Genomic DNA, 57,671 nt, shown 5'->3' on the forward strand with positions numbered 1-57,671 from the left:
AAAAAGACGACTTCCTTTTTTACTTGATTATTCTTATTGCTGACTAAAAAATGTTTTTAATAATACTACAATTTGGTTTGTATTTTAAATTTTGAATACTTTTGAAAAAACACAAACACATATAATGATTTTAACGAAAAAAGTACAGGCCCTATATATTTTTTTTATCTGTATAAAAATATTTTCTCAAAATACATCGGATCAAAAAGCTTCATTAGAAATAGACAGCTTATTAAAAAAAGGCCAAAAAGAATTAGCCCATTTTAAACTGAGCCAGGAAAATATAAAATTTGAAAGACTCTCTAAATATGACCTGAGTGATCATTTATATATTAAGTTTGATTCCGCTACCGCGTTATACAAGAAAGGAGAATATCTAAATGCAGAAAAAGCTGTTTTATCCACATTAAACGAGGTTGAAAATAATAAAAACGAACTGAGCTTACCTATTTATGAAGGATTAAAGCATACTGCTATATCAAGATTGTTTTATATTGAAAAGAGATTGGGAAATGTTTCACAGGGATTAAAATATTTGAAGTTTTTCTCTCAGGGATTAAGCCCGATATATCAGAAAAAGCAAAGAATATTTTTTGCCGTTGCGTATATAGAATTAGGGAATTATAAAAAAGGTATTCAGGTATTGGATCTCCGAATAAATGATATTTATCGGGATAGAGAAAATATTCTTTGTAGCAATTTTCGGAAATCAGGAGAAATTGCTGCAACTTATAACACAAAAGGAGATGCATTTATTAAATGGTATAAAGATACTGGTCAAAAGCAATTTCTGGATTCTTCTAAACTTAATTATGAAAGAGCTTATCAGATAATGAAACACTCTTCTATACGTGCCCAATACTCTAAAACACTACTCACCAACCGGTTAGCTCATATTGCTTTACTAAAAAAGCAATATAATTACTCGTTATCACTCTATAATAGTTGTGAAAAAGACTTGGTACTTATGGAAAAAAACTTTTCCCGTGAGACAGTCTGGCTGGGAAAAGCCGAAATATATACATTTCTCAAAAAAACTGATTCCGCTTTTTATTATATTAATAAAGTATATAACAAAAAGACTGAGGCAAAATGTGCCTATGACACTAAGCTGAAAATATATCACCTGTTAAGCATTAATTATGAAAACACGGGAGAAAGTAAAAATGCATATAGATATGCGAAACTCAGCCTGTCTGAAATGGAAAAGAAAAGAGTCCGGGATACTTCAGGAAATGCTTTTTTAGGAATGTATGAGCAGCAGGAAATAAAATCTGTATCTAAAGAAATGGTAAAGAAAAATAGAAGATTTACTTTCTTCTTAATAGTTTTGCTTGTACTGACATTTTCCGGAATTATTTTTTTCATTGTTTATAGGAATAATAAAAGAAAAAAGAAGACATTCCTGGAATTTCAAAAAAAGATTGATGAAATTCATAATTTCAATATTTATCCTGTAACTACCGAAAAGATCGAAAATCCTATAATAATAGAAGATGAATTAGTTAATCAAATCCTCAAAAAAATAGACTTAATGGAGTCGGATAAGAAATTCTTATCCAATAATTTCAAACTTGCACAAATTGCAAAACAGCTTAACACCAATACAACCTACCTATCCCAAATCATAAATCAGCATAAAGGCATGACATTTTCAGAATATGTAAATAATCTGAGAATAAATTATGTATTAAAAGAATTAAATAGCAATGCTAAATTTCGAAAATATACTATTCAGGCAATGTCTGAAGAGCTGGGTTATAAAAGTCCCACTACATTTACCAATGCCTTTAAGAGCAGGGTAAAAATGACACCATTATATTACATTCAGCAATTGGAAAAGAATAATCATTAATGAAATAAATAAGATTGTGTTGTACTTAAATGCAACAAATAGCAAAAAAACATTACCCGCTTTTAATTCTTCAATCCTAAAACTTCGTTTTATATTACTATCGGTCTGCAAGAATATGCGTACAGACTGATTTCCCATTGTTTATAATTTTCCGACATATACGAGTTTGTTATACTTTTCAAACCTTTCTCTCCGCGTTCTCATTCATGAGAGGGCCTGGTTAGAAACAAATATAAAAATAAGCTGCCTTATATGAGACAGCTTATTTTTTACATCCTATTCACAGTTTCTATTCCAAGTAAACCCAGGGATTTCTTTATTATTTTCCCCGTTATATATGATAAATTCAAACGAAACTGTTTTAAATTTTGATCTTCAAGTTTCAGAATTGGTGTAGTCTGATTCTGGTAGAATGAGTTATATGATTTAACCAGATCATAAACATAGTTAGCGATCAAAGCCGGGCTTAAGACTTCAGCAGCTTTTTCCACTATTATTCCATAATTGGCCAACAGCATGATCAATTCCTTTTCAAATTCATTTACGGGAACTTCTGAAACATCTTTGTATTCGTAATTTGCCTTTGTGAGTAAAGACTGAATACGTGCATATGTATACTGAATAAACGGCCCCGTATTTCCATTAAATTCAATACTTTCTGCAGGATTGAACAACATTTTCTTTTTAGGATCCACCTTCAGCATAAAATATTTCAATGCGGCCAAACCTATTATTTCGTAAGAAGCTTCTTTTTCTTCCTCGGAAAGTCCTTCCAGCTTACCTAGCTCCTGAGCTTTTGATTTTGCAGTTTCATACATTTCCTGCATCAGATCATCTGCATCTACTACGGTTCCTTCACGGGATTTCATTTTACCGTTCGGAAGCTCTACCATTCCATAAGACAAATGATGCAATTGATCTGCCCATAAGTAGCCCAGTTTTTTAAGGATCTTAAATAAAACCTGAAAATGATAATCCTGTTCGTTTCCTACAGTATAAATCAGCTTTTGAATATCATTGTCTTTAAAACGCTCAACAGCAGTACCTAAGTCCTGAGTCATATATACTGATGTCCCATCTGAACGCAATAAAAGTTTCTGATCAAGGCCTTCATCCGTAAGATCGCACCAAACCGAGCCATCTTCCTTTTGATACAAAACTCCTTTATCCAACCCTTCCTGAATAAGGTCTTTTCCTAAAATATAGGTATTACTTTCATACTGGACCTGGTCAAAATCTACCCCTAATCTTTTATAGGTTTCATTAAATCCTTTATAAACCCATGAGTTCATTTCATTCCACAGATCTCTTACTTTCTTGTCTCCGCTTTCCCAGTCCAGAAGCATTTTCTGTACCTCCTTCATAAGAGGAGCTTCTTTTTTTGCCTGTTCTTCTTCAGCTCCCTGTTCAACAAGTTCGGCAATTTCTTTTTTATAATGCTGATCAAATTCAACGTAATAATTCCCTACGAATTTATCTCCTTTTGTATGGGTTGTTTCCGGAGTTTCTCCGTTTCCGAACTTTTCCCAAGCTAACATGGATTTGCAGATATGAATTCCCCTGTCATTAATGATCTGTGTTTTAATAACATCATATCCTGCCTCTTTTAAGATCTGAGCAACAGAAAATCCTAACAGGTTATTTCTGATATGCCCCAAATGTAGAGGCTTATTGGTATTTGGAGAAGAATATTCCACCATTACGGTAGCATTCTTTTTTTCAACTTTTAAAAGACTTTGGCTTAAAGACCTGAAATTATCTATGAAAAACTGATTGTTAATTTTAATATTAAGAAAACCTTTCACTACGTTGAAGCTTTCCAGCAGTTCGGTTTGAGTTGTCAGAGATTCTCCTAACTCAACACCTATACTTTCTAGATTTTTCTTCAGCTGCTTTACCAATGGGAATGTTACAATAGTAAAATCTCCCTCAAATTCGGTTTTATTTTCCTGAACTTCCAGATTAATATCCTTTAACTGGTATACATTTAAAATAATTTCAGAAAGTTTTACTTCTATGGTATCTTTAATATTCATGGGTTCTGTTCAATTTTTCAAAGGCCAAATAAAATAGCCCGTATTTCTTCTCAAATTTTGAAGTACAAATATACGGAAATAAAAAAACCGCCCGAAGGCGGTTTGTATGGAATTTTATGTTGCCATTAATGTTCGTCTTCAGCAAAACCAGTTCTTTTATAGCCTGCAAATGTATAAATAACACCTGGCTCATCAGAAAATTCAGCTTTAAAAATGATACTGTCAGACTTATTACCTCCACTCGTAGTAGCTGCATCTTTCAAAATTTTACCATCTGAAACATTTATCGTAATATCATAATCCTGATATAAATTTTGGAGTGAGCTTCCACCAAACGTCTTTTGAGAATAGTTTATAGGAGTTTTAAATTTTATTGGATAATCTGCAAATCCCCAAATATTTCCTTCATGATCATCAATCCACATTTCAGATCCATTATTGGCTGATGTATTATAGGTTGATATTAGTACATGACCACTAACTTCTACGCCGCCAACACTTCTTGTAACAAACCAATCACCTGCCATATCCTGTGTAGAAGTACCTTCATCATCAATATCTTCAACTCTGTCACAAGAAATAGGAATGAATAGCAATGCTACAATAAAAACTAATAATACTTTAAATATGTTCTTTTTCATAATTTTAATTTACTTGAGTTAATGTTGCTACAAAGTCATATCCTGAATCCCATGTAGATGACAACACAATTTTTTTCGTTGCCGGAGTAACCGTTACACTCGTAACTGATATATTCCCACCAAATGCTCCCACACCCGAAGGTTGTGAAGCAACAGTAGCAACTCCCGCAGAATAATTTAATTTCAGCCCTCTACTCGCATAGGTAACACCATAGCTTCTTCCAAATTCGTAATATCCACCAATTGCATCTGATACTTCATATGTACCATCACCATTTCTCCATATTAAGATATACTTCCAGTCAGTAGTAGGAGAAACTACACCCTGAGCAGGCGTTCTTACCACTCTTGACATATATAATCCTTCAATACTATCTATAAAATTTCCTGTTTTATATACATAGATATTCCTGTTAAATACTGCAAAAAATCCGTCTTTATTAGTTGCTTTATAAGTTGCTACATATCTGTCTGAAACACTCAGGTTTAATGCAGAGCCCCCTCTATAATCACCCTTATATGTAGTTTCGTAAGGGATCGGGCTATTATTTTCAGTAGCACTTATTCCCGGATCGGTAAAGCTTGATCCCAACTGTACCAAAGTAGGATTGCTTCCTTTTAATTCCAGTACAGGATAATTGGTAATATTTGAAACATTCGAGGTTTCATGATCAGAAGAACATGATGTTGCAACGAAAAATGTCAGTACATTTATTGCAAAAAATTTTATTATTTTATTATATTTCATTTCTTTACTTATTAAATATTAATTAGCATCATACCATAACGCATCGGTGATCGGCTTTAATCCCGGGAAATTTGCATTTGACTGAATTTCTGTGATTGGATAAATAATTCTTTTTGGGAATTTACCTCCGGTGGTACCATTTACAGAATAAGAAAACTGTCCCGGCACATAAGCAATATTGCTTTGAGGAACAGGGCTTATTGCAGGAATTTTTGTTCTTTTCTGTTCAAAAAACCCTTCATAACCTTTACCCGGGAAGAAAGATATCCATTTTTGGGTAATGATGGCTTTTAGGTTATTATCTAAAGTACCGTTAGGATAAGCATAAGCACCCGTTAATAAGGCTCCCGGTGAAACTCCCCACTGAGCAAAAGATGCATTTACCCCATTCTCATATAAAGTTTTTGCATTTGCTCCCCCGTTGTATCTTACAGCGGCTTCTGCCTGTAGGAAATAACTTTCTGCTTTTGAAATAAAGAACACAGGGTCTGTAGCCTGAAGCTTAACAACTGCTGCTCCGGCATTAGCCGCATTTTCAAAATCTCCCTGATTTTGGGAAGAACCTGCATTATAGAACTTAGCAAATCTAGGATCCGAATTGTTCTGAAGGAATGAATATAGTGTAGTACTGGCTCTCAAGTTAGTTCCAACATTCAGCTGTCTTCTGTCCGTCTCATAAAGCGGGTTACTTCTGTTAGCTTCATCAATATACTGCGTAATTGCAGCATCAGCCTGTAAAAACTGAGCACCGGATGAAAGAAGCTGCTGAATACCCGTTTGGGCAACAGATGGCCTTGAATTGGTTTGTCTTAAATACAATTTCAATAACATTGTATTAGCAAATTCTGTCCACTTCTCCATTCTTTGATTTAAGGTTGGATATACAAGAGGAGAAAATACTAAGTCATCTGCACCTGGGATTACTGTAGTAGATGAGCTCGACAGGTCTTTTGACAAGGCATCTTTAAGATTAGCTACTAAACCATCATAAATAATTTCAGGGGAATCATATTTGGGAGATGGGAACTCCGGATTAGTAGCTTCTGTAAAAGGAACCGCTCCAAAAGAATCTGTCAATACCTGAAATGCATAAGCCTCCATTACAGTAGCCATTAAATAATAGTTCCAGTTTTGTTGGGCCAAAGCATTCTTTTTAACATTTCTAAGATCCAATATAGCATCATACATACTATCCCAGGCTCCATTAGATCCTGGTCCTGTAGTTGTAATAATCTGTGCAGTAGAAGATAAAGAATAATCATCAAGATCTTTATACTGGTTAGCGGTAGCACTCTGAGTAAAATATTGAGCCCAAAATCCACCAATTAAAGCATAACTCGAGCCTGATATGGTGGCTACACCTGTGGTAGCTCCGGTAAATTCACTATTTAAAGGTATTTGTTCAGGTGCTAATAAATCCGGATCCCTATTGATATCCAACTGATCATTACACGACCAGATAGACAATAGCACCAAAGAACTCAATAATATTTTTTTTGTCTTTTTCATTTTGAATCATTTTAGAAGTTAAATTTAAACATTGCCCCATAATATCTTTGTGTCGGGTTCGCACTAAATTCTCCCATTTCACTCAAAATATCATTTCCATAAGTAGTGGATTCAGGGTCAACATACGGGTTTTCTTTAGGCGTCCATAAGAATAGGTTCTTACCGTATAGAGTAACTGAAGCACCATTCAGTCCTGTTCCTCTCAACAGACTCTTAGGTAAACTGTAGGTAAGAGAAACATCTCTTAATCTTATGAATGTTTTATCAATTACGTGAGTTCTCTCAATACCCGGGTTATTCTGGGTATTGTAATAATTGGTAACAGCCTCAAAAGAAACCGGTATGGTATTTTCTGAATAGGTTCCGTTTCCGTTATCAATTACGGAATTAGGAATGATGAATGGATTTCTGTCATTATACAATGTTTCAATACCATTTCCTACGAAGTGGCTCAATCTTTTTGTGTAAGAATACATATCACCTCCCTGTTTCCAATCCAGTCCAAAAGACAAGCTGAAATTCTTATACGTAAACTTGTTGGTCAATCCCATAATGAAATCTCTCTCCGCAGAACCAATTTTCTGAGGGGTTTCTGTAACTTCATAAAATCCGTTGTCCGGATTTATAATATATTGTCCTGAAGCTGTTGTTTTAGGAACCTGAGCATAAAATGACCCGTAAGACTCGCCTTCCACAAACCTGAAATCGATACCATAATTACTTGTCAATATGATGTCTTTTTCCTCTCCTGCTATATCTTCCACTTTACTTTTATTTTTGGTAAAAGTATAGGTCATATTCCATTGGAAATTATTGGCCTTTATAGGATATCCATTTAATAATACTTCGATACCTCTATTACGTATGGAAGCAAAGTTCCCTAAAATTGTTGTATACCCTGTAGATTTCGGAAGCAATTTGTCCAGCAACATATCTTCTGTCAATCTGTCATATACTGATATATCAAATTCTAATCTGTTTTTAAAGAATCTACCTTCCGTTCCGAATTCTACTTCTGTAGTTAGCTCATTAACTAGATTCTCGTTGGTGATCCTGTTACCAATTTCGTAAGAGTTAACTCCTCCGAAAGGATATGCCAGCTGTCCAAAAAATCCTGTATTCGCTGATTGACCGGCAAAAGAATAAACACTGTAAGGAGCAGTATCCTTACCAGCTCTCGCCCAGCTTCCTCTAAGCTTTAAGAAATTTTGATCATTCAGAACAATTGCACTTACTCCAACTGACGGATAAAAATAAGAATTATTTTGTACCGGTAATGTAGAAGACCAGTCATTACGCCCTGTTACAGTAAGGAAATATCTGTCTTTAAATCCTAATTCCGCAGAACCAAAAACATAATAATATCTTTGTTTATAATCATTTTGGATCAGAGTTGGTGTAGAGGCCGAGTTTGATAGTTCATAGAAGTTAGGTAAATCCAGATCAGTTACCAAAGCACCTAATACATTACCATTTTTCTCATTATATCCACCTCCTAGTGCTGTACTAAGTTTCCAGTTCTCTGCAAGATCCGTATTATAGTTCACTGTAAGGTATGCATCATACAATCTGTCTGTTCTTTTCGTTTCACTTACAGCACCTACTACCCCGTTGGCTCCTGCAAGATCCTGAGGCGATCCCGGGATGTAATCCACAATAGCTCCCCATCTTTTTACCTGTTCATTCTGAATATCGGCCCCTAACTGTAATGAAGCCGAAAGTTTATCGGTAAAATCGTAGCTAAAGTTGGTATTACCATAAAAACGGTCCGCTTTGGCTCTTACATTATTGTTAGCCAATGTGGTATATGGGTTAGCAGCATATGGTGTAAAGAAATAGGAAGGAGTATTGAAAATATTCCCCATATCTTCCATATCTACAAAACTTACGTCCGTTGGCATCTGTAAAAGCTCCTGGAAAAGACTCTTTCCGAATGAAGCATCATCTCCCTGTCCTGAAGGAACCGCGTTTACTTTTCTGTGTGAATAGTTGGTAGAAACCCTTAATTTGAATTTATTGAACTTCAAGCCTCCGTTAAAACCTAAAGTTCTTCTCATAAATTTATCCTGATCTGATGGGAATACTCCGTCAGAATTCAGATCACTTAAAGTAAATGCCCCATCAGCATTTTCTCCTCCTCCGGAGATCCCTAATGAGTTGATATAAGTAGTTCCAATATCAAAAAACTCTCTTGCTGCATCTTCTAATCCTACATACGGTTTTATTTGCTGCATGTTATTATAAATTCTGCCCCAAGGTCTTATCTTACCATCAAATTTTGGTCCCCATGAACCATTTTCATTAGAAGCAGCTAAATCACCTTCTCCATTTACAAATGACCAACTATGACCGCTCCATCCCTGTCCAAATTCCTGTTGAATATGTGGCAGTCTTGATACTTCGGAAAAATCAATACTGGATGTAAGGTCTACTTTTAACCTTCCCTTACCTTTTTTAGTAGTTATCAAAACAACACCATTCGCACCATCTTTACCATATAATGATGTTGCAGCTGCTCCTTTTAAGAAGTTAATAGATTCAATAGTATTCGGATCCAGGTCATTTACTGAGGAACCGGTATCATACGTACTGTCAAAACCAGTTTTACTTGATGATACATTCAACATTGGAGTACCATCAATTACGTACAAAGGTTGGTTACTGGTTAATGATTTAAAACCTCTGGAAATAATTTTAGGAGTTGCACCCGGCTGAGCTGGTGAAGAGAAATCAACCCCGGCCACTTTACCTGATAAACTTTCAAATGGAGTTGTATTAGCTACCTCTCTGATCTTATTCCCGTCTACAATTGCAGCTCCATAAGAACTTGCTTTTGACTGCCTTTTGATTCCAAGTGCAGTCACAACTACACCCTCAATATCTTGTGTTTTTACACTATCCTTCTTCGTCTGCTGGGCATTAGCCACAGCCAGAGATGAAGATAGTACTAATGTAAGCACACCCGCTGTTAGTTTCTTCATATCAAATTAATTTTTGCTTATACAAATTTGTAAAACTTTCTTAAAAACACAAAACAAAAACTTAAAAAATTGTTATTTTTATCATAGTTCTTGAAAAATTGTTAATTTTGATTTACAGAAATTGTTAAATTTTATGGATTTGTTAAAAAAATGGACAGATATTTACATTGAAGCAGGGTGTGATGAAGTGGGAAGAGGGTGTTTAAGTGGGCCTGTGGTTGCCGCAGCTGTTATTCTGGACGATAATTTTAAGCAAAGTTTAGTTAACGATTCTAAAAAGTTAAACTTTAAAACCCGGATGGATCTGGACAGCTATATTAAGGAAAATGTAAAAAACTATGCTATCGCAGAGCTTCCCGCAGGTTTCATAGACCAGCATAATATACTGAATGCCAGCATTCATGCCATGCATCTTGCATTGGATAAATTAACAATCCGGCCGGAACTTATTCTAGTGGATGGTAATAAATTCCATCCTTATAATTATATACCCCATCAATGCATTATTAAAGGGGATTCTAAACTTCTGTCCATCGCAGCAGCCTCTATTCTGGCAAAAAATTACCGTGACAGGCTAATGATCGAGCTTCATGAAGAATTCCCGCAATATGGATGGAATACCAACTTCGGATATGCTACAAAGCAACACCAGAAAGCCCTGATAAAGCACGGCCCTACAAAATACCACAGGCAGTCTTTCAGATTGGTATATGATTAAAAAATCTTCAGGAAGTGAATTATGATTTCCTCAAACTCCAAAATTGAAATTTAAATTCTATCTAAATAAAAAAGAGAAACAATAATCAGCTTCTCTTTTTTGTTATAGTATGTTATTTCTTTTTCCCTCTCTGTTGCTCGGCCTGCTTTTGTTGTTCCTGAGCCTTTTCCATCATCTCCCTCATCCTCTTCTGGAACTTACCTTCCGCTTTAGGCTTTTCCTTATTGGCCTGGATTTGTGCATGAATTTTCTTTTCATCAAGAATCCAATATTTAATCACTAAAATGATCAGGATATTAATAGCATTGGATACGAAATAGTACCACGAAAGACCTGATGCTGAAGTGTTTAAGAAAAACAGGAATGTGATCGGGAAGATGTACATCAATACTTTCATATTCGGCATACCTTCCTGCTGAGGTTGCTGAATATTTCCTGAAGTCATAATGGTATAGATCAGAATCACAACGGTACACGCAATCGCGAAAACACTTAAATGATCCCCAAGGAAAGGAATTTTAAACGGAAGCTTAATGAGATCATCATAAGCCGTCAGATCCTTTGCAAACCAGAATCCCTGCCCTCTCAGGTCTATAAAGTTCGGGAAGAAACGGAATAATGCATAGAAGATCGGGATCTGAACCAAAGCCGGCAGACATCCCGCCATCTGATTAACTCCCGCTTTCCTGTATACCTCCATAGTAGCCTGCTGTTTCTTCATAGGATCCGCATCTTTCAATTTGGCATTAACCTCATCAATTTCCGGACGGATCACTCTCATCATTGCACTCAGTTTATGCTGCTTGTACATAATAGGTGATAAGATAAGCTTCACAATGATTGTCAGCAGGAAAATTGCCCAGCCGGCCGTTAATCCCCACGAAGATATAAAGTTATACATCGGAATAAAGAACCATCGGTTCATGGCTCCGATAAAGGACCATCCTAAAGGTAAGATCTCATCAAAGTTTTTGTCATACGATTTCAGCAACGGCAGATCCAAAGGCATGAAATACCATGAAAAATCCTGGTTCAATTCATTCCCTGTCATCTGAACAAATCCTTCATAACTGAATTTTTTCAGATATTCTCCTTCTTCAACATTTTCCTGATTTCCTTTACTCTGTGTAAAACCATTCTTTGCTTCAATCACTGAAGAAAAGAACTGCTGCTTCACTCCGATCCAGTTCAGGGTTTCATCAGGTTCATCCATTGTGGTTCTTCCATCATAGTCATAAGATTGATAGTTATCAAATGCATAAGAGAATTCTGTATGAGACTGTTCCTGCGCTCTACCCTTTTCCAAGTTTCTTACATTATAGTTCCAGATGAAATCAGCTTTTGTATCGGAAGTCACTTTGGCAAGTCCCTGGGTTCTTACTTTAAAATCTAAGGTATATTTTGGAAGTAAGGTATAAATAAACTGTATCACTGCCCCTCCGTAATTGGCGGTCATCGTTACAGAATTTCCGGCAACAGCAGATGAAAAGACCAAATCCCTGGTATTGATTATTTTACCTGTCTTATCTTTAAACTGGAACCCATAGCTGGAATTATTTTTAGTAATTAAGTAAAGCGGAAGATCGGCCTCGTCATTTTTTTGATCATAAGCTTTGTATTTTAAAAGCTCAACTTTGGAAATCTGCCCTCCCAGGCTGGAAAATTCCAGCTTCAGTTCATTACCTGCTAAATTAGCGGTCTGAATGGCATTTGGAGTTACATTTGGATTGATATTACTTGCCTGAGTTTGTTTTACGGCAGTTTTCACCTGTTCAGTTTTCTGCTGCTGAGCCTTCAATTGCTCTTCTTTCTGCTGCTTGTTCTGGAAATAGAACATAAAGCCGAAAAGTACCAAACATAAAACCGCAAAACTGATCATTTGACCTTTATCGAGTCCGTTGTTCTGTTGCATTTGATTTTTATTAAAATTTTTATCTGTATATGCATAGAGCAATGTTCTATATTTTACAGAGCAATGTTCTATATTTTGAGTCGACAAAAATACTGTTTTTTTATCAAAACTCTATGCTATAATCTATTACTATATAATAAACTCAGGCTGAGAATAATCAGTCTGAGTTTATTTATGACGTTTGTAGTTTAAAAATTACTTTATTTCTTTTCACAGGCTTTGATGAAAGCTCTGAACAAAGGGTGAGGTGTAGCAACCGTACTCTTGTATTCCGGGTGATACTGCACTCCTGCGTAAAATGGATGATCCGGCATTTCCAATGCTTCAACCAACCCCGTTTCAGGATTGGTACCCGTAGCCAGGAAACCGTTCTTTTCAAATTCCTGAAGGTAATCGCTATTGAATTCATAACGGTGGCGGTGTCTTTCGGAAATATTTTTGCTTCCGTAGATTTCAGAAAGCCTGGAACCGTTTTTTAGTGTACACTTCCAAGCTCCAAGACGCATTGTCCCTCCTTTATCTACCACATTCTTCTGTTCTTCCATCAGAGAGATTACAGGATGTTCGGTAGAAGTATCAAATTCCATTGAGTTGGCTTTGGAGTATCCAAGAACGTTCCTCGCAAATTCGATAGTCATGATCTGCATTCCCAGACAAATTCCAAGCATCGGGATTTTATTTTCCCTTGCATATTGCGCGGTAAGGACTTTGCCTTCAATCCCCCTGTCTCCAAAACCAGGCGCAATAAGAATCCCGTTCACCCCTTTTAAGGTTTCTTTAATATTATCTTCCGTAATATCTCCGCTGTACACCCATCTTATTTTCACTTCGGTTTCCAGATCGGCACCGGCATGCTTGAAAGCTTCTGCAATGGAAATATAGGAATCTTGAAGGGAAACATACTTACCTACTAATGCGATCTCTATTTTCTTTTTAGGGTTCTGGAACTTTTTAAGGAAGTTCTTCCAGTCTTTAAGATCTGCATCTTTATCGCTTTTCAGGTCCAATTCTTTTAAAACCACATCATCAAAATTCTGTTTCTGAAGATACATAGGAACTTCATAAATGGTATCCAGATCTTTACATTCAATAACATTATCTAAAGAAACGTTACAGAACTGGGCTAATTTGGCTCTCTGATCTTTCGGGATCTTATGTTCCGTTCTGCACACCAGAACGTCTGCCATAATTCCGCTTTCCATCAATTGACGAACGGAATGTTGTGAAGGTTTTGTTTTTAATTCTCCACTTGAAGCCAGATAAGGCAATAAGGTAAGGTGAATTACCATAGAATTCTTCTCTCCCAATTCCCACTTTAACTGACGAACAGTTTCAATGTAGGGAAGGGATTCAATATCTCCTACAGTTCCTCCGATCTCTGTAATGATGATATCGTAGTTCTGTTTGGAAAGGATCTTAATCCTCCGTTTGATCTCGTTGGTGATATGAGGAATTACCTGAACTGTTTTTCCCAAAAAGTCTCCTTTTCTTTCCTTTTCAATGACAGTCTGGTAGATTTTCCCTGTAGTAACATTGTTGTTTTGGGAAGTAGGGGCATCTAAATACCGCTCGTAATGACCTAAATCCAGATCCGTCTCCGCACCATCTTCAGTGACATAGCATTCTCCATGCTCATAAGGATTCAGTGTTCCCGGGTCGATATTGATATAAGGATCAAGCTTTTGTATCGTTACATTAAAACCGCGTGATTTTAGCAGAAGCCCCAGAGAAGCAGAAACGATTCCTTTCCCCAAAGATGAAGTTACACCTCCTGTTACAAAGATGTATTTTGTATTCTTTTTACTCATTAGATTAGGTTTGTGCAAAGTTATGGGAAAAAGAGATACAAAGCAATTTTTTGAATTTTGTAATTGGCCTTTTTAGATTTATTTTCCGCTATTTTATCCCGCAGATTTGGCAGATCACGCAGATGATTATATATAAAAAGGCAGTATAAGTTCAGAAAAAATTTTATATTAAAAACAAGGAAAATACTATTTCATAATTTATCACTATTACCGTAAACCATTTTTGAATATATCTTATTAAATATATACATGATTAAAAAAATGATGATCGAATTAACGTAAAGCATCACATTTAAAAAATTTTCATCTGTTTTATCAAGAAAATATGAGAACGGATTAGCTCTCATTAACACTAATAATAACAAATATAGAGATTCAAACAAAATGGCAATCTTTAATAATGAGGTATAATTTCTTTTAAAAATTATCACTGTTATTAGCCCTACTACAATTATAATTAAACAAAAAATAAGAATTAATATTGGTAACATCCCAACACTCCCACCTGGTAAATTTGTAGCACCTATTGACCATTCACAAAATTGCACATTCAGAAGTGACATCACTATAAAAACCACTAAACTTTTTAGCAGGATATTTTTCATGTGTGAAAATTACTTAAATTTTCAAAAGGAAAATCCAAAAAAAATTTTGAACTTCGCAGCATGGCAAAACTAAAAACAGCATATTTCTGTCAGAACTGCGGGACACAGTATTCTCAATGGATGGGGCAATGTAAAAACTGTGGACAATGGAATACCCTTGCAGAAGAGATCATAGAGAAGCCTTCCCACAAAAGCTTTCCCTCTTCAAAATCAAAACAGCATGTCATTAATATTATTGAGGTTGAAACCAGTGAAGAGCCAAGGATAAAAACACCTTCGGAAGAACTAAACCGCGTCCTGGGCGGAGGAATTGTCCTGGGTTCCGTTACTCTGATCGGCGGGGAACCCGGAATCGGAAAATCAACGCTTCTTTTACAGCTTGCCCTGAAAATGAAGAAAAAGATCTTCTATGTTTCAGGAGAAGAAAGTGCTTCACAGATCAAGATGAGGGCAGACCGGCTCACAGACATACAAAATCCGAACTGTTTTCTATATACCGAAACCTCGCTGGAAAAAATCCTTCATGAAGCTAAAAAGCTGGAGCCCGATTTTGTGATCATAGACTCTATTCAAACCTTACAATCCCAGCTCATTGAAAGCTCTCCCGGAACGGTTTCTCAGATCAGAGAATGCTCTAATGAGATTATAAAATATGCCAAAGAAAACAGCACTCCTGTTTTTTTGGTCGGCCATATTACGAAAGACGGCCAGATCGCCGGCCCTAAGGTACTGGAGCATATGGTGGATGTAGTTCTGAATTTTGACGGAGACAGAAATCACTTATTCAGATTGTTAAGAGCCAACAAAAACCGTTTCGGATCCACTTCCGAAATTGGAATTTATGAAATGGTGGCACAGGGATTAAGAGAGATCAGAAACCCTTCTGAAATTTTGATCACTAAAAAATTTGAGGAGCTTTCCGGAAATGCTGTTGCCGTAACACTGGAAGGCAACCGGCCTATGCTGCTGGAGATCCAGGCCCTGGTAAGCACCGCAGTTTATGGAACCCCGCAAAGAAGCTCAACCGGATTTGACGCCAAAAGACTGAATATGCTTTTGGCCGTCCTGGAAAAAAGAGCCGGGTTTCAGTTGGGAGCCAAAGATGTTTTCCTGAACATTACAGGAGGGATAAAAACGGATGATCCTGCCTTAGATCTGGCTGTAGTAGCCTCTATTCTCTCTTCTAATGAAGATATAGCCATCCCCGAACGCTACTGCTTTGCCGGTGAGATCGGATTAAGCGGTGAGATCCGTCCGGTAGCACAGATAGAACAAAGGATCTCGGAAGCCGAAAAGCTGGGCTACGAAAAAATTTTTGTATCGAATCTTAATAAGATCCCGAAAAGAAAGTTTGGAATAAGGATAGAAGAAGTAAGCAAGATTGAAGATTTTCATGAAAGAATTTTTTAATATAAAATAAAAATTCAACAAATTTTAAGGCGAATGTATATATTTGTATATCAGTAACCTTAAACTCAAAACACCATGAAAACCAAATTAATTGCATTGGCAATCTTTTGCTTTTGTATAAGCATACTGTCTGCACAAACCCGGATCTTTCAGAATTCCGTTCATGAAAACAGCATCAGTAATGAGCAAAAAATAAGTAAAGAACTCTCTTCTACTTATTCACTCACCCAATATTACACACAGCCTTCCTTCAACCTGCAATCAGATCTTCAGATATCTTTACCTACCAATAAAGAAATCACAGCCCGATTCGCCCGTGTTTTCAGGTACAGCAATGGTAGTGAATCTTATCTGTATCATTTTGATAATGATCCTAAAGCAGAACTGGTATTATCTAAATATGACAATATCATAACCGGAATGTATGCTTCAGGCACAGAGAAAGTAATGTTTCATCAGACAAAGGGAGATATTTTTGCCTTATCTGTAGTAAATGACGCAAAAATGATCAGTCAGGACTCCAAAGATGATTATATCCTTGACAATTCTGCCAGTTTCAATAAAGCTAATCCCGATATCTGTTCAGCAGCTACGCCTGTCTGCGGTACTACAAGGATTGATGTAATGGTTGTGTTTACCGGTGCTGCAAGGGCAGCCTGGGGCGGAGTATCGCAAAGTAATTCTTTTATAGCGACAGCCATTACGAATTTTAATACCGCTCTTACTAATTCCGGGGTTTCAAACGTTACCATCAATCTGGTGTACTCGGGAGAGATAACTTATACAGAATCCGGGAATATCAGTACAGATCTTACCCGATTCAGAACTAACAACGATACTTTCATGGACAACATCCATACCATGAGAACCACCTACGGAGCTGACGTCTGTGCTTTGGTCACCTCCACGCCTACCAGCACATGCGGCCTTGGAAATCTCAATACGAATCCTACCAATTACAGCGGTGGGGCCGCTTTTTCAGTTACCCTTTATAACTGCGTAGTTTCCAATTATTCCTTAGCTCATGAGATGGGACACAATATGGGACTTCGGCATGACTGGTATGTGGATACCGCCTCTACTCCCTGCAGTCATCACCATGGCTATGTTAACAGAACTGCTATTAACCTAGGTGCATCCAGCACTACTTCCCAAAGATGGAGAACCATCATGGCATATAGTGACGAATGCGTTGATATAGGTATTAACTGTTCAAGAATTAACCGCTGGGCCAATCCGGCTGTAAATTACAATACGGAACCTACAGGAATTGCTATCGGAAACACCAATCCTTCAAATGAAGCCTATGGTTTCTCACGTTTTGCCTGTGTTGTCTCTACTTTTATGGCAGAATCTACCCTTGCTGCAATGGAAGCCAACCCTGAAATTAAAGATTTCACATTATATCCAAATCCTGCAAGGGAAGTCATTAATGTTTCCATCAACGATAACAGAAAATATTCTTTTAAAATATACAATTCTCTGGGACAGCTGGTGACCACCACTTCCGAGAGAAGCATTAATCTGAAAGGTTGGGCACCTGGTGAATATTTTATACGTATTTATAATGAAAAAAACTCACTACTCGCCAATAAAAAATTCATAATCAGATAATTATTTAAAAAAAATCATTCTAATCCTTCGAATATCTTTAATTTTATTCAGAGGATTTTAAATTTATATCTAATATTGCGGCATGAATTATCTGGCTCATTCTTTTCTTACTTTTTCGGACGGACAGATCGTAGGACAGTTTTTAGAAGATTTTATACGAAACAAAGACCGTTTTTCTTTTCCCAAGGACATTCAGGATGGAATTACGCTGCACAGGGCTGTTGATACTTTTACAGATTCGCACCCGGCCATTCATGAAGCAAAAAAAATTTTCAGCCCTTTGGTAAGATTATATTCCGGAGCATTTGTAGATGTGGCAATGGATTATTTTGTAGCTAATGATAACACCCTGAATTCGCCGGAAGACTGGAAAAAACATTCTTTAAGGGTCTATAAAGTTCTCCGCCACAACGAAAAATGGCTACCTGAAAATCTGAAAAGAATGCTTACCAGAATGGAAGAAGAAGACTGGCTGTATAATTACCGTGAAGATCAGGGAATACGATTCAGCATGCAAAATGTCCTTTATAAAGCCCAATATCTTGATAAAAAAATTCCGGTTTTTGAAACTTTCCTTCAGAATAAAGAAATTCTCAGGGATTGCTACCATAACTTTTTCCCCGACCTGCAGACCCATACCGAAGGAATTAATGCCCTGCTGCAAATAGAAAATTGATTTCAACAATACAAAAACACCTACCTTTTGTAAGTGTTTTTATGAGATTTGTGCTATTAGAATTTTGCCTGTGTTAGGGTAAAGGGAACTTTTACCTGTTTTATCTCTTATTTAATTTAAATATATCATACTAAACAGCCACATCCTAATCCCTACCTGAATAACCAGATGACGAAAAGGAGCAAATTAAGCAGTCCTTATAATTTGTAAAATTTAATCCAAAAATATTTCGTTAAAAATTGACAATACAACAGCAATAAACTTATCAACTTATCAATTATTATTTTATTTAAAAAAATCACTGCATAAAATGTAATTTTTTATAAAATTTTAACTGATTAATTATAAAACAAATATAGTAATTTTCCATTATAAAACAAATATTATTAACAAATATTAATCAAAAGTAATTTATGAGACATGAAAATCAATATAAATTACTGGAAATAAACAGAATATAAAAATACAAAAATTCCCAATAAAGTGTATTATTTATTGTTTTCTTGTCAGAAACCCGAATCAACACTAGGTCTTTTGTGAATTATTTCTCGGAAAAGTGGGAAAAACCAGCAAATAACGGACATTCTTGCCAGTTCCGGACCGGATTAAAAATGTTTGTATAAATAGCGGTCAGGATAGTTAAGTTTTTCACTTTTCCTTTCGCCATTTATAATAATATGAATAATATTGATCTGATCATCAAACAAATTATAGAGAATACTTACAGCTGCTTCTACTTTTTTAGGCTGATCTGCCACCTCTGATTCCAGAAAGAGATTTACAGACTCCCCATCTTCTTCATATCCCAGATAATTTATTTTCAGGAATCTGTTATTTGTTTTAAGCTTAAGATATTCTGCACTGTAATTTTTTAATGCCTCATCAAGCTGTGCCTTATACCTCGGATCGTTGAAATGTAAAGATTTACCATATTTTGCAGCCAGTGCATTCTCCAGATCATCCAAAAAAAAACGACCAGTGATTTCAAATGTTTTCGACTTTGAATTATAATTGAATTCTACCGAGCCCACATGATAAGGATGTTTCTCTCTGGAAGAAGAGAACAGAAAGATAACCGGAAGCAGAAACAGCCACAAATTCTTCATAAATGCAGGTCTTCAAATTCTGTTCCGAAATTAATCATTATTTTCGTAAGCACTATACCTTTATCATGCAGGATTTTTTATTTTATCTGAACCTTGGATGGGAACATATTATTTCCTTAGACGCATTAGATCATCAGCTTTTTGTTTTAGCTTTAATTGCCTCCTACTCTTATCAGGACTGGAAAAAGATCATGATCCTTGTGACTGCCTTTACCATAGGGCATTCTGTCACTTTAGCATTAAGCATTCTGGATATTTTCAGAGTTCCTTCGGACTGGGTGGAATTCTTAATTCCCCTGACCATCGTCCTCACTGCATTGGACAATATCATCATGAAAAATAAAAAACAGCCCCTGATGAAAGCAAATTATTACCTGGCTCTCATTTTCGGACTCATCCACGGGATGGGGTTTGCCAATACAGCAAGGGTAATGATCGCCAAAAGCCAGAGCATTGCAGTGCCTCTCCTCGGTTTTAACATTGGTTTGGAATTAGGCCAGATTGTCATTGTATTTATCATTCTGGTTATGCTTTTTATTTTACTGAATATTTTCAAGATCAACAAAAAAGACTGGATCCTTTTTGTTTCTTCAGGTGTCTTCGCATTATCCTTAAAAATGACACTGGAAAGAATTCCTTTTTAGAAATGAAACATTTCCGATTTTTCAACTACTTATTATTATATTTGAAAATTCTTAAATAATTTCTGGTATGAAACTAAAGGCATCATTGTTTTCTGCATTGATATGTACAGGATTGACAGCTCAAAATATCCAACACAATCCCGGGAGCAATCATGGGAATAAATTTGAGCAGTTAGGCAGCGTCCTTCCCACTCCTAATATCTACAGAACCGCTTCCGGAGCCCCTGGGCACGGATATTGGCAGAACAGGGCCGATTACGAAATTTCAGCCTACCTTGATGAAGACAAAAGAAGCCTGAAAGGTTCCGAAACAGTTACCTACCACAACAATTCCCCAGATGACCTGGATTACATATGGCTTCAACTGGATGAAAACCAGCAATCCAGTATAAAAAATGCGGATTATGATTTCTCCGGCACCCTCACCAAAGTTGCCAACGATCAGAAATTAAGAACAACCGACCTGCCTACAAAAGATAACGGATACGGAGTCAATCTGGAAAAGGTAACCGATGCATCTGGAAACCCTTTAAAATATGTAGTCAATAAAACGATGATGCGTATCGATTTACCGAAAGCATTGAAAAAAGGGGAAAAATTAGTTTTTAAGATCGACTGGAATTACAATATCCCTAACAGGATCGCAAAAGGAGGCCGCGGCGGTTATGAAAATTTCCCGGAAGACGGAAACGACCTGTATACCATAACCCAGTGGTATCCAAGGATGTGCGTTTACAGTGATTTTCAGGGATGGCAGAACCATCAGTTTACCGGAAGAGGTGAGTTTGCCCTGGTTTTCGGGAATTTTAAAGTTTCTATGAACGTTCCTGCCGATCATATTGTAGGGGGAACGGGAGAATGTAAAAATTACGAGCAGGTATTATCATCTGACCAGCTATCCAGATACAGGAAATCCCAAAATGCCGATGAACCAATAGAAATCGTGACACTGGATGAGGCTAAAAAAGCAGAAAAAAGCCATTCCAAACAAAGAAAAACATGGGTATTTGAAGCCAATGATGTAAGAGATTTTGCATGGACCTCTTCAAGGAAATTCATCTGGGACGGAATGAAGGTTTTAATCCCGGAAAACAACAATAAAGTAATGGCAATGAGCTTTTACCCGAAAGAAGCTTACGGATTATACAGAAAATTCTCTACCAAAGCCGTAGCACATACCATTAAAACCTATTCAGAATTTACTATCCCTTACCCCTACCCTGTTGCCCAGTCGGTAGAAGCTGCCAACGGAATGGAATATCCGATGATCTGTTTCAATTTCGGAAGAACGGAAAAAGACGGAACCTATTCTGAAGGAACTAAAAACGGGATGATCGGGGTAATCATACATGAAGTAGGGCACAACTTCTTCCCGATGATCATCAATTCTGACGAAAGGCAGTGGAGCTGGATGGATGAAGGCCTCAATACTTTTGTAGAATATCTTACGGAGGAAAAGTGGGATAATAAATTCCCTTCAAAACGAGGCCCGGCATGGACGATCGTGGATTATATGAAACTACCTAAGGATCAACTGGAACCTATCATGACCAATTCAGAAAATATCACCCACTTTGGACCGAATGCGTATGCAAAACCAGCAACCGGACTTAATATTCTTCGGGAGACCATTATGGGCCGGGAGCTTTTTGACCAGGCCTTCAAAACGTATTCAAAAAGATGGGCATTTAAGCATCCTGAGCCTGCGGACTTCTTCAGAACAATGGAAGACGCAAGCGGTGAAGACCTGGACTGGTTCTGGAGGGGATGGTTTTATGGCACAGACCCTGTGGATATCGCCATTGCCAAAGTTACCATTGCCACTCCCGACCTGGAAGCCATCCCTAAAGCCGAAGAGGTAAAGTACACGGTTGACAAGCCTATACAAAACGGATTTACAGATATTTCAAAGATCAGGAATAAAGAAGACAAAAACATTACCTTCTATGTAGACAAGGATAAGGATCTCCAGGATTTCTATTACCGCTATGACAGAGGCCAGGAAAAAGTGGATACCGGTAAGGAATATTCATTCAAGGTGGATAATATGACGACCCTTGATCCGAAAGATAAGGAGAAGTTCAGGAATATAGCCGCCTATCAGATCGATTTTGTGAATAAGGGCGGACTGGTAATGCCAATTATTCTTGAGTTCACATTTGAAGACGGATCAAAACTATATGACAAGTCTTCTGCCCAGATCTGGCGACATGATGAGCAGAAGGTTTCGAAGACCTATTATTTTGATAAGAAGCTAAAATCTGTCCAGCTCGATCCTATGAGAGAAACTGCCGATATTGACACCTCAAATAACTTCTGGAGTAATAACGGAACTGCCACTGAAATGTCAAAGTTTGAGGTATTCAAGCAGAAACAGCAGGGGACCGTAAGAGGAGGAAGCAGCGGAAAAGTAAATCCAATGCAGGCCGCAGAAAAGAAAAATTAATAGTACCTACCCTATTTAAAGTTTACTCTTCCGGTAAACTTTTTTTCTGCCAAAATTTCACACTCGAAAATAAAATTCTGCCAAAAATTTCCTTTCATGCCCTTGGCATACATTTAGAGAACTTCAAGGCAGATAATAATTAAAAAAACAGATATATTATGTCAGTAAACTTTAAACCATTAGCAGACAGGGTTTTAGTAGAACCAATCGCTGCAGAAACTAAAACAGCTTCAGGTATTATTATTCCGGACACTGCCAAAGAAAAACCACAGGAAGGTACGGTAGTAGCAGTAGGTCCCGGTAAAAAAGATGAGCCTACCACTGTGAAAGTAGGTGACAAAGTTCTTTACGGAAAATATTCAGGTTCCGAGTTAAAATTAGAAGGGAAAGATTACTTAATTGTAAAAGAGGGAGACCTTTTAGGAATTATTGGGTAAAAAGCAGTAGGCTTTAGGCTATAAGCAATAGGCATGAGAGACTATAAAAGATATGACATTTGGAAAATTGCCCATGAGTTAGTTAAAGAAATTTATATTATTTCTTAAAACTTTCCAAAATCAGAACTTTTTGGTTTAACATCTCAAATAAGAAGAGCATCAGTCTCTATTCCAACAAATATTGCTGAAGGTTGTGGAAGATCCACTGATAAAGAATTTGCAAGATTTTTAGAAATAAGTATCGGTTCAACTAACGAAACAGAATATTTACTTCTTCTCTCCTGCGATTTGGGTTTCACATCCGAAGATAAATTATCAAGCCTTAATCCTAAACTGAATTTAATCAGACAAAAACTTATACAACTTAGAAAAAAATTATTAAATAATAATTAACAGCTTCAAGGCAAAAGCTTACTGCTTACTGCCTAAAGCTTAAAGCTTTAACATTATGGCAAAAGAAATAAAATTCGATATCGAATCAAGAGACGCTTTAAAAAGAGGGGTTGATGCATTGGCAAATGCAGTAAAAGTAACTTTAGGACCTAAAGGGAGAAATGTAGTGATCGAAAAATCTTTCGGGGCACCTCACGTTACTAAAGATGGTGTTTCTGTAGCAAAAGAGATCGAACTTGAAGACAAGGTAGAAAATATGGGAGCTCAGATGGTAAAAGAAGTAGCTTCCAAAACCAATGATATTGCAGGAGACGGTACTACTACCGCTACTGTACTGGCACAGGCAATCGTAAGAGAAGGCCTTAAGAACGTAGCAGCAGGTGCCAACCCAATGGATCTGAAAAGAGGGATCGACAAAGCGGTAACTGCAGTTGTTGAAAATCTGAAATCTCAATCTCAAACTGTTGGAGACTCTACGGAAATGGTGAAGCAGGTTGCTTCCGTTTCTGCAAACAATGACGAAACTATCGGTGCTTTGATCGCCGAAGCTTTTGGAAAAGTAGGAAAAGAAGGGGTGATCACGGTAGAAGAAGCTAAAGGTATCGATACTACAGTAGACGTTGTAGAAGGTATGCAGTTTGACAGAGGATATCAGTCACCTTATTTTGTGACCAATCCTGAGAAAATGTTAGCTGAGCTTGAAAATCCATACATCCTTTTGGTAGAGAAAAAAATTTCTTCCATGAAAGAATTGCTTCCTGTTCTTGAACCGATCGCACAGGGAGGTAAGTCATTATTGATCATCTCTGAAGAAGTGGAAGGTGAAGCTTTGGCCACTTTGGTGGTAAATAAACTAAGAGGTTCTCTTAAAATTGCTGCGGTAAAAGCTCCGGGATTTGGAGACAGAAGAAAAGCTATGTTGGAAGATATTGCGATCTTAACTGGCGGACAGGTTATCTCCGAAGAGCAGGGCTTCACTATGGAGAATATCTCTTTAGATATGCTTGGAACGGCTGAGAAAGTATCTATCGATAAAGACAACACTACAATCGTAAACGGTGGTGGTGAAGAAAGCAAGATCAAAGGAAGAGTAAACCAGATCAAAGCTCAGATGGAAACTTCTACATCTGATTATGATAAAGAAAAATTACAGGAAAGATTGGCTAAGTTAGCTGGTGGAGTTGCCGTTCTTTATGTAGGTGCAGCTTCCGAAGTTGAAATGAAGGAGAAAAAAGACAGAGTGGATGATGCATTACATGCAACCAGAGCTGCTGTTGAAGAAGGTATTGTTGCTGGTGGTGGTGTTGCTTTGGTAAGAGCTATTTCTGCTTTAGAAAATCTTACAGGGATTAATCCTGATGAAACTACAGGGATCAAGATCGTTAAAAGAGCTATCGAAGAGCCATTAAGACAAATCGTTGCTAATGCAGGTGGTGAAGGTTCCGTAATTGTAGCTAAAGTAGCGGAAGGAAACGGAGATTTCGGATACAATGCTAAAACTGATGAGTATGTACACATGCTTGAAGCAGGTATCATCGACCCAACTAAAGTAACAAGAGTTGCCCTTGAAAACGCTGCTTCTGTTTCAGGAATGCTTTTAACCACTGAATGTGTAATCACTGAAGTGAAAAAAGACGAACCAGCTATGCCAATGGGCGGTGGAATGCCGGGAATGATGTAACAGCGTGTCGCTGAGATAATTTAATATACTAACCGTTCTATTTTATTTATAGGGCGGTTTTCTTATATTCGCAAAAAAACATTCATGAAAAACTTGTTAACCTTAATTCTTATTACAATTTCATATATTTTGATCTCTGGTCAAAATAGAAATACCATAAATTGTAAAATCACATATTTGCCAACTATAAGATATGAGAATAAATCAACTAAAATATCTAAGCAACAAGCAAAGAAAATAGATAGCTTAATTAATCTTAAATCTTATAAAATTGATCTTAGTGATAATGATTTAAAAATGATGAAAGAACTTTATGATAAAAAAGATTTTCAAGGAAATAAAATTTACAAAATTTCTGAATCAACATTTTTAACATTACTCAAACAGAAAGAAATTATTATAGATTTTAACACAATAAATTCAATTTCAGAAAAAAGCATTACAGATTTACTAAGCTCAATTATTGATGGTTCTCCTTTCGTTATAATAATAACTACTCAAAACCATCAATTAACTTATGAAGACAATTTTTCTGGAATGCCTAGCTTAAAAGAATTAAATAAATATCTAATTTCTTATTCTATTTATAATGATGTAACTTTTTGTAAAAATGATAATAAACTTGTAAGAAATTATTTTGGAAAGGAAGGTTTTATAAAAAATATAATGTATTTTTTAGAGAAAACAGAATCATATTAGCTTTGCTTTCGAAAAACAATATATCATGATGTTAACTAATAAAAAACAAATTAGCTATGCCAATTTGTGATGGAATGCCGGGAATGATGTAACAGCGTGTCGCTGAGACAATTTAATATACTAACCGTTCTATTTTTTTTGGAGCAGTTTTTTGTTTAAATTATGGTTTCCCGTAAGGAAATAGTATATTTATTATTATATATTTAATGATTAACAAATAGATAGCTAAAACAAAAACAACATTAGTACAATGTATATATTGTGGCGCAATGCATAGGCGGTCATTCTATTGACAACCGTACTAATACAAGAGGGAGACTGAAAACTGAATAGAGTAAGTAATAAAACATAACCAAAACAGAATGGGAATATTTGACTTTTTTAAATCAGATGAGAACAAAAAACCTTCCATTGATTTAACAGACTTTAAATTTTTATCCGACGACCACACAAGAATTGAAAATGGTCGACCAACAAACGCTAATAATAAAGGTGCTTGGAGAGGAATTAGAGTTAAAACGTCTGACAATGCGACTTTTTTCATTACCATGTACAATATGAATGAAAATCACCCAGTTTGGGGTGACAATATTCAAATGGCAGAAAAAAAAATGAAAGTTGTTGAAGAAAATAATGATAAAACTGTTCTTCGTGGTTTTGGTACAGATGCAATGGGTGTGTCTTTCGCTGATTATGGTTTGACACTTCATAAATCAAACATTAATGTGATTAAAGTTACATTACATATGCACGATAGAAATATTGACATTGTATATGAAAAAGCAGAAAACAAAACCCAATCATCGAAATTAGATAACTACTCAAAGAGTGATAGTTTTGAGAATTTTATCGAACGATTTCGTACAATGGCAATGCCAGAGAAAATGCAAATTGCTATTCAAACCGATTTGATAAATAATCAAGGTGCAGCTGCTTATGAAAATGGAAATATAGAATTAGCAATAGAAAAATTTCAACAAGCATTGAAAATAATGCCTATAAACGATGACGCACTAATAAATCTATGTAGATGTACTCCCCTTAAAACGAAAAAGCGAAATTGATTAACAGACATGAAAGGCTGAAAACACCCATTAATAAAAGGTTTGAAAGCGTATCCAAGCCTCGAAATGAAAAAAAACGAAATGCCGAAAAATTACCATTTGCTACCATTTTACTACTATTCTTAATCAAAAAATTACTATTATCGAGTCCCTATTGGGGCTTTTTTATTTCACTAAGATACAAAATTACTATTCCATCTAAAAACTTTGCTATAAGGCATTTCTGAGTATTGAAATAAAATTTTAAGGTTATTTTGGACTGAGAAAATACTGGATTTTCTGTATTTCTACAATTACAGGAAAAAATACTGTTTTTTGAGTTGGGGTTACAGTTGGGGTTACAGTTGGGGTTACAAAACTTGATTTTTTAAATCTGATTGGAGTATATATAGGGGCTAAAAAACATCAAAAAAAGCCCCTTTTTGAATTATTCAAGGGGGTATAGGGACATCGGGTTTTTAAGTCGACCTGCTGATAATCAGAAAATTAAGACATTGTATTATACCGAACACTTGCTTTTATTAATGCAATGGCAGAGACATCACTTACTTTAAAGTCTTTGGGTTGATGGTGGTGATTCTGACTAACCAATTTAATATAGTCGTCTCCCAGATCTGATTTCTGTATATATTTTACCGTGACATACTCTTTAAATTGACCAGAGAGAATTATACTTAATAAATACATTTCACCATAAAAGATATCAGAAACATTAATTTCTTTATATAAAATGAGATCCCCTGATTTTAAAAGCGGATACATACTGTCCCCGGTCATAGGGACGGCTCCGTCACACTTGGGAAGATTGGGAATCTTAATGGTTTGTAAAGTCTTTTGTGGAGCACCACTGTCAAAAAGCTCTCTTAAACCTGCCACAGCAGTAAAATCATAAAGCGGTACTTCCTGAGTGTCAATAACGGCATCTTTAGTCTTCCTGTTGATATTCATGGGAGTTATGACCAAATCCTGTTTTAACATTTCTCCTTTTCCACCAATAACCCATTTATACTCAAAAACATCAGAATATTCTGAATTTTCAAGCTTATGAAAGAAGTCAAAACTTGGCTTTGCCTTGCCGTTCAATATATCATAGATGGTCTGCGGTCTATTATAGTCTAATTTTTTTGCAAACTCGGCGGCATTAAGCCCCAAATAATCAAGCATTTTCTGTAAACGTGAAGAAATATTTGTATTTTCTTGCATTTTTATTTTTAATTTAAGAAATTTCTGTATATATTTGTCAGGACATTTGAACAAATGTATAACAAAAAATTGATTTTATCATGGAAAATACAGAAAAAGAAAAAATTAATTATGGCGACTATCAGCTGCTTGGAGAATTATTATGTGTTTCTTCAGATGCTGCCCGCAAGAGATACAAACGAAATGAAAAGAAGGCTGTAAGAGCTATGTACCTGATACAAGAAAACCGGAAACGCTTCATTCAGAATTACAGAAAAAGCTTACCGATAGATTAGAGAATAGATTTATAAACAAGTTAAAAAAAGAAATTATGCCACGAAATTGGGGAAATATATTAGTAGTTACAAAAGACGAACTGATACCAAGATATTATAATAGTCTAAGTGCGCTTAAAGTTGAAATCCACAGATACAAAAATTTGCCTTATGGAATCAAAAAAGTTCAGAAAGGAGGAAACGGCAGACAGATGTATATTGACTTTGACAGCCTTTCAAAAGGTGTACAGGACAGTATGGGTGATCCCCGCAAAATGAAGCATCCTTTGCTTTCATTCTTTGAATTTGATGCCGCGGCAGTACGTTATTATACCGATTTTAGATTTGATGATGGAACACCGTTAAAAGAAAGTTTCAAAGAGGAATATATAACCAACGCAAGCGTACTCATTGCAGCCGAAAAATTAAGACAGGCACGCCTTACCGAATGGAAAAAGTTAAATAAAACTTCCGGACGTGGGTTGATGCCATCCATAGTAACTGACATCACCACATTTAACGAGTTCCTGCCGAAAGTACATAACGCTACCCACACCCTGCCTTCTTCTCAACGAGGCTTTGACCGGGTTTGGAAACCTTTCTTTCAATCTTTTGATATAGGACTGAATTTTGAAAGCCTGATTTCCGGTAAACTGAAAAATCAGAACCGAAAATTAATGACAGACGAAATGATGGATCTGCTCAATGATATGTTTGCCGGACAGGATTATAAACCTTCACGTACAGAAGTTGCAGACCAATATCAGGCTTTTTTAAACGGTCAATTGGACATTATCAACAAAGATACCGCCGAAGAGTACGACCGCACCAATCCAAATTTCAGGGAAATGTCCGACAATTCCATTATTGCATGGCTTGGTAAATGGGAGAACAAAATCGGAACCTTTGCCAAACGTTCCGGTGACCGTCAGAAATTGATGCAGGAGTTCACGCCGTCACACAAGCTGACCAAAATTAAAGAAGCGGGAACACTCATCTCCATTGATGACAGACAACCGCCATTTATATATAATGAAAACCGAAAGCGTGCTTGGTTCTATATGGGGATTGATTTAGGTTCCGAAGCTTGGACTTGTTGGGTTTGGGGAAAAGATAAAAAAGGGATCATTATTGATTTTTACCGCCAAATGGTCAGAAACTACTCAGAATGGGGCTTTAATCTTCCATTAGGGTTGGAATGCGAAAGTTCACTTAACAGTGGATTTAAGGATACTTTCTTACGGAACGGGGCGATGTTTGACCGTGTGAACATTTATAAAAATCGTGCAAGGTCAAAAGCTGTTGAACGAAAATTTGAGGAATTAAGATACAGACACGAAAAAAGCCGTTTAGGGTGGATGGCAAGACCGCACGCCCTGAAAGAAGAAAATCAGAAAAGCGGAGAAAAAGAAGTCATTATCCCTTTTGACACCATTGTAGACCAATCGCTCAGCGATATTGAAACGTGGAATAATATGCCTCACTCAGTTCATACCGATAAAACCAGATGGGAAGTATTTTGTGAAATGCAGAACAAAAACACACAACCAACTAATTGGGCAGCAATACTCCCTCACCTCGGTAAAATTGAAACCTCAAGCTGTAATGCTGGAATTATCAAATTCAGAAATACCACCTTTTTGTTAGGACTCGATGGCGAAATTGCTTTGGATGATAATTTAATAAGGCTTCTGAAGTATGTCAATGGTAAAGAGTTTACGATTTATTGGCTTGACGGAAACGACGGAAACGTATTAAAAGCCATGATCTATTATGATGACATCATGCTTTGTGATCTCATTCCACAGCCGGAATATTCAAAGTCAATCCATGAAAGAGATGAACAGGGTGAAATCAACCGCAGGTTAATGAATGCTTACGAAAATACGGTTAACAAGTTCATGGCTCAGCGCAAACGCGAAATTGATCAGGTTTTAATTATTGACCACCGTAAAAAAACACTCAATAACAAATTTCAGATTGCAGGTCGTAACAAATACACTCCTGCCAATAATACACCGGAGGAAGTTTTTACAGATGCTGACGAAAATATTTACAATCACAATACAAATAAATCAACTGGAAGAAGCTGGGCTTCTAATTTCTAATAAAATTAAAATAGATATGATAACACTAGAACAAAAACAAAACATTTGTAATGCTGTACTTAACGGCAGGGGAAAATTTAACGGGACTGACATCGCCTATGCTAAATCCATAGGAATTGATAAAACAGTTTATAGTCAAATAAAAGACGGAGCAATTGAAAATATATTGTCCTTCGGGCAGTGGCTTAATATCGGTTCAAAATTTCAAACCGCAAAGAACAATTATGAAATGAAATTAGTCAGAACCGAGGTGTACACAGTTTTGGAAGATAATTTCAATTTTTGTCAGGCAACCAGAACCTCGATGATGTTGGCTGATGATTGCGGAATTGGGAAAACAAGATGCTCGATGGATATTGTTTCCAAAATGAAAAATGCGTTTTATGTGGACTGCTCTCAATCACATACTAAAGTACGCTTCGTAAAACAACTGGCAGCTACTTTAGGCTGTGATACTACCGGAAAATACTACGACATCTTGGAAACGGTTAAATATGCCTTAAATATGATTGAAAACCCGTTTATCTGTGTGGACGAATTCGGTGACCTTGAATACAACGCCTATTTGGAATTAAAAGGGATTATGAACGCTACGAAACATAATTGTACTTGGTATGCAATAGGGGCTGACGGATTAAAGGCAAAAATCACGAAAGGAATTAATAACCACAAGGTAGGTTTTGCCGAAATATTTAGACGTTTATCCGATGATTTTGTAACAATTGTTCCAAAAAATCCCGAGGAAAGAAAAGAATTTTATGTAAAACTTTTCGGGGACGTGGCTTATGTTAACCTTAAAGATAAAAATCAAGTTAACGAAGTGGTTAAAAAATGTATGGTCAAAGTAGCAAATCCATTTGAAGGCAAACAGAGAGGACAACAGGACGGACGTATCAAATCATTAACATATTTAGAAACACTTATCAAAGTCAGGGAATAATGAAGGCGCTATCAGTAAAACAAGCGTTTTCCATTGTGTTTAAACTGTTTGAATTTACTGGACTTTGGCTTCAAGCTTTTGGAAAACCGGAAACAACCGGTTTCTGGTACTTGGGTGGAGGAGAAAAGAACGGAAAATCAACTTTCGCCATGATGCTGGCTAAATACCTTACCACATTTGGAAAAGTACTTTATATATCCGCAGAGGAAGGATTATCAAAGGACATTATTGCCGCCATGAAATTTGCGGGATTATCAGACAAAGACAAAAAATTTCACATTATAGATTACGAGCCGTGGACAGAACTTCAGGCTCGTTTTAGCTCCCGAAAATGTGCTAAAATTATTTTTATAGATAATTCAACAATATACAGGGACGAGATCACAAGGAAGATGGTATCAGAATTAAAACAGAACCATCCCAATAAATTAATAATAATGGTTTGCCATGAAGTAAAAGGACTGCCGGACAATGCACTGGCAACAACATGGAGAAAGCTCGCTAAAATCATTATTCAGGCTGAAGGACTAAAAGCCATTATTTCTGGCAGATGCCCCGGAGGTACATTAATGATCAATGAAGAAAAAGCGAATCTTTATTGGGGAACATAACTAAAAATAGAAATACAATGAACAACGATATATTATTAAAAATTTTACAACTGGACAGCCTCGTCCGGTTTTTAGACTGGAGCGAACGGATCAGGATCCATTTGTACAGAGGAGAGAAATTTAACTCTACGACATTACGAATTCAGGCAGCGTATGAATGGATAATCAAAGAAAATTGGAATCCTCCAACTATGATGTACGGTGTAGACCGATTTCAATATTTCCACGATCCGGAATTAGACCTATGGGTAGAAACTGAAAATTATTTAAACTATTTCCCGGAATATATACAGGAATTAAACAAACTTAAATTTTAAAACATGGAAGCTACAGAATTATTAGATGAGATTTTAAAAAACTATACGATGGCAACCACCGTCTCGCAACAAATACAGGCTCATCAAACCAATATAGAGCTTTTAAACGCCGAATCAAAGAAAACCTATGATAAGGGATACAAAGACGGAAAACGGGACGGGAAAAAGGAAAAAATCGACTTCCTTACACAAAAGAACTAATCATTAAAATAACATATTATGAATATCGACGAACTTTTAAAAAAACCGACTATTGATTTGTCGGAAAAAGAAATGGAAACCGTCTTGAAGTACAAAAGAAAAACAGAAGCTGACAGACTGGAAAGAGAAAGACTCGCTTATGAAACCGAACGCGACACCGATATGGGCGAATTGATAGCGTTGGCTATGGAAATTGAAAATAAATCCAATCTACTGAAGCAGCTTACTCACGACAAAATGGAAAAACATCAGGAGAAATTAAACGAGTATGGAAAAATCCGCAGTAATTCTAAAGGAGGATTTTCTCTAATGCACAGTAATAAAACAATTAGAATTAAACGCCGCAGGGATACGCAGCCCACCTGGGACGAAAGAAGCACAAAAGCATTGGAACTGATCCACGCCTTTCTGTATGATACTGTAAAAAAGAGGGACAAAGATTTATTTGAAATGTTGATCGGGTTCTTAGTAAAAAATAAAAAAGGGGATTTGGATTATGCCAGTGTAATGAATTTACTGAGCCATGAAACCCGTTTTGATGATGCAAGATGGAAAGAAGGTTTAAGGCTCCTAAAACAGAGCTACAGTAATTTTTTGAAAGGTTACCAATATGATTTTGAAAAACAAAACACTGAGGGCAAATTTGAACGTATAGAACTCAATTTTTCGGCTCTATAGTCTGACTTACATTTTTAACGTTTATAATGATCGGGAATACTCCGAATATGCCAAAAATAGAATACCATAAACAAATACAATAATAATGGTTGATTTAAAATAAAATCCCTTATTAGTTTGAACTAATAAGGGAATATTTTTTTATATTTTCTTACTGAGGGCTTCTTTACTTTAGTTTAATTATTACGTCGTGTGTAAACATTTTGGGGTTCCAGTTATTTCTTCTGCAAACAAATTCATATAAATCGTATGCGTGCTGCATATTATTAATTCCTGCTAATTCATACGTTTCTTGTTTTGCCTGATTGTAATAAACCGCGGTTTTCGTTTTAGTTTCTAAATTGATTATTTTAATATTGTTTGAGGTAATATATTTACTTGCCAAAGCTAGATTAGCAAAGTCTTTTCTCATATTCTCTCCTTCAATTTTAACCCCTCCGTCTGAATAAACCCTATAATTCAAAATTTCACCGTCTTTTGTTTCTAATATTCCTTCTTTGATTTGGCTATTTAAAGTTTTCATAGTTGAGATTATTTAATGTTTCGTTGAAGTAAATATAAAACATTTGTTTTATACAAAGCAAGCAATTTGTATAAAATTTTTATATTATATTTGTAAGATGAAATTAAAAGAATTTTTGGAGAGAAATCCCATTATAAACTCGGCACAGTTAGCAAAGGAAATGTGGTCGGATAATAAATCAGCACCATCAAAATTAACTAATAAGCTTAACGAAAATATTGTAGGTAACGGTAAACAAAGAATAACAGAGAAAGATATGGAAATGGCTGAAGTGGTTTTAAAAAAGCTTGCCGATGATATTTATAAAAGTTTTCAATAAAAATGAGGCTGTCTCAAAAGTACCCCCTCTCTCGGACTCCTTCTGACAAATTTTGTCGTTTAGGAGATTCTCAGAGCATTAGTTTACCTTTTGAGACAGCCTCTTGTTATTTATTTTTCTCTTTACGGAAGCTTTTATTAATAATTGGAGCCATAAGAATAACCACAACGAATAAAATTTCCAATAAATCAATTGTTTCCATATTTGCTTTTTATAAAGATACATTTTTTAGCTTGAATTCTCATTTCTTCTGCCCATATATAAATCCATTATAGAAAAAGAGTGTTGAATTTTCAACACCCTTATCTATAATATTAATTGGTACAGCTTTATTCTTTTTCAACCAATTCTAAAAATAGACTTTGTAAGTCTTCATTTAATTTTGTGTTACTATTTTCTGTTGTTAGTAAAAATTCATCATCGATTCCATCTGCATAAGTTGAACCATCCAAGATACCTAATGCATGAGACAATGTATTTATCTCTACAATTCTCAAGAATTTTAAAAATGCATCCTTTTCTTCTCTTGAAAAATCTATATACATAGAAATTATGGCTTTCCAAACTGGATCTATAGCTTGTGTTGTTGTTTCCAATAAATTTTTATATAAACCTAAATTTTCTTCAATGACATCTCGATTGAAAATTTTCACTAATTCTACAGAATTCATTTTAAATTTCCTTAAATGATTTTCTTAAATAATCTCCTAATAAGTCCTCTATGTCTTCATCTTCAATATCATAGTATATATCATCTAATTCTCCCAAAGGATCAAATAAATCATCATCAATAAAAAGTTTTTTAAGAGTTTTATCTACTAATTCTCTTCGGAACTCTTCATCACTCAAATATTCATCTTTTACAATATTTAAGGCTTTATCTAATAAATTTGATTTTTTAAAAGCGCCTATTTCTATCAAAGCTTCTATTGTTTCCTTTGAAAATTGCCCATACCCATTTACAAAATATTGATGGAAGCCCCCATTCAAAACTTGATTTTCTAACACTACAGTTAAATATGTAACTTGCAAATCTTTCGGAAGGTTAATAATATAGCTGTACCAATGAGGGACTTCACTAATAAACCATTCTTCTTTTATCCCTTTCGTAGATTCTAAATATATTTTCTCTATTAATTCTTGATTAGTCATAAATTTTATTTATTAAAAGCGTTAGGATACATTGTTTTATTCATTTGTATTAATTCTTGTAAAGCACTATTGGGTATACCTTTTTCACCATAAACACGTCTCAGTTCAAAAATATCCCTAGCTAAAACTTGACGAGCATTTGTAAAGCCTTTCGTTGATCTTGAAACGATGCCAGCACCTGCTTGACTTACTGTATGTCCTAGTTTTGGGACTAATATTGACGGTGCCGTACTGTGATCATATCCAGGTACAAGTCTTTTCATTGCAGCACTTTGCCCTACATGATGTGCGTCAAGGCCTTTTTCTAATCCTCTCATTTTTTTGTATGGCCCGACTTTCCATAAATTTGATTTAGGAGCTGGTGTTTTATTCATACCTGCTGGTATCAACAATACAGTAGCTAACATCATTATAAATTCGGCATCTCTCTCCCCAACTTGATCAGCTAATTTGTTGGTGGCTAACATCGCTCCAAGGTCTGCCGGCCCCATCCATGTTACTCCTCTATCATAATAATGAGCAGGAAAGAAGATTTGAGGAGGTGCAACAGAGGCAGGAGGTAAATTAACTGTCATACCAAGACCACCATAACACACTAGACAATTAGAAGGCATAATAGAAGCCGGGTTTGAAGCAATAGCCCTTAAAGGACCATTTATTACTACTTCCTGTATAGGATAAGGATTGTTTTCCCCACCTAAAGCATTAGGGTCAAGCTTTGGGCCACCATCACCACCTTCTCCGTTTATAGGGTCTCCTCTTAACCCTGTAGGATCTGTAAAGAAAAGAGGATTGCTATAAGCAAAACCGTATGGGTCTAAAGTATAATCACTTAATGGGTCATGAGTTCCAAATTTACCAAAATCAGCAAAATAAGATCTCGGCCCATAATCATACATTCCTGCTTCCTGTAACTCTTTACCACCAAACTTGTAACTATACAAACTAGCTGTTCCAAAGACCGCCTTCTCCTCCCTTGGGATATTCATCCCAAACGGATAATAATCATTCTGATCTGTGATCTCTACTCCTCCGGATATATATTTCCTAAAGCTTACCCTTGCATTGCCCAGATGATCTTGATACTGATAAATATACTCATTTTTCTGATAATCGTAAAATCCTTCAGCAGTAGGGAAAAACTGAAGCTCAGGATTGGGCTTCAACTCCAGAACCTTGCTTATAAACACTTCTTGTTCATAAGCAAATTCTGTGGGATTAACATCATTTTGGGGAGTTCCATGGGTGGTAAGGTAATGGAAACCATCCAGATACTCGGTAATTGTGGCAAAAGAAGTTCCGTTTTCATAATTGCTGTTGAAGACCTTCCTGAGCTTTTCACCATCTGCCCTGTAAGTATGGAGTATTTTCTTCTTATTATTAGCAATAGACAGTACATTAGGCAGGTTCAGATAATTGTACCCGATCTGCTGGATATTCTTATCCTCTATGTTGGTCATATTTCCGTTGACGTCATATAGTATATCATTTCCACCACCTTCATAGCCTGTAGGGTTTCCGCTATCATCATCGATGGTTCGTAACTGATTTCCCGTATATTCATAAACAAGATCATCAATCTGTTCTGGGGTATTTCCAACAAGACTTTTGGCATTTCTTTGTAGATGGGTAATATTTCCGTTTAGATCATATTGCACAGTTTCATCATTGAAATGGTTTACCGGTACAGTAGCCTGTGGATGGGAAAATACTGCTGAAGTCAGACGGTTAAGTCCATCATACTGATAGGAATAACGTTTGAAGGTGCTGGAGTTAGAGACTTTCCAATTGATCTCTGCAATGTTTCCGTTATATTTTCCGGTGGACAGGGTAGTATTAACAGGGTTCTGATATCTGATCTCATACCCGAACAGATCATTACCCAAGTTCTCAGGATCATTGATTTTAGTCAGCCAGCTCCGGATGTTATAAGCATAATTTATTGTCTGGAGTGGTGAAGCAGGGTTGGTTCCCCCTACTTTTTTAGTTTTCAGCTGAGAAATCTCATTATATTCGTTTTGGGTTAAAATCTCATAAGGATTGTTATCTACTTTGTGCTTGTGTATTAGTAATCTATTCTGGTTGTCATATTCAAAGTTTTCTGTGATCACCTTTTCGGTATCAGTACTCAGCCTTTTATGGTAAGTTTTGGTCTGTAAGACCATTCCTGTAAAATCCAATTCGGTTTCTATTCTGGTATACCCCCCCAAATGATTTATAGAATGGATCCCTATAACTCTTTCTTTGGTATCATAATAATTATAGATCTTTGTCCAGCTGTCATTTTCAATATTCTTTACTAAAGACATTAAAGGAAGGCTTCTGGTACTTTTTCCACTAGTTGATGGATTATCTGTTAAAATAGGGTTTCCAAATATTGCTGTTGGAAAAGGAGGATTGAAACTGTAAGCTGGATAAATATCATAATAATTGACAGAAAGAATTGCATCATACTGAGATTCAAAAGGGTATACCCCACCAGTATAATAAACTGTCATACCGTTTTTGGTTATTCCTGAAGTATTCCTTTCTTCATTGGCTGGAACTCCTGTAGACACATAATAATCTACAGACTCTTGTACCGGCCTTCTTCCAAAATTAGCTCCTATATTGGCTATTCCAGTATAAACAAGTCGTGAGAACTTGTCATATTTAGTAAACAACCATTTACCTGTAGGACGCATGTCAGCGTCTTGGATCATTACTAACCTGTCCTGTTTATCATAGATCATATATTCCCAACCTTTGCCGGGAAGTTTTTTTTCTACTAATCGATTTTTACCATCATATCTATTTTGATAACAAAGATTACTCTGTTTAACTTCATTGGTTGCAATGTCCAAAGCTGCTGCTGCAAGTGGAGGAAGTACATACGTAAGTTGATCGTATTTATTATATACATTGTAGGTGTCCGCGTAATTATTGGCCCCAAGCACTTTTCTCTCTAAAACAATAAATCCCCTAGTATTTTTAAATATTATTGTCTCATTACCGTCTTCATCCTTAACACTGTTTTTATACAGTTGAGAATTCGCATATATACCCGAATCTGTCAATGTATTCTTAGTTGCTCCGTTTTCCCATATAGAGATAGCACTAAAGCTTCTTACATTATCAGAGGTTGTATTAGCTGCGTATCCAAGAGTAATAGGCTTATTACTCCAATCATTCCCGATTTGGATCTGTCCAAGAATTCTATTCAAAGGAGAGTTTTCAATAATCTGTTCTGAATAAATCTTTTCTCCTGCATAAAAATTTGTAACATCATTTACAGGATACGGAACCAAACCAGAATTCTGCTGATATAATGCTCCATTCGTAGTGTTTGATTGAGGAACAGGAAGATAATCTCTGATCTTCTTCCCGAAATCATCATAGACAACAGGAACTACAATATCCTTTCCCGTAGGAGATTCTTTTATACCTATGGTCTGTATAGGCCGACCTAAACCATCAAAGTACTTAACTGCTTCTGATTTTCTGGAACAACTTTGATCTAAACAATTTTTAATATAAGTATAATTCTCTGTATTGGATAATGTAGTTTGCGCAGAAGCTGCAAATGATACAAAGAATATAATCAGTTGTATAATATATTTTTTCATAATTCCGATATTTAGTTTATTGGAAGTGCGAAGTCCAAATTGATTGGTGTATTGTTAGGTGGTACTGTAGAGGTTGCACCGGGAACAAATCTTACAATTATATTTCCATCTGGATTAACCGTAATACCCCATACTCCGTTAAAGTACGTTGTAGAAGTCCTGATATTTGGTGATTGGCAGTTCCCAATAATCTTTCCAACTATCACTCCTGTATTCCAGTTTAGGCTGGTATTAATTGGGTAACCCATTTGAACTCTAAAATTAGAAGGGCTACTACTACCATACAATACTATTGAACCATAATTTAACACGTTAATTCCTGATCCTTTTACTATCGAGCAAGATAATGTCGTACAAGTTCCAATATTATTTGCATAGTTCTGACCATTGGAATTGATTTCATTTTCTGCTTTGCCATCAGCATCAGATTGACTTACCAATGAAGAATATTTGTTTTCTGGAACAATATATAAGTGGGTACTTCCAATACCAGTACCTCCACAATTTTTAGTGAAACTTTGGCTTTTTTCAGAATTATAGTATCTGGTAGTAGCGTAATTGTAATTATATTGCTTTACCGTATCTTCATTATTATCTAATACTTTTTCTACTCTGTTACTACCATCAAATTTATATTTTATCCGGATTCCTGACTCCTGTGTGTTTGATTTTACACCAATCAATGGGTCAAAAGTGTGAGTAGTAATCTTAAAGTCTTTCAATTCCGGTTTATTTCTAAAATTATCAAGGACGGTAATAAGATTATCTTCGGTTGAATCGTCAATATCCAAATCGGATTTTTTAACGATATCCAAATCTAAATATGAAATGTTATTATTAGGATCTAACCCAAATGCCTGCATAACCTGTGCATAAGTAGCACCCTCAATTACTGCGATCGGTTTTGTCTGTTTATATCCCCAAATTATTACAGTCGGCTTATCCATACGAGATTGCTGAAGAATATTTCCCTTATTGTCATACACATCAAATCCCTTTTCTTTCATCCAATCATTTACAGCAAAATTATAAGTATATTTAGCATTGGGTACTACGAGATTGTTTGTACTAAAAAAGGTGATTTTTGTTTTTTCTACAGCTTCATTACCCATTTTCCTTTCATTCCCTAGTTGAAGCTGTTCATAATTTACATTTGCATTCAATAAAGCATCACTGCCTTCAAAAGCATAGTTGTATATTTTTGTTTCATTGATTAAAGGCCCTGTAATGGTAATGGTTTTAGGAAGATTGAAACGATCTGTATAAGTCATGCTTGATTCTTTCTGAATAGTGTTTCCAGCGAAATATTCTGTTTCAATTTTCTTGGTAACATTGTTTCGTTTGATAAGACTTGAATTTTGATAAGTTGTCTGTTCCGGAAAATTACCATCATAGGTACCATTAATCGGCCAATACAAATATCGGACTTTAGGATATCTCTGTTGTTCTCCCAAAACAGGAGATGGGTACTGCGTTGCAGTATACTGATATTCGGATACTTTTAATAAGTTATTGTTTTTATCATTAATCTTCTGGCTTAATAGATTCCCTCTTAGGTAATCATAATTAAAGATTTTAGAATTAACACTGTTTTTTGAAAATAAATAGCTATCCAAATCTACATCTATATAAGAACCTGACATCAGCCATTTATATTTTAAAGACTCAGGGTATTCAGTATAACTGCTATACCTGTAATCAGTATAACCTCCATCTGGATTTATTTGTCTGGAATTTGGATAAACTACATAGCTTCCTTTAGATCTGCTCATTACTGTATTAAAACTTTGGGGGATACTGCTTTTTATTTCAGTTGGCCCATATTGTGCTATATCCTGCTCACCTGTTGCCATTGGTAAAGCTGATACTTGGCCATCACCATACTTATAATTTGTTATTAATGTTTTATTTTTTATTGGATCTAACATTTTGATTTCTTTTATTCGAAGCCCTCCTCCAATGATCTTGGTTCCTTTCCAAAAGAACTCATGAGGTTCATAAATAAACGATTGAACTCCTTGAGTAGGATAGGTAATAGTTTTCAAGCTCCATGCTCGAATATTTTCAAGTCCTGAAATTCCTTGATCATAAGATCCTGAAACGGCAACAGGATTTAGTGTAGGAACCTTTAAAGGTGAGAAATACGAAAAATTAATAGTATTTCTTGTTTCATTATACTTATATAAATAAGGCCTTACAGGAAATCCGTAAGAATCTGTTAAAGAAGCCTCATTAAAATCACCCTTAAATCCAAACACATCTTTATTGAAAGAAGTAATCTTAGGTAAGTTCCTGTCTTCGTAGTATGAAAGCCTATAGGTCTCCTTATTGATATTGTTTTCTCCGAATCCTTTTTCAACAGCCACAAGTTTTAACCTTTTACAAAGCGGGCTGTCTGTACATCCTGAATTAAAATAATCATAAATAAATGTATATTGGGAAATTATTTGACCTGAATTATTTTTAATAAATATTGACTTTAAAAGAGGCTCTTTAACAGCTGGGTTAATCAGTTCTGCTCCCCAAAACGGTCCAGTATATTCCACCGTGGGAGAAAGAGGAATTTCACTTAAAACCATATTCTTTGTAATCCTGTCTTCTCTTAGGTTCTCATAATTAAAAATAATTTCCACATCATCGGTTTTGATCTTAGAAACTAATTTTCTTATATATTCCTCCCTTGTTGAAATGTCAAAATTTTTAAATGTCCTAAATTTATTCGTTACAGAACCATTATCTACTCTATGGATTAATTTTTCCCATATTCTGTCTTTCTTAAAATTTAGATCAAATCTGGCCAAAGGTATGTAACTAACCTGTAAGGTTTTTTTAGATATGTTATCCTTTATTTCTGTTAATTTATAACTGTTATGATATTCCATGTCAGAACCAGAAGTACCTTCCTCTGGTAATGTATTTGATCCTCTAAATGCTTCATCTTTTGTTTTAGTCCTTATATTGACATGTTCAAATTCTGAAAAGGTATATGTAAATTTATTCTTGTTTATTTTAATAGTTTGCGTGTCATAATGGTTTCCGGGTGTTTCAGAGGTAGCACAGGTTCCTATTAATGTATGTATAAAATAGGAAACAAAAGGTCCCGAAGGACCAGGAGGGCATCCATAGTTTTTATTTGAAACATACCCATATTTAAGAATTTCACTTTCTGCTGTTTTCGCTCTAACAAAGTTTATACTTGCAGTATTAAAGCCCTCCAGCTCTCTTATATTTAAATCCTTATCGATAAAAAATCTCCCTGAAAGATTGGGTGAATTAATACTATAAAAGTCAGGAAAATCTGTCGATGGTACCGTAGGAAGTCCTCGCAAATATGCCTTCCAATTATCCCGCCCCTCATTATCTTCATAATTTCCGTTTACTTCCTTGGTAATTTCTCCTACCGAATATAATGACCATCCCAAGCCAGCCTCCCCAGCATATTGATCAACTAACATTCCACTTGAATTATAAATAAGTCTAATGGGAATGGCCATGCCTTCGAAATTGACATCATATAATGGAATTGAAATATCTGCTTTTCCTGTATATGTATTTATTGAACTGGGATTTAATGTATTAAAATTAAATGGGTTACTATCAGGCTGCGCATCAAATGGCGCATCTCCTATGGTAGCTGTGACCGAATTTGTATTTGATAATGTATCTGTTTCAATCTGACCATTATAATAAGTAAGAAAAAAAACAAATATAATTGCTAATAATCTTTTCATAATATATGTTTTTATTGTTTAATAATTTTAGCATTTGCTGATTTGTTAGTATCGGTTTTAATAGTGATCAGGTAAGCTCCCTGAATCAATGGCTGGGTATTGATCTTGGTTATCTTATTCTTGGTTTTGGTCTGATGCAAAAGCTTACCACTCATATCATATAAAAGAATATCCGCTTCTCTAAAGTCTTCTCCAATCTCAACATAGGTATAATCAGTCACCGGATTAGGATAAACCTTAATATTTTGCTTTTCAATCAATTTATCCACCTGACTGTCTCCCAACTTTACAATCTTCCAATTCTCTTTGCCTAACTCTTCTGCACTAGTACCTGCCAGAATAATGGAACCATCCCTGTTCAATTTTATATCAGATAGTCTTTCCTCTCTTTGACGTGATTCACCTTGCACATATTTTCTCCATTTTTCTTCCCCATTTTGATCCAGATACAGCATCCAGAAGGTTTCATCGTCATTTTCAATTCTTCCTTCAGCTTGCGTATAACCCCCTAATAAAACTCCTTTAGAAAATTTATCATCCGCAGAATGTAAAATACTTATTCCCATTAACACATCCCTGTTTTTGAAATTGTAAGATTTCTGCCAGATTTCTTCTCCTATTTCATTCAACGATATAAGCCAAAGATCAGTTCCCTCTTCTATATCTGCCGTTTTGTTTCCTGATCGTGCTGAACGACTTTCACCACCTATGACATACCCATTTGAAGTTAAAGCCAATGTTCTCAAATGATCATCTGCTTTTCCCCCGAAATTCTTTTCCCATTCTATTTTACTGAATTTATCTAGTTTTACAATCCAGTAATCACCCTCGCCATAGTTTTCTGTTTTCTTAGTTCCTCCTGTATTACTTCGGGAATATATTCCTAATAAAGCTCCTCCGTCTTTCGTGGGAATCATTTTCTCTACTTCATCTAGCCCTTTTCCCCCTAAAATAAGTTGTGATAATTCTTTTCCGTTCTTATCAAGTCTAATAATAAGTGCATCTTTAGAGCCGTAGCCTCTAGCCGAGTTCTGAACGTTTCCTGCGATAAAGTATCCTAAATCTGTGGCTTGGATCACGGCTTTAGCTTCTTCGTCACTGGCTGAACCTATGGTTTTCTGCCAGATTTCATCGCCCGATTCGTTCAATTTAATGAGCCATAAATCTGAACCGCCTTTGGAATTCTCCTTCTTATCCAGCCCTGTCGATGAATAACTAGTGCCTGAAAGGAGAAATCCGCCCTCTTCTGTAGCTACGGCAGCGACGAGAAAGTCATGATTGTTTCCAGAAAAATATTTTTCCCAGACTTCCTTCCCTTGCTGGTCAAGTTTGACCAAATGGAAATCGTAACCGCTGTTCTGCTTACTATCTGAAGCCTGAGGCTTACTCTTTTGGATGGAACTACCTGTAATGAGGTATTGTCCGTCAATTGTTGTGGTAATTTGGCTTAGAAAATCCTGTGTAGAGGATTGGATGTCTTTCTGCCAAATAACCTCCTGAGCATATACAGTCAGGAATGCGCACAAGAAAAGTGCAGCAATGTAACTTTTTTTCATATTTGAATTGTTTAGTGTTGCGAACTTATTTTATTTGGTTGTTTCAATGATCCGTAAAAACCCTATTTTTTCTTCGGGATATTACGGAACTTATTCTCTAATCCGAGCGATTAAGTACTTCCATGATTCTTATATTTATATAATTATTCATATTCAAAAAAAGGTAGAACCGCCCACTATTTCTACGGGCATTGATCATACAGATCGGGCGGCACTACACAAAACCCTCCATTGAGGGAAGCATCACCGGTATATCTCCATACCGAAACTAATAACCATGAATTTCTATTAAATTTTCAGGTAAGCTAAAAATGAGTGACAAGATCCGCCAGGTTGTAAATGCAAAAGGTGCGGAACTAAAGCCAATCCGACAAGGAGGTACTGCGAAGAACCTGACGCCCAGAAAGACTTAGCCCGCACCCATATAGGTAAGCACGGGCGTAAGTCTATCGAGTTTGGGCGTTAGAAGATTCGCAGTTTTCCTTGTCCAAAACGATAGCTTACGCTGTGTATCGTTAAAATTATGCTCCAAAAATAATAATATTTTTCAAATACAATCACCGTATTTTTACGGTATTTCGTAATTCAAATTTTATTTTTCTGTGTAGCTTTGTTTAATTATAGTTTCCTCATAGACAAATAACGCCAACTTGCAGGAAATGAGAATAGTTTTTACTTTTGTATTATGACAGAAGTAAAAGACACAAAACAGGACGATATAATGAAGCGAAATGAACGTATCCGTAAACGATTCGCTTATTATACCGATACAAAACATCTCGACAGTGAGCATGTTTTAGATTTGCTTGCTGATGAATATATCGGATCATTAAAAAGAGAGACAATCTGGTTAATTGTCAGAAGAACTGGGCATTATAAAAACCTTTAATTATGAAAAAGTTATTATTCCTTTTATTATTTCCTTTTTTATGCTTTTCTCAAACACAACTGCAAGATGAAGATATATCTGCGGCTGCCGGAAATGAATATGAAACTTTGTTAACTAATATTGGAATAGATCGTGAAGGAGGGTTTGCAATCAATCATTTTTTGCATAAAATGGGTTTTACCCCTGACGAAAAATTTACACAGCATGGCGAATATTTTAAACAAAAATATGTGCAACAAATTGTATCAGGGAATGCAAAACCTGCCGTTATATGGATACGCTATTTAAACAAGAAAGTTAAAGGATATGATTTCCCTGTTACTCAGAAAGTAGATATTTCTGGAGATACTGAAAACATTATCAAATTTTATATCAATTTTTGGAGTCGCGCCATAAACTTTAAAGATACTAAAGCGGGAGAAACTGTTACCACCCATTTTTTATCAGACGTGGCCGCCCTTTCTGTAGGAACAAACGGACAATCTAAAATAGTGGTAACCACGGCAAAAGATTATTATAAATAATCACATTTTAACGACAAAATCCGACTGAATATTAACCTGCCTTTCCGGCAGGTTTTCTTTTGCAACATATTTTACAATTGGCTCGGCATCAACCTTTATCATTTTGGAGCAGTTTGCCTTCGTATCATCGGTAATGGTGGTTTCATATTCATAAACCGTTACGATGATGTTATTATGATCCAGGTCGTCTTCGTCTGCCACTTTTTTCAATTCACTGAATTTTGTACCGCTGAGTCCCTCCAGTGCGCCATCCACTTTTTCATTAAGATCAAAAAATGCCAGTGCCAGCTCCTGATCAATACTTCCCGTATAGCTTTCCGCATAATTCTCACAAATGACACGCACACGAACGGCTCCTTTTCCCTCTTTAATCCCGTTCCCGATGTCTGACCACTCAAAACGCATGAAAGAGATTAAAACGGCGGGTTTTGGAACCATTACAATGTTTTCCTTTTCAACCTGTCCGCGGTCTTTATCAATGTAAATCAATTCCTCAACCTGCGCTTCCAGATGGTCGGATATTTCTTTAAAAACAACTCCTTTTATACTCATAATAATATTTTTTTAAGTTCCGATAGTACCATACGATCCAATGTTTTTTCGAGTGCTTTCGAGTCCCCAATAAATTTTCGCTGCGGGATCTCAATATGTGTTTTTGAGGTCAGGGCAAGCCATTTCCAATACTCCTTTCCGGTTTCCTTATACTTTGCCCAGAAGAACCTACGCATTTTCGGAGTGATCAAAATTTTCCCGCCCTCATTATGGATTTTTGCGTAATGGTTATGATTACCTATTCCCACAACAACACGCGACTCTGAAACCTGTATTTTTTTAATTTCCCGGCGCGTATTCCCGGAACGTACCATTGTGGTTCTGGCACCGGGATACGTGCTTTTTTTCCATCTCTGAAAAGGGACATCCACGAAGCCACCGACATTAAAATTTCGTTTAAAGAAGTTCACCATTGTAATGGCAGCTTTCTGCGGAATAGTTCTTTTAAAATTCCTGTATTTAGCACGGAGCCTGTCTAGCTCCTGTGCATTGTTCTGTCTACGCATTGGCTCTTATTTCTATATCGGCGATCATTTCATTAAATATCTGTTCCAGTATTTTTCTGATCTCCTGCGGATTTTCTTTGATGTTGGTGGTCTTAATGGTGAGTTCCTTCACAAAAGACTGGATATTGAATATCATTTTTTTTCCGTCTCCACCGGTTCCGGTTCCTGACAGGGAATTTTTGGCTATATCCTTTTTACCTTTTGCATTTCCGCCTGCCTGTGGCTCCAAAGCGGCAGAAGGTTTTCCACCCGGAGCAGCCAAGCCGGAAGGAGGTGGAACACCGGCGGGGGTAATTACCTTATTTTGAGTGGTGATTTTAACGGCTTTGCTGATAGGTTTTTCCAGTTCCTTATTCCATCCGTCATAAGCCCCTTTTACTGCATTAGGAACCAATTTTGCGGTGTCTTTGACCGCATTAAATCCTTTCGATAATCCCGACTTTATTTTATCCGTATCAAGGGTGAAAATACCGACAAGCAAATCGCCCACGCCACCCAGAGTATTTATCGCAATATCTTTAATGCTTTTAAATACGGAATGAACCACTCCGACGAGTGCATTTAATAACCGCTGTACCCAGACCGTTTTTTTACCCCATTCCAATAGGGCATTAATAACCCCAAGTATGGCATCCACAGCTTTAAAAACAACCCCGATCACTGCGCCCAGAATTTCCCCAACGTAGCTGATTGCCGGTGCGATCAATTCCCACACCCATGTTAAAATCCCCATGACATTAGAAAGGAACTGCGCCACATTTCCCGATTCATACATAGCCTTAATATTATCCACTAAAGCAATACGAACATAATTAAGAGCTGTTTGCACGCCGGCAATGATCTTTCCAATCAGTTCAAAAAGTGGCGTTAAAAACCGGATCATTCCTGCGATACCTTCCATCGCCATTTTTGCGAAATTGGTATCTCCTGAAAACTGAATGAAACCGTTATTTCTGATCGCATCCACCACCGGTTGAAAAGCTTCCGCCACTCCTGAAAGAGCATTTGTTACCGGCTCGGTGTAATTCATCATATTAGCCAGGAACCCGAACAAGAAATTTCCGGCATCCAATACCCCGATAATCAACGGTCTGAATGTTTCCCCGGTTTTGAGTTTAAACTGGGTTAACGCATTTTCCTGTCTGTTGATCGCAGACTGCATGGAGTTCATGGCTGCCGGTAAACCGCCCTCAAAAGTATTTTTTAATTCCTTTGAAAATTTAGGCAGGAAATCCTCCGCCATAATTTTACCGCTATCTAACATTTCGTTGAACTGTACCTGCGTCATTCCCATAGCACGGGAAGCAATTGCCAATGCTCCGGGTAATCTTTCTCCCAGCTGGCCACGCAGTTCCTCGGCCGACACTTTTCCCTTGCTGGCGATTTGAGAAATCGCCAGAAACGCTCCTTCACTTTGTTCCGCCGATAAATTCATAACAGAAGCAGCGATCCCGACCGCTTCGAAAATATCCCGCGCCCCTTGTCCTTCCAGAGCAGTACCTTTCAGTGATCCGGTTAATGTCTGAAATCCTTTATATGAGGACTCCATATTAAGATTAAGATCTTTTATCGTGGTGTCAAGAAACGCCATGTTTTTTGCCCCCTGTTGACCGGAGGCAAAGACAATGGCATTTTCCATTCCCTCGAATTTGGAAGTAATGCCGGTGATCTCTTTTCCGAAATTGATCACGGCACCCACCGATAACGCAGCAATAATAGCAATCCCCGCAGTCTTTGCATATTTTGCAAGGCTGCTAAAGGTATTTTGTCCGGTATTTCTTAATCTTCCTATCCCGTTATTGGTAGAGTTGATGGCATTATCCAAGCCCCGCGTTTCATTTCGTGCGCGGTTGATCCCGCCGGAGAAGGAACGATCAATTAAATCTAAAGCGTACTGTAAACCGTTCATTGTTCTTTTATTTTTTTGGAGTGTTCACAAGTAAACCTTTACGGACGGTGTCTACATCGGTGATCATTTCAGAGTGTGTCACTCTGACAGATTGGGTGGATACTTTGAAAGCTCCGTCCTTATAAAATCTTATGAATACCGTCTCAGGAATTTTACCGGAATCACTCCAGTACACTTCATCCGGATCCGTTAATGTTTCCTTTAATTGGGTAAACAAATCATCATTCATTTTTGTAGCTTCAGTATCCACCCAGACCGGTAGGTTTTCGGATGTAATAACCCGCGCCATTCCCGTTTTATCGATGTGGCTTTTGATGGTGACCACTTTTTTTGGATAAGTATGTTTTTTGACTTTCGCCCACTCGGCAAGTCCATAGTCGGTAATCCCCAGATCATCAACATCGATAGGCGTGGAGTCTTGCGGCAGCTTCTTTAAATAGCTTTGCGCACGGGTAAAGATTTCGTCACTATCTCCCCAGTTGACATCAAATCCCTGTTTTTGCATTCGTTCCCATCCGTACGGATCTGTTTGTATGGCTTCCTCAAAATTGGTTATTTCTCCTTCGTAGTCATCAAAAATATCCTCTGCATCTGTGCGGCATTTCCAATGTAACGGAGGTAAGAATTTCCATGAATTTTGATCTCTTTTATCAAAGACTTTCCCGTCCAGACTTCGACAAACAACCGTCGTACCCTCATCTATGATGGCGTTTAATCTCCAATAGGGAGCAATCTCCATATCGTCCATCATCTCCAGATACCGCGCTGCCATGTTGGAGGATGCATTCGCGTGATCCCATTCTGTTCTCAGATAAAATTCTTTATAGTTCGGAAATACTGATTTTGCCTTATTCCTGAAATCGTTAAAACTTTTTACTTCCGGATCCTTCAGCATTTCATTAAGCTCGTAGACTTCCGCCTGTGTTTTATCTGCCCCAAAGCGGTGTATATTATTCATCCAAGCCCTCATTCTGCGATGGTCGGTACTGTCAAAATCAAAATCCATTTTCCCGAACCCCTGTTTTATTGCCTCCAATAATGGCGTATGTGATGCTTTAAATTCGTTGTAGCTCCAGTTGATGGTTCCGGGATTTTCATACAGCAGCCGTAAAAAATTTTCTTCCTGCGGTGTTATATCCCTGACATTTGCCGGAGTTTCAAATTCTAAAGTCGCCCCGGTTGAGCTTTTATAGTGGGCTGGGGTTCCAAACCCCTGAGGCGTATTAAAATTTCTGTATCTGTTTTGCGGAATTGGCGGCGGCTGATCGCCCGAAATTTCCCCGACAATTTCCACATCAAGCTCGGTTTCGATCTGTTCTTTTTTGACCTTATATCCCAAATCTTTAACGCCTTTAAAAATGTCCAGTCTTTCCTTTGGGGATAATTTAACGTTATCATTCCACCGGCAGGTGTCCTTTTCATCAAAAGGATATCCGATCCCACGGAGCCACGGCAGGACTTCGTCATTGATAAAAAACATCACAAAGGTTTCATCATCCATTGTGATGAGCTTTTGCGTAGCGTTAATGATCTCACCGGTTTTGGCACGGCTTCCGGTATCTTTTGATGTTTCAGAATTTCCATCAAAGAGATTGGAAAGTTCCTCGTTACAGGCTTTTCGTTTTTCGTTGAACACGTTAAAGCTGTCGCGGCTGTTCGACTCCTTAATATCAATTTCCACCCCTTCAGGGAACCTTGCCCATCCGGCGGAACCCAAATCTTTTAACCATTTATCAATTTCATTTTTTACGCGGGGATCAGTGGAAGCCACTTTGGCAGTACGCATCGGTATTCCGAACATTTCCTCGAACTCATCCCAGTTCTGCCATGAATGCTTTTTAAAAATCCAGAGCGGAATTGCTTTATTTAAAATCCCAATGGAGTGTTCATGATTCACCCAGAGCGTCCATTTTTTAAGGTTTCCTTCCGTAAAGTTTTCGCCGTGCAGATCATAGGGATTAATCAATAGTTCCGTTGTTTCCGGTACAATATGATCCCGGTACACAAAAGACAGCTTTTTGATCAGCCCGTTTTCATCCATTTCCTTCGGATACATAAGGGTATAACCAAAGTAAATGCTATCAAGGGTATATTTGATCAGGTTTTTAAACCATAGCTTTTGTAGTAGCTTTGTTTTTTCTTCGTCAACTTCTCCGTCACTTCCAATTACATCAATCGCCTTATTGGAAACCCTTAATTTTCGTGTTTCACTGCGTCCGTAAATAAAAGGATCGTCCAGAACTTCCTCCATAATATCAATAAGTAGTTTACGGCGAGGTATGATCGGATCAAGAGCGGTATACTTTGCTATTTTCCAGTCCCTTATTTCTTTATTGTACAAAGTCCGTTGACGCTTGATCGCGTCCACCATTTGGGTGACGGCTTTTTCATAGTCTTTATCTTTACCACCACCGAAGGCATTATGTAAAAAATCGGTGATCGCTTGCATTTTAAATTTCATTTAAAAGGTATTTAAAGGGTAATTAATAGCGTTCCGAATATTTCGGGTTGCTTCCGAATTCGATTATCTGGTTTCCGGTTCCTTCACCATCTTCTCCTTCGTTGGGCTTTTCCGATAAATCCGGCGAAATCTCACCTTTAGCAACAGCTTTGAGCCAGTCTTTGGCAGCGTTATAGCGGATAATCCTCATTTCGGGAATGACATCTCCGGCAGAATTGGCGTGTAAATGATATACAGCGATGTCAACCATATACATAATAATAAGAGCGTTCCTGTCGTCTCCGGTGGCGGAAAAAATCGTTGCTACATTATATCTTTGTCGCAGGTAACTTTCCATTTCTGCCTGAGCGGCAAGCTCGGCTTGGTGCTGAACATCTTCTTTCCGTTGGATAATAATTTGTTTGATCCAGTTGCGGATCTGTACTTCGTAGTCTGTATCTGTTAAAAAAGGCATTGTTACAATTTTTAATAAGTGTTATCATTGTTTCTTTCGTGTTTTCCCATACCGAGGGAATTTTCGTCCCAGTCCTCAGAATCAGACACGACAAACTGATCCAGAAAAAACCACGCGCCTTCATCGGCATCCGGAGCGTCGTCTGCGGTATTATATCCCGGTTCTATTCCTTTGACCTGTAAATTACCCTCCACCATATCCGGATCATTTTCATCTTCTACATTGTAGACCACATTACCGGAAGAATATTCTGGTTCCATTCTTACCATACGGGTGTATTTATTGGGCTTTTGTCTTTCGTCCGTCAGGACACTGAGCGGGTATTTGTATTTTTTACAGGCACGGCGCAGGGCTTTTTTTACCGGTCGCGTATAAAACTGTTTCTCCATATACCAGATGATCCCCACACCGGGTGGCAGGTTTTTCTCCACTTTGATCATCCACTCGAAAACGTCTTCCAGTTCACAGCGGCGGGTAAACCTTTTAATGCAGTAGCGTTTGAACCTGTCCTGTCCCCACACCGAAACGGCTTTAAAATCCGAAGTCTGGCTGTTTTCAAAACTCGGATCAAAATACCCGATGATGATATCCATTTTCGAGAGGTGCGGAAGCTTGGCAAAACGGAAATATTTGTTTTTAAAGATTTTACCCTCAATATCCGTTTCGTGAAAAAATTCCTGCTTGGCGAGAACTGTTCCCGCCTTAGCAATTTTCCTCAGGAGTTCCTGCAAAGAATACCGCTGCCACCACGCCGGTTTTCCGTTTTCAATGGCTTTTACTTTAGAATGGTAAATGCCCTCTCTTTTTTTGGATCCGGGTTTGGTGTCACCCACTATATTGGAAAGGATTGAATTATGGTGAATACGGTTCCCGCCCATTGCGAAACGCGCCCCTTTGATACTCAGGGCAAAATACATGGCACCGAGAATTTTCTTAACCACCTTATCCACCCGTTTGGGATTATGTACAATGTCGTCATCATCTACGTCATCCACCACGCCGTAATTAGGACGCTTTTCATTTTCTCTTGCTCCACGCGGGGATTGATCACGACCAAAGGCTAGAAAGCGTATCCCGTCTTTTGTGGTAAAATCCCCGTCCTCCCACGAACCATAATTGTACTGCTCCCCGAAGTCGTGGGCAAAGAGTTTATTGTATTGAAGCTGCGCCTGAAGATCGGATAACAGGTTACAGGCATCATCCTCATTTTTGCCCATTAAAAGCATCCCCGTGAGTTGTTTGTGAGCAATGAGCCACATCGGGATAATAATGGTCAGGTGAACGGATTTTGCGTGTTCCCTTGCCCATTCTGCAATCCCGAAGAAGTTCGGATCCTCAAGGCAGGCATTGGCAAACTCAATATGAAAATCCGCGCAGTCCGCATCGGCATACAATTCAAAATAGGTTTTAACAAAATAATTGTAGTCTGTTAATGCTCTTTTGATCCTTATTTTCTGTGTTTCCTCCGTATCATTAAAAGCAACGGCGGCGGCGTTCTGAACCTGTGAACAGAACTCCAGCCACTCGTTATAATCCCTCTTTGCTATCGCCGGTGCCGACATTACTTTTCCCCGATTTTATAGTCCACGTATTTTTTTTGCAAAAGGTTGATTTCCTTTGCCAGTCCTGCGTCCTGAGTGAAGGCGTACGTCGTGAAATCCTTAAATACATTAATGATCTGGCTGACCGTTACTTTTTTATTCGACAGCTTTTCAATGCTGTTGGCGATCTGAATAATATCATTGGGCTTACTTTTCGGATCTTCACTCAGGGCGTGCGCCTTTTTGTAAAGGTTTTCGATGATCTTTCGGGCTGTAACCGTTGATGCACTTTTAAGCATATCCCATTCTCCCTCGGTTTTCCATTTACCCAGAGTTTTTTCTGTGACGTGAATGATTTGTGCTATTTCCTTCTGTGTTTTGTCTGTTTCTAAATAGAGGTCCTGAGCAACTGCATATTTCTCGTCACCCGTCAGCTTTTTCTTTTCATTCATTCCTTATATATATGAAGCAAAATTGCTTTATATAAGGGCTTTACCGAAGCTGGCAATTAGCGGCTAAATGAAAATATACAACCACTAAATGAAACTCTATAGCCGCTAACGGGCAGCTTTTTTCGGGGTGTTTTTAAGCCAATCTTTGCCTTATCAAAATCAAAGAAATGTCTAAAAAACCCTTTCATTATCAGCTCAAAAATCAGGTTTCCGGCGGTGCTGAAATCAGGATGTACGGGTATATCGGAAAATATGATGAGTTCGATTATAAAAGGTTTCAACAGGTTTTCAGGGATGCATTAACCAACAATCATGATTTAACCATACGAATGCACTGCGGAGGAGGCAGCGTATATGAAGGACTCGCCATTTATGACCTGATCCTGAATTCAGAAGGACACACCAAAGTCATTGTTGAGGGTATGGCGGCATCAATGGGCGGGGTGATCGCCCTTGCCGGTGATGAGATCGAAATGAACGATAACGCCTTCTTTATGATGCACGCCGTAACGGCGGGATGTTTCGGAAATAAAAATGATTTTAAAAACGGGATACAGCAGATTGAAAACTGTGAAGACCGACTCGGAAAAATCTTTGGTGAAAGAACAAATGCAGACGAAAAGACCATTAAAAATTGGTTTGATTCCGGACAGGATCACTGGCTGGATTCCGATAAGTGTTTACAACTGGGAATTTGTGACAAGGTGATCAAACCGACAAAAAAAAGAAAAAACGGGCAGGACGCTGAAAGTATCACGAATAAAACTCCGGAAGAAGCCTTTGAATGCTTCAACCTATACTCTGAACTACCGGAAGACAATAATATTAATCAACATACTGAAATGAAAAAGGAAGCAATTTTCGCCGCTTTGGTTGCGGCAGGATTGGCGGGAACATTAACCGTCTTGTCTTCGGATAAAGAATTTGAACAGCATCTGGAAGAATTACTCGGAAAGGCAAAAAGAACCGATACACTCGAAAATGAGCTAAAGGTATTTAAGGAAACGCAGGCGGAAGCTCTTATTTCCGGAGCCTTGAAATCCGGTAAAATCACCAATGCTGAAAAGGACGAATGGAAAAATGATGCGATCGAAAATTATGCACTGGTAGCAAAATCACTGGAAAGAATGTCCGGCAAACCGGATCCCAACGGAACATTGGAAAGACAAAAGCCGGTGGTGGATGCAAACAAACACGAACTGTTAAACGGGCGTGAAAAATGGAGCTTCTCCGACTGGCAGGAAAAAGACCCGAAAGGTCTGGAAAGGCTTAATGAAGAAGCTCGTGAAGAATTTGAAAAATTGTTTAACGCTGAATTTGAAGATTAAAAAATGGCAGAATTAATAGACGGGTTATATCTGAACAAATTTGTAGCCCCACAATTACTGAAGGAGTTTAAAAACTACAATGATAAATTTCTGGCGGCACTGGAACCGGCACCCGAAGGATCAAAAACGGCTGACGGTCTTCGTCAGAATAAGCTGATCAATAATGTCGGGTTTTATGTCAATAATACGGCTCCTTTTACCGCAAAATCAATGACCGGTAAAAATAGCATCATCCCGTGGGACAAACTGGATACCGACCCGACAAAAGTAAACGATGCCGAGATAAGAGCATTAGCGTTTGACAAGAGATCCGAAGTTCGTGTGAAGCATTCTCAGGGTTTCAGGATAGGAATACGGGATTATGTTTTGAATAAACTGGCACCCGCGGAAAACGTTTCAGGAGCCATGCCGGTACTAAGAACCACCGGAGCCGTATTTAACGGCAGAAAAAGGCTGACATTTCAGGATATGATCAATTTCTATAATGAAATTGAAACCTTGAACCTTATTGACGATGATACCTCAGAGTCTCCCAACTTCTGGAATATGATCCTGAACTCTGATCACCGTTCCGATCTTAAAATTGATAAAGCCGGAACCGCTAACCACAGGGATAATCTGGAATTTGACAAAGATACCGGAGAGTTCAAAAGGTTCTATAAAATAAGAATGTGGGAAAATAATGCGGCTCCATTGTATTCGCCAACGGGGGAACTCAAGGCAAGGGGATCAATTAAAGAAGCCGGCGATCAATACGCCTCAACATTTTTCTATTCCCCGAATACGGTCTGGCATCTGGAAAAATTAAAAATCCTTTATAAACCGGAATATCAGGACACCACCAATGCTGATCCGGAATCTGAATTCAGATTACAGGGGTATGGGCTTTGTGATAAAAAGCAGGAATACGGATTCGGGGCGATCATTTCAGCAAACCCTTAATGACTAAATCTTTTTTTAACTCTATATCTATTTTAACTCCGGCTGTACCTGCTTTCTGTCAATGCAGAAAGCAGAGCAACCGGAAACATTAATTAAAATTTCATTCCATGTCTAACAAAAAGAAGTTTCAGGAAAAAGCCAATGCGCTTTTTGAAAAATACCCAGAGGCTAATAAAATTTTTATTTCAGAAAACGGACAATGTTTTTTTGACGAAAAGGCGGCTAAAGATTACCACGATTTAAGAGGGTTTGACAATGAGCCGGAAGTCTTTTTTCGTGAAGGGACTCAGGACGAGGACGATTCGGATTTGCAGGAGGCTCTGCATAATTCTGAACTGGCGCGAAAAGCCTTAGAAGGAATTATCGAAGATGTAAACGCAGTTTGTGATCTTGATCAGGACTATGAACCGGCAAACGCAGAAACCGACGAAACTGTTACTTCCGTTATTTCACTCCGTGAAAAATACGCTGAAAAAGACCGCCTGCTTACCGAAGCAAACACAGAACTGGAAAAACTTTTAAATGTGGCTCAGGAAAATGAAAATCTAAAAGGACAACTGGAAGCCGCTAATAAACAGATGGAAGCTTTACATAAAACACCAACCACTAAAACCAAGAAAGATGCTACGTCCCAGACTGATAGTACAAAAGCTTAACGGCGGGCTTGGGAGAAGAAACCCATCCACCGAAATGGTGACCGGCAGCGTGATGAATGCTATCGCCACCTCCGAAATGGTATTGGGGAATATTTACACGCTAAAAAATATTCAGGAGGTGGAAACGCTCGGAATTACCGCAGAATATGACACCACCAATAAGGTACTCGTATATGAAAGGCTACGCAGGTTTTTTATTCACAATCCGTCAATAACAGTGCATTTTATGCCGGTTGCTCAGGGCGTAACCCTGACGCAGATGGTGGATAAAGACAATAATTATTTAGCCAGATTATTACGGGAAAAAGCCGGAGAAATTGTTCAGGCTTGTGTTTCCTTAAATCCTGATGAAGATTATACGCCGACCATAGAAACAGGGCTTGATAAAGACAGTATCGATGCTATTTATAAAGCGCAGGCTCTGGCGGACTCAGAATGGGTGAAAGACCGCTACTCAGAACTCTATATTGAGGGCAGAAGTTTTTCAGGAACATCGGCAGCGGCTCTTAATTTAAGAATGCTTTTAAGTGAATGCCCGGACGTTTCCGTGGTAATTGGTGCCGACTATCAGGTTTCAAGCCGTGATGATCTCTATAAAGGATATGCGGCGGTAGAAGATTACACCGCAATGGTTTCTAAGTCGGACGTTTCGCAGAATGCAGGGGAACAAATCAATGATTTTAACCTGACGAATGTTTCGGAAGAAATTTTCATTATTCCAGGGCTTAGTTCCGGTAATAAGCTCAGCGATTATTCGGATACGGATCTGGATACTCTGGATGAAAAAGGCTACATCTATTTTGCCCCTATTGTCAATCTGGGCGGGATTTCTTCAACGGCGGGAATCTACATCAATGATACGCATACCTGCGCTAAAATTACCTCAGATTTTGCTTATGGGGAAAATAACCGATCCATAAAAAAGGCGATCAAACTAGCCAAGGCAGCATTGACCCCAAAAGTAAAGGGACGTTTATATGTCGATGAAAACACTGGATTTATGGCACCGGAAACGGTTAAGGACTTGGAAACAACGACAAAGGTTTCGCTTGACCCGATGGTGGCAAACAGTGATATAAGCGGCGGTGTGGATGCTTACATTAACCCGGAGCAGAATGTACTGGCAACAAGTGAATTTATCGTGCTATTAACCTTTATTCCGGTAGCCATCGGAAGAAGGATTACCCTGAAAGTAGGTTTCACAAACCCTTTAAATACTCAATAAAATGTTTACTCAGACAAGAATTAACGGAAAATACAGGAATTACGGAAATGT

The 57,671-nt window shown here is 37.3% G+C and carries 49 protein-coding genes (1 of these 49 running past the window's edge); 27 read left to right on the forward strand and 22 right to left on the reverse strand.

All coding sequences use genetic code 11. From position 1 onward, the window contains the following. Positions 1-124: 124 nt before the first annotated feature. A complete protein-coding gene (locus tag HNP38_RS13225; protein ID WP_184190301.1) occupies positions 125-1,855 on the forward strand; it encodes a helix-turn-helix domain-containing protein in 1,731 nt (576 codons plus the stop codon). 269 nt (positions 1,856-2,124) lie between these two features. Here HNP38_RS13225 and argS read toward each other — a convergent pair whose 3' ends face one another. The 5 genes from argS to HNP38_RS13250 all read right to left on the reverse strand — a co-directional run bounded on the left by argS (position 2,125) and on the right by HNP38_RS13250 (position 9,770). Next, on the reverse strand, positions 2,125-3,891 hold the full coding sequence (argS, locus tag HNP38_RS13230; RefSeq protein ID WP_184190303.1) for an arginine--tRNA ligase: 1,767 nt from the start codon (positions 3,889-3,891) through the stop codon (positions 2,125-2,127). A gap of 125 nt (positions 3,892-4,016) precedes the next feature. After that, a complete protein-coding gene (locus tag HNP38_RS13235; protein ID WP_184190305.1) occupies positions 4,017-4,532 on the reverse strand; it encodes a lipid-binding protein in 516 nt (171 codons plus the stop codon). A gap of 4 nt (positions 4,533-4,536) precedes the next feature. Beyond that, entirely contained in the window at positions 4,537-5,280 is a 744-nt protein-coding gene (locus HNP38_RS13240) for an immunoglobulin-like domain-containing protein (protein WP_184190307.1), read from the reverse strand. Between the two features lie 18 nt (positions 5,281-5,298). Continuing rightward, positions 5,299-6,789, reverse strand: coding sequence for a SusD/RagB family nutrient-binding outer membrane lipoprotein (locus HNP38_RS13245; protein WP_184190309.1), 1,491 nt, complete (start codon positions 6,787-6,789; stop codon positions 5,299-5,301). 11 nt (positions 6,790-6,800) lie between these two features. Next, positions 6,801-9,770: a SusC/RagA family TonB-linked outer membrane protein gene (locus HNP38_RS13250; protein ID WP_184190311.1), complete on the reverse strand. Its 2,970-nt coding sequence runs from the start codon at positions 9,768-9,770 to the stop codon at positions 6,801-6,803. Between the two features lie 133 nt (positions 9,771-9,903). Between HNP38_RS13250 and HNP38_RS13255 the strand changes: the two genes are divergently transcribed. Then, entirely contained in the window at positions 9,904-10,488 is a 585-nt protein-coding gene (locus tag HNP38_RS13255) for a ribonuclease HII (protein WP_184190314.1), read from the forward strand. A 112-nt stretch (positions 10,489-10,600) separates the two neighbouring features. Here the strand turns inward: HNP38_RS13255 and yidC are convergent, their stop codons facing one another. Together yidC and HNP38_RS13265 are read right to left on the reverse strand one after the other, a co-directional pair. Then, the gene (gene yidC, locus HNP38_RS13260; protein ID WP_184190316.1) at positions 10,601-12,400 is read right to left on the reverse strand and encodes a membrane protein insertase YidC; all 1,800 of its coding nucleotides are present in this window, start codon (positions 12,398-12,400) and stop codon (positions 10,601-10,603) included. 200 nt (positions 12,401-12,600) lie between these two features. After that, positions 12,601-14,208, reverse strand: a complete 1,608-nt coding sequence (locus tag HNP38_RS13265) for a CTP synthase (RefSeq protein WP_184190318.1) — start codon at positions 14,206-14,208, stop codon at positions 12,601-12,603. A 665-nt stretch (positions 14,209-14,873) separates the two neighbouring features. On the opposite strand from HNP38_RS13265, the gene radA reads away from it, so the two are divergent. The 3 genes from radA to HNP38_RS13280 all read left to right on the forward strand — a co-directional run bounded on the left by radA (position 14,874) and on the right by HNP38_RS13280 (position 18,513). Then, a complete protein-coding gene (gene radA / locus HNP38_RS13270; RefSeq protein WP_184190320.1) occupies positions 14,874-16,223 on the forward strand; it encodes a DNA repair protein RadA in 1,350 nt (449 codons plus the stop codon). A 75-nt stretch (positions 16,224-16,298) separates the two neighbouring features. Beyond that, complete coding sequence (locus HNP38_RS13275; protein ID WP_184190322.1) at positions 16,299-17,837, forward strand: zinc-dependent metalloprotease; 1,539 nt, start codon at positions 16,299-16,301, stop codon at positions 17,835-17,837. Between the two features lie 82 nt (positions 17,838-17,919). Next, the gene (locus HNP38_RS13280; protein ID WP_184190324.1) at positions 17,920-18,513 is read left to right on the forward strand and encodes an ACP phosphodiesterase; all 594 of its coding nucleotides are present in this window, start codon (positions 17,920-17,922) and stop codon (positions 18,511-18,513) included. Between the two features lie 605 nt (positions 18,514-19,118). On the opposite strand, the gene HNP38_RS13285 is transcribed toward HNP38_RS13280, so the two are convergent. Beyond that, positions 19,119-19,619, reverse strand: a complete 501-nt coding sequence (locus HNP38_RS13285; RefSeq protein WP_184190326.1) for a DUF6702 family protein — start codon at positions 19,617-19,619, stop codon at positions 19,119-19,121. Between the two features lie 65 nt (positions 19,620-19,684). Between HNP38_RS13285 and HNP38_RS13290 the strand changes: the two genes are divergently transcribed. The 7 genes from HNP38_RS13290 (at position 19,685) to HNP38_RS13320 (ending at position 26,983) form a co-directional block, all read left to right on the forward strand. Continuing rightward, on the forward strand, positions 19,685-20,263 hold the full coding sequence (locus HNP38_RS13290) for a HupE/UreJ family protein (RefSeq protein ID WP_184190821.1): 579 nt from the start codon (positions 19,685-19,687) through the stop codon (positions 20,261-20,263). Positions 20,264-20,330: 67 nt separating this feature from the next. Then, positions 20,331-22,709 carry a M1 family aminopeptidase gene (locus HNP38_RS13295; protein ID WP_184190328.1) on the forward strand — a complete coding sequence of 793 codons (2,379 nt, stop codon included), beginning with the start codon at positions 20,331-20,333 and terminating at the stop codon, positions 22,707-22,709. Positions 22,710-22,867: 158 nt separating this feature from the next. Then, positions 22,868-23,146, forward strand: coding sequence for a co-chaperone GroES (gene groES / locus HNP38_RS13300; RefSeq protein WP_039369684.1), 279 nt, complete (start codon positions 22,868-22,870; stop codon positions 23,144-23,146). A 168-nt stretch (positions 23,147-23,314) separates the two neighbouring features. Beyond that, positions 23,315-23,539, forward strand: a complete 225-nt coding sequence (locus HNP38_RS13305) for a four helix bundle protein (protein WP_410493773.1) — start codon at positions 23,315-23,317, stop codon at positions 23,537-23,539. Positions 23,540-23,594: 55 nt separating this feature from the next. After that, positions 23,595-25,220, forward strand: a complete 1,626-nt coding sequence (gene groL / locus HNP38_RS13310) for a chaperonin GroEL (protein ID WP_184190330.1) — start codon at positions 23,595-23,597, stop codon at positions 25,218-25,220. Positions 25,221-25,304: 84 nt separating this feature from the next. Then, positions 25,305-25,919, forward strand: coding sequence for a hypothetical protein (locus HNP38_RS13315; protein ID WP_184190332.1), 615 nt, complete (start codon positions 25,305-25,307; stop codon positions 25,917-25,919). A 362-nt stretch (positions 25,920-26,281) separates the two neighbouring features. Then, complete coding sequence (locus HNP38_RS13320; protein ID WP_184190334.1) at positions 26,282-26,983, forward strand: tetratricopeptide repeat protein; 702 nt, start codon at positions 26,282-26,284, stop codon at positions 26,981-26,983. 486 nt (positions 26,984-27,469) lie between these two features. On the opposite strand, the gene HNP38_RS13325 is transcribed toward HNP38_RS13320, so the two are convergent. Beyond that, the gene (locus tag HNP38_RS13325; protein WP_184190336.1) at positions 27,470-28,186 is read right to left on the reverse strand and encodes a S24 family peptidase; all 717 of its coding nucleotides are present in this window, start codon (positions 28,184-28,186) and stop codon (positions 27,470-27,472) included. Positions 28,187-28,266: 80 nt separating this feature from the next. Here HNP38_RS13325 and HNP38_RS13330 point away from each other — a divergent pair, with 80 nt between their 5' ends. The 7 genes from HNP38_RS13330 to HNP38_RS13360 are packed head-to-tail and all read left to right on the forward strand — an operon-like array spanning position 28,267 to position 33,295. Continuing rightward, positions 28,267-28,461, forward strand: coding sequence for a hypothetical protein (locus tag HNP38_RS13330; RefSeq protein ID WP_184190338.1), 195 nt, complete (start codon positions 28,267-28,269; stop codon positions 28,459-28,461). 35 nt (positions 28,462-28,496) lie between these two features. Next, entirely contained in the window at positions 28,497-30,548 is a 2,052-nt protein-coding gene (locus HNP38_RS13335) for a hypothetical protein (protein ID WP_184190340.1), read from the forward strand. Between the two features lie 16 nt (positions 30,549-30,564). Next, entirely contained in the window at positions 30,565-31,488 is a 924-nt protein-coding gene (locus HNP38_RS13340) for a hypothetical protein (protein ID WP_184190342.1), read from the forward strand. Between the two features lie 35 nt (positions 31,489-31,523). Further along, positions 31,524-32,099 carry a hypothetical protein gene (locus tag HNP38_RS13345; RefSeq protein ID WP_228461068.1) on the forward strand — a complete coding sequence of 192 codons (576 nt, stop codon included), beginning with the start codon at positions 31,524-31,526 and terminating at the stop codon, positions 32,097-32,099. 17 nt (positions 32,100-32,116) lie between these two features. After that, the gene (locus HNP38_RS13350; RefSeq protein ID WP_184190346.1) at positions 32,117-32,416 is read left to right on the forward strand and encodes a hypothetical protein; all 300 of its coding nucleotides are present in this window, start codon (positions 32,117-32,119) and stop codon (positions 32,414-32,416) included. A 3-nt stretch (positions 32,417-32,419) separates the two neighbouring features. Beyond that, positions 32,420-32,617: a hypothetical protein gene (locus HNP38_RS13355; protein WP_184190348.1), complete on the forward strand. Its 198-nt coding sequence runs from the start codon at positions 32,420-32,422 to the stop codon at positions 32,615-32,617. Positions 32,618-32,635: 18 nt separating this feature from the next. Next, complete coding sequence (locus HNP38_RS13360; RefSeq protein WP_184190350.1) at positions 32,636-33,295, forward strand: DUF3164 family protein; 660 nt, start codon at positions 32,636-32,638, stop codon at positions 33,293-33,295. A gap of 166 nt (positions 33,296-33,461) precedes the next feature. Here the strand turns inward: HNP38_RS13360 and HNP38_RS13365 are convergent, their stop codons facing one another. After that, positions 33,462-33,818 carry a hypothetical protein gene (locus HNP38_RS13365; RefSeq protein WP_184190352.1) on the reverse strand — a complete coding sequence of 119 codons (357 nt, stop codon included), beginning with the start codon at positions 33,816-33,818 and terminating at the stop codon, positions 33,462-33,464. Positions 33,819-33,915: 97 nt separating this feature from the next. Between HNP38_RS13365 and HNP38_RS13370 the strand changes: the two genes are divergently transcribed. After that, positions 33,916-34,137, forward strand: coding sequence for a hypothetical protein (locus tag HNP38_RS13370; protein ID WP_184190354.1), 222 nt, complete (start codon positions 33,916-33,918; stop codon positions 34,135-34,137). Between the two features lie 329 nt (positions 34,138-34,466). Here the strand turns inward: HNP38_RS13370 and HNP38_RS13375 are convergent, their stop codons facing one another. The 5 genes from HNP38_RS13375 to HNP38_RS13395 are packed head-to-tail and all read right to left on the reverse strand — an operon-like array spanning position 34,467 to position 44,181. Continuing rightward, positions 34,467-34,808 carry a hypothetical protein gene (locus HNP38_RS13375; RefSeq protein ID WP_184190356.1) on the reverse strand — a complete coding sequence of 114 codons (342 nt, stop codon included), beginning with the start codon at positions 34,806-34,808 and terminating at the stop codon, positions 34,467-34,469. 1 nt (position 34,809) lies between these two features. Next, positions 34,810-35,289 carry a DUF4375 domain-containing protein gene (locus HNP38_RS13380; protein ID WP_184190358.1) on the reverse strand — a complete coding sequence of 160 codons (480 nt, stop codon included), beginning with the start codon at positions 35,287-35,289 and terminating at the stop codon, positions 34,810-34,812. Positions 35,290-35,294: 5 nt separating this feature from the next. After that, positions 35,295-38,894 (reverse strand): DUF6443 domain-containing protein, encoded by a 3,600-nt coding sequence (locus tag HNP38_RS13385; RefSeq protein ID WP_184190360.1) that lies wholly within the window; start codon positions 38,892-38,894, stop codon positions 35,295-35,297. A gap of 11 nt (positions 38,895-38,905) precedes the next feature. After that, positions 38,906-42,625, reverse strand: coding sequence for a DUF5977 domain-containing protein (locus HNP38_RS13390; protein WP_184190362.1), 3,720 nt, complete (start codon positions 42,623-42,625; stop codon positions 38,906-38,908). 11 nt (positions 42,626-42,636) lie between these two features. Then, complete coding sequence (locus HNP38_RS13395) at positions 42,637-44,181, reverse strand: T9SS type A sorting domain-containing protein (protein WP_184190364.1); 1,545 nt, start codon at positions 44,179-44,181, stop codon at positions 42,637-42,639. Between the two features lie 685 nt (positions 44,182-44,866). On the opposite strand from HNP38_RS13395, the gene HNP38_RS13400 reads away from it, so the two are divergent. Beyond that, the gene (locus tag HNP38_RS13400) at positions 44,867-45,070 is read left to right on the forward strand and encodes a hypothetical protein (protein WP_184190366.1); all 204 of its coding nucleotides are present in this window, start codon (positions 44,867-44,869) and stop codon (positions 45,068-45,070) included. 2 nt (positions 45,071-45,072) lie between these two features. Then, a complete protein-coding gene (locus HNP38_RS13405) occupies positions 45,073-45,594 on the forward strand; it encodes a hypothetical protein (RefSeq protein ID WP_184190368.1) in 522 nt (173 codons plus the stop codon). On the opposite strand, the gene HNP38_RS13410 is transcribed toward HNP38_RS13405, so the two are convergent. Genes HNP38_RS13410 through HNP38_RS13440 form a run of 7 tightly spaced genes read right to left on the reverse strand, consistent with a single transcriptional unit; the run spans position 45,595 to position 53,469 of the window. Then, positions 45,595-46,146 (reverse strand): hypothetical protein, encoded by a 552-nt coding sequence (locus HNP38_RS13410; protein WP_184190370.1) that lies wholly within the window; start codon positions 46,144-46,146, stop codon positions 45,595-45,597. After that, positions 46,143-46,652, reverse strand: a complete 510-nt coding sequence (locus HNP38_RS13415; RefSeq protein WP_184190372.1) for a phage virion morphogenesis protein — start codon at positions 46,650-46,652, stop codon at positions 46,143-46,145. Before HNP38_RS13415 ends, HNP38_RS13410 begins: the two co-directional genes overlap by 4 nt. Continuing rightward, positions 46,645-48,561, reverse strand: a complete 1,917-nt coding sequence (locus HNP38_RS13420; protein ID WP_184190374.1) for a tape measure protein — start codon at positions 48,559-48,561, stop codon at positions 46,645-46,647. The genes HNP38_RS13415 and HNP38_RS13420 overlap by 8 nt, the downstream gene beginning before the upstream one ends. A 7-nt stretch (positions 48,562-48,568) precedes the next feature. Further along, positions 48,569-51,022 (reverse strand): DUF935 family protein, encoded by a 2,454-nt coding sequence (locus tag HNP38_RS13425; protein WP_184190376.1) that lies wholly within the window; start codon positions 51,020-51,022, stop codon positions 48,569-48,571. 22 nt (positions 51,023-51,044) lie between these two features. Next, positions 51,045-51,476, reverse strand: coding sequence for a phage protein Gp36 family protein (locus HNP38_RS13430; protein WP_184190378.1), 432 nt, complete (start codon positions 51,474-51,476; stop codon positions 51,045-51,047). 11 nt (positions 51,477-51,487) lie between these two features. Next, a complete protein-coding gene (locus tag HNP38_RS13435) occupies positions 51,488-53,038 on the reverse strand; it encodes a hypothetical protein (RefSeq protein ID WP_184190380.1) in 1,551 nt (516 codons plus the stop codon). After that, positions 53,038-53,469, reverse strand: coding sequence for a phage terminase small subunit-related protein (locus HNP38_RS13440; protein WP_184190382.1), 432 nt, complete (start codon positions 53,467-53,469; stop codon positions 53,038-53,040). The genes HNP38_RS13435 and HNP38_RS13440 overlap by 1 nt, the downstream gene beginning before the upstream one ends. A gap of 167 nt (positions 53,470-53,636) precedes the next feature. Between HNP38_RS13440 and HNP38_RS13445 the strand changes: the two genes are divergently transcribed. The 5 genes from HNP38_RS13445 to HNP38_RS13465 all read left to right on the forward strand — a co-directional run. Further along, entirely contained in the window at positions 53,637-54,797 is a 1,161-nt protein-coding gene (locus HNP38_RS13445) for a head maturation protease, ClpP-related (protein WP_184190384.1), read from the forward strand. A gap of 3 nt (positions 54,798-54,800) precedes the next feature. Beyond that, positions 54,801-55,739: a hypothetical protein gene (locus HNP38_RS13450; protein WP_184190387.1), complete on the forward strand. Its 939-nt coding sequence runs from the start codon at positions 54,801-54,803 to the stop codon at positions 55,737-55,739. 107 nt (positions 55,740-55,846) lie between these two features. After that, positions 55,847-56,395: a hypothetical protein gene (locus tag HNP38_RS13455; RefSeq protein WP_184190389.1), complete on the forward strand. Its 549-nt coding sequence runs from the start codon at positions 55,847-55,849 to the stop codon at positions 56,393-56,395. Continuing rightward, positions 56,361-57,620: a DUF2586 family protein gene (locus HNP38_RS13460; protein ID WP_184190391.1), complete on the forward strand. Its 1,260-nt coding sequence runs from the start codon at positions 56,361-56,363 to the stop codon at positions 57,618-57,620. The genes HNP38_RS13455 and HNP38_RS13460 overlap by 35 nt, the downstream gene beginning before the upstream one ends. Position 57,621: 1 nt before the next feature. Then, positions 57,622-57,671 carry the beginning of a hypothetical protein gene (locus HNP38_RS13465; RefSeq protein ID WP_184190393.1) on the forward strand. It continues 385 nt past the right edge of the window, so the window shows 50 of its 435 coding nt (coding positions 1-50); the start codon lies at positions 57,622-57,624; its stop codon lies beyond the right edge, outside the window.

This window comes from Chryseobacterium defluvii (assembly GCF_014204415.1).
GTDB lineage: Bacteria > Bacteroidota > Bacteroidia > Flavobacteriales > Weeksellaceae > Chryseobacterium > Chryseobacterium defluvii_A.

What these genes read in the sequence shown, in the direction of transcription:
- HNP38_RS13225 (WP_184190301.1), top strand. Translation starts at nt 125, where the DNA reads ATGATTTTAACGAAAAAAGTACAGGCCCTATATATTTTTTTTATCTGT.
- argS (WP_184190303.1), bottom strand. Translation starts at nt 3,891, where the DNA reads ATGAATATTAAAGATACCATAGAAGTAAAACTTTCTGAAATTATTTTA.
- HNP38_RS13235 (WP_184190305.1), bottom strand. Translation starts at nt 4,532, where the DNA reads ATGAAAAAGAACATATTTAAAGTATTATTAGTTTTTATTGTAGCATTG.
- HNP38_RS13240 (WP_184190307.1), bottom strand. Translation starts at nt 5,280, where the DNA reads ATGAAATATAATAAAATAATAAAATTTTTTGCAATAAATGTACTGACA.
- HNP38_RS13245 (WP_184190309.1), bottom strand. Translation starts at nt 6,789, where the DNA reads ATGAAAAAGACAAAAAAAATATTATTGAGTTCTTTGGTGCTATTGTCT.
- HNP38_RS13250 (WP_184190311.1), bottom strand. Translation starts at nt 9,770, where the DNA reads ATGAAGAAACTAACAGCGGGTGTGCTTACATTAGTACTATCTTCATCT.
- HNP38_RS13255 (WP_184190314.1), top strand. Translation starts at nt 9,904, where the DNA reads ATGGATTTGTTAAAAAAATGGACAGATATTTACATTGAAGCAGGGTGT.
- yidC (WP_184190316.1), bottom strand. Translation starts at nt 12,400, where the DNA reads ATGCAACAGAACAACGGACTCGATAAAGGTCAAATGATCAGTTTTGCG.
- HNP38_RS13265 (WP_184190318.1), bottom strand. Translation starts at nt 14,208, where the DNA reads ATGAGTAAAAAGAATACAAAATACATCTTTGTAACAGGAGGTGTAACT.
- radA (WP_184190320.1), top strand. Translation starts at nt 14,874, where the DNA reads ATGGCAAAACTAAAAACAGCATATTTCTGTCAGAACTGCGGGACACAG.
- HNP38_RS13275 (WP_184190322.1), top strand. Translation starts at nt 16,299, where the DNA reads ATGAAAACCAAATTAATTGCATTGGCAATCTTTTGCTTTTGTATAAGC.
- HNP38_RS13280 (WP_184190324.1), top strand. Translation starts at nt 17,920, where the DNA reads ATGAATTATCTGGCTCATTCTTTTCTTACTTTTTCGGACGGACAGATC.
- HNP38_RS13285 (WP_184190326.1), bottom strand. Translation starts at nt 19,619, where the DNA reads ATGAAGAATTTGTGGCTGTTTCTGCTTCCGGTTATCTTTCTGTTCTCT.
- HNP38_RS13290 (WP_184190821.1), top strand. Translation starts at nt 19,685, where the DNA reads ATGCAGGATTTTTTATTTTATCTGAACCTTGGATGGGAACATATTATT.
- HNP38_RS13295 (WP_184190328.1), top strand. Translation starts at nt 20,331, where the DNA reads ATGAAACTAAAGGCATCATTGTTTTCTGCATTGATATGTACAGGATTG.
- groES (WP_039369684.1), top strand. Translation starts at nt 22,868, where the DNA reads ATGTCAGTAAACTTTAAACCATTAGCAGACAGGGTTTTAGTAGAACCA.
- groL (WP_184190330.1), top strand. Translation starts at nt 23,595, where the DNA reads ATGGCAAAAGAAATAAAATTCGATATCGAATCAAGAGACGCTTTAAAA.
- HNP38_RS13315 (WP_184190332.1), top strand. Translation starts at nt 25,305, where the DNA reads ATGAAAAACTTGTTAACCTTAATTCTTATTACAATTTCATATATTTTG.
- HNP38_RS13320 (WP_184190334.1), top strand. Translation starts at nt 26,282, where the DNA reads ATGGGAATATTTGACTTTTTTAAATCAGATGAGAACAAAAAACCTTCC.
- HNP38_RS13325 (WP_184190336.1), bottom strand. Translation starts at nt 28,186, where the DNA reads ATGCAAGAAAATACAAATATTTCTTCACGTTTACAGAAAATGCTTGAT.
- HNP38_RS13330 (WP_184190338.1), top strand. Translation starts at nt 28,267, where the DNA reads ATGGAAAATACAGAAAAAGAAAAAATTAATTATGGCGACTATCAGCTG.
- HNP38_RS13335 (WP_184190340.1), top strand. Translation starts at nt 28,497, where the DNA reads ATGCCACGAAATTGGGGAAATATATTAGTAGTTACAAAAGACGAACTG.
- HNP38_RS13340 (WP_184190342.1), top strand. Translation starts at nt 30,565, where the DNA reads ATGATAACACTAGAACAAAAACAAAACATTTGTAATGCTGTACTTAAC.
- HNP38_RS13350 (WP_184190346.1), top strand. Translation starts at nt 32,117, where the DNA reads ATGAACAACGATATATTATTAAAAATTTTACAACTGGACAGCCTCGTC.
- HNP38_RS13355 (WP_184190348.1), top strand. Translation starts at nt 32,420, where the DNA reads ATGGAAGCTACAGAATTATTAGATGAGATTTTAAAAAACTATACGATG.
- HNP38_RS13360 (WP_184190350.1), top strand. Translation starts at nt 32,636, where the DNA reads ATGAATATCGACGAACTTTTAAAAAAACCGACTATTGATTTGTCGGAA.
- HNP38_RS13365 (WP_184190352.1), bottom strand. Translation starts at nt 33,818, where the DNA reads ATGAAAACTTTAAATAGCCAAATCAAAGAAGGAATATTAGAAACAAAA.
- HNP38_RS13370 (WP_184190354.1), top strand. Translation starts at nt 33,916, where the DNA reads ATGAAATTAAAAGAATTTTTGGAGAGAAATCCCATTATAAACTCGGCA.
- HNP38_RS13375 (WP_184190356.1), bottom strand. Translation starts at nt 34,808, where the DNA reads ATGAATTCTGTAGAATTAGTGAAAATTTTCAATCGAGATGTCATTGAA.
- HNP38_RS13380 (WP_184190358.1), bottom strand. Translation starts at nt 35,289, where the DNA reads ATGACTAATCAAGAATTAATAGAGAAAATATATTTAGAATCTACGAAA.
- HNP38_RS13385 (WP_184190360.1), bottom strand. Translation starts at nt 38,894, where the DNA reads ATGAAAAAATATATTATACAACTGATTATATTCTTTGTATCATTTGCA.
- HNP38_RS13390 (WP_184190362.1), bottom strand. Translation starts at nt 42,625, where the DNA reads ATGAAAAGATTATTAGCAATTATATTTGTTTTTTTTCTTACTTATTAT.
- HNP38_RS13395 (WP_184190364.1), bottom strand. Translation starts at nt 44,181, where the DNA reads ATGAAAAAAAGTTACATTGCTGCACTTTTCTTGTGCGCATTCCTGACT.
- HNP38_RS13400 (WP_184190366.1), top strand. Translation starts at nt 44,867, where the DNA reads ATGACAGAAGTAAAAGACACAAAACAGGACGATATAATGAAGCGAAAT.
- HNP38_RS13405 (WP_184190368.1), top strand. Translation starts at nt 45,073, where the DNA reads ATGAAAAAGTTATTATTCCTTTTATTATTTCCTTTTTTATGCTTTTCT.
- HNP38_RS13410 (WP_184190370.1), bottom strand. Translation starts at nt 46,146, where the DNA reads ATGAGTATAAAAGGAGTTGTTTTTAAAGAAATATCCGACCATCTGGAA.
- HNP38_RS13415 (WP_184190372.1), bottom strand. Translation starts at nt 46,652, where the DNA reads ATGCGTAGACAGAACAATGCACAGGAGCTAGACAGGCTCCGTGCTAAA.
- HNP38_RS13420 (WP_184190374.1), bottom strand. Translation starts at nt 48,561, where the DNA reads ATGAACGGTTTACAGTACGCTTTAGATTTAATTGATCGTTCCTTCTCC.
- HNP38_RS13425 (WP_184190376.1), bottom strand. Translation starts at nt 51,022, where the DNA reads ATGAAATTTAAAATGCAAGCGATCACCGATTTTTTACATAATGCCTTC.
- HNP38_RS13430 (WP_184190378.1), bottom strand. Translation starts at nt 51,476, where the DNA reads ATGCCTTTTTTAACAGATACAGACTACGAAGTACAGATCCGCAACTGG.
- HNP38_RS13435 (WP_184190380.1), bottom strand. Translation starts at nt 53,038, where the DNA reads ATGTCGGCACCGGCGATAGCAAAGAGGGATTATAACGAGTGGCTGGAG.
- HNP38_RS13440 (WP_184190382.1), bottom strand. Translation starts at nt 53,469, where the DNA reads ATGAATGAAAAGAAAAAGCTGACGGGTGACGAGAAATATGCAGTTGCT.
- HNP38_RS13445 (WP_184190384.1), top strand. Translation starts at nt 53,637, where the DNA reads ATGTCTAAAAAACCCTTTCATTATCAGCTCAAAAATCAGGTTTCCGGC.
- HNP38_RS13450 (WP_184190387.1), top strand. Translation starts at nt 54,801, where the DNA reads ATGGCAGAATTAATAGACGGGTTATATCTGAACAAATTTGTAGCCCCA.
- HNP38_RS13455 (WP_184190389.1), top strand. Translation starts at nt 55,847, where the DNA reads ATGTCTAACAAAAAGAAGTTTCAGGAAAAAGCCAATGCGCTTTTTGAA.
- HNP38_RS13460 (WP_184190391.1), top strand. Translation starts at nt 56,361, where the DNA reads ATGCTACGTCCCAGACTGATAGTACAAAAGCTTAACGGCGGGCTTGGG.